This is a genomic window from Bradyrhizobium semiaridum (assembly GCF_020329505.1).
Lineage (GTDB): Bacteria > Pseudomonadota > Alphaproteobacteria > Rhizobiales > Xanthobacteraceae > Bradyrhizobium > Bradyrhizobium semiaridum.
In genome coordinates, this window is sequence record NZ_JAGKJJ010000013.1 from 55,869 (window position 1) to 111,408 (window position 55,540).

Sequence of the window (55,540 nt, forward strand, 5' to 3'; positions counted from 1 at the left end):
GCTCTGTGATTGACGAACCGGCGCTGGTCGCGGCGCTAACCGACGGGACCATCGCCGGCGCCGGGCTCGACGTCTTCGCCATGGAGCCGCACCCGCCCGGCGCGCTGACCGCGCTCCAGAACGTGGTGCTGGCGCCGCATCTCGGCGGCCACACCCTGGAATCGCACGTGGCGATGCAGGACTGCGTGCTGGCCAATCTCGAGGCGTTCTTCGCGGGCAGGCCGCTGCCATATGCGGTAAAGAGGGGCTGAAACGCAGGGCCGATACGGCCCTAGGGCGGGGCCGCGAGCCGATCGGAACTGGTCTGAATTTTGCTCTTGGCAAACCGGGCGAGACCGGCTACACAGCGCCTTCCGGGCGTGCTGGCACTTGCTGGCATGTCTGTGCTCGCATTCCGAAAACCTGAGATGATAGGAGACCATTCCTTTCCGCATGCCCGCAAGGATGCTCGAAAGGAGGGAGACCCGTCGCTCTCGTGGAATGCAGGCAGGGGCCTTCAGCGTGCTGAAGTGCCTCGATCCTGTCCAAGACTGCAGGCGCCCGCGAGAACTTCGTGTTTTCAACGGCTTAATCGCATGGCCTGCATAGACGGGTGAAGACCAGATTTCGCAGTTCAAGCCGCGGCGTGTTCGCGGCTGAAGGCTGATTTGGTTCGAACCTCGACAGCCCAGGGCCGCAAGGTTCTGGGAGGGCAGGCTTCTAGATGTCGTCTTGCCCGGCATGTCCGAAGGGTCTCGGCCCCGAGGAATCAGGTTTTGGGCAGGACGATGGGTGCAACCCGGCGGTCCCGCCTCGCGGAAAGGCCGCCAACCGGAGAGAGCTTGCTGTGGAACGAGCGGCAAAGAAAGAGGCGGTCGAACAGCTCAACGAGGTCTTCAAGACCACGGGCGTCGCGATCGTTGCTCACTATTCCGGCCTCACCGTCGCCCAGATGCAGAACCTGCGCAAGCAGATGAAGCAGGCGGGCGCGTCGGTGAAGGTCTCGAAGAACCGTCTCGCCAAAATTGCTCTTGAAGGCACTGACGTCGCTGCCATCGGCTCCCTGCTGAAGGGGCCGACCGTGATCGCAACTTCCAACGATCCGGTCGCGGCGCCAAAGGTTGCCATCGATTTCGCCAAGGCGAACGAGAAGTTCGTCATCCTCGGCGGCTCGATGGGTAAGACCGTCCTGAATGTCGACAGCGTGAAGGCGCTTGCCTCACTGCCGTCGCTCGACGAACTGCGCGGCAAGATCGTGGGCCTCATCGTGGCGCCGGCGACCAAGCTCGCTCAGCTGTCCAACGCGCCCGCGGCCAAGCTCGCACGCGTCATTCAGGCTCATGCCTCAAAGGGCGAAGCGGCCTGACCCCTTCGCTAATCTCAAACCTGGTTCGAACCAAACGTTTAAGGAAATAGATCAATGGCTGACTTGCAGAAAATCGTCGACGACCTCTCGAGCCTCACCGTGCTCGAAGCCGCCGAACTCGCCAAGCTCCTCGAAGAGAAGTGGGGCGTCTCCGCCGCTGCCGCCGTCGCGGTGGCCGGCCCGGCCGCTGGTGGCGGTGGTGCCGCTGCTCCGGCTGAAGAGAAGACCGACTTCACCATCGTGCTGGCTGCCGCCGGCGACAAGAAGATCGAGGTCATCAAGGAAGTCCGCGCCATCACCGGTCTCGGCCTGAAGGAAGCCAAGGATCTCGTGGAAGGCGCGCCGAAGCCGGTCAAGGAAGGCGTCAACAAGGAAGAAGCCGACAAGATCAAGGCCCAGCTCGAGAAGGCTGGCGCCAAGGTTGAGCTCAAGTAACCCGTTACTTGAGCGAAGTCCCGGGCGAACGAAAGCTCGCCCGGGAGCCTTCACCAGGTCCGGGATGGCGTGGCGGAGGTCGAAGCGGGCGTGCGACAGGTCGTCGCGTCGCACGCTGGACACAAGAAAGTGTGGGGATGCGTGGACTTAACCCTCGAATCTCCATTATTGCCTCCCCATATCGGGTCGGCAGCGGAAAAACACGGTCGGCGGCGGGAACGGCAGGGTTCCCGGCGTAAGCCGTTGGGAGACAGGCAGATTTCGGGCTTTTTCAGTCCGTGAAGCGGAACGTTCGGACGGGCGGGTGCAGTGATGCGCCCCGCGCGTCGTTTTGCGTTTTGAAGGCCAAGGGCGCCGGGTTAGGGAATTAATTCCTGAGCCTCGGCTTCGTTCCTTCGAGACGATGCGAAATTCAACCCGGGGCCGATGGCAGTCGCGTCCCGGAAGGTTCGCCCCACAAAGGCGACGAAAATGAGAGGCCACGATGGCGCAGCAGACATTCACCGGTCGCAAACGCGTACGCAAGTTTTTCGGTCACATCAAGGAAGTCGCCGAGATGCCGAACCTCATCGAGGTTCAGAAGGCATCCTACGACCAATTCCTGATGGTCGACGAGCCGGCCGGCGGTCGGCCGGACGAGGGCCTGCAGGCGGTGTTCCGCTCGGTCTTCCCGATCTCGGATTTCTCCGGCACCTCGATGCTGGAATTCGTCCGCTACGAGTTCGAGCCGCCGAAATATGACGTCGACGAGTGCCGCCAGCGCGGCATGACCTTCGCTGCGCCGCTCAAGGTGACGCTGCGCCTCATCGTGTTCGATATCGACGAGGAAACCGGTGCCAAGTCGGTCAAGGACATCAAGGAGCAGGACGTCTACATGGGCGACATCCCGCTCATGACGATGAACGGCACCTTCGTGGTCAACGGCACCGAGCGCGTCATCGTCTCGCAGATGCACCGTTCGCCCGGCGTGTTCTTCGACCACGACAAGGGCAAGACCCATTCGTCCGGCAAGCTGCTGTTTGCCGCGCGCGTGATTCCGTATCGCGGCTCCTGGCTCGACATCGAGTTCGACGCCAAGGACATCGTGTTCGCGCGCATCGACCGCCGCCGCAAGATCCCCGTGACCTCGCTGATGTACGCGCTCGGTCTCGACGGCGAGCAGATCCTGTCGACCTTCTACAAGAAGATCACCTACAAGCGGACCAAGGAAGGCTGGCGCGTGCCGTTCGACGCCAACCGCTTCCGCGGCTATTCGACCGTCAACGACCTGATCGACGCCGATACCGGCAAGGTGGTGCTCGAGGCCGGCAAGAAGCTGACCGTGCGCCAGGCGCGCCAGTTGCAGGAGAAGGGCCTCAAGGCGCTGCGGATGTCCGACGAGGAGTTGGTCGGCAACTACCTCGCCGAGGATCTCGTCAACCCGAAGACCGGCGAGATCTATGCCGAGGCCGGCGAGGAGATCACCGACAAGTCGCTCAAGGTGCTCAACGAGCAGGGCTACAAGGACCTGCCGCTGCTCGACATCGACCACGTCAATGTCGGCGCCTACATCCGCAACACGCTGCATGCCGACAAGAACATGACGCGTGAGGACGCGCTGTTCGACATCTACCGCGTGATGCGTCCGGGCGAGCCGCCGACGCTGGATTCGGCGCAGGCCATGTTCCAGTCGCTGTTCTTCGACGCTGAACGCTACGACCTGTCCGCGGTCGGCCGCGTCAAGATGAACATGCGTCTCGAGCTCGATGCGCCCGACACCCACCGGACGCTGCGCAAGGAAGACATCCTGGCGGTCATCAAGACCCTGGTCGATCTGCGCGACGGCAAGGGCGAGATCGACGACATCGACCACCTCGGCAACCGCCGGGTGCGCTCGGTCGGCGAACTGATGGAGAACCAGTACCGGATCGGCCTGCTGCGCATGGAGCGCGCCATCAAGGAGCGCATGTCGAGCGTCGACATCGACACCGTGATGCCGCAGGACCTGATCAACGCCAAGCCGGCCGCGGCCGCGGTGCGTGAGTTCTTCGGCTCCTCGCAGCTGTCGCAGTTCATGGACCAGACCAACCCGCTGTCGGAGATCACCCACAAGCGGCGCCTGTCGGCGCTCGGCCCGGGCGGTCTGACCCGCGAGCGCGCCGGCTTCGAGGTGCGCGACGTGCATCCGACGCACTACGGCCGCATCTGCCCGATCGAGACGCCGGAAGGTCCGAACATCGGCCTGATCAACTCGCTGGCGACGTTCGCGCGCGTCAACAAATACGGCTTCGTGGAGACTCCCTATCGCAAGATCAAGGACGGCCGCGTCACCGACGAGGTGGTCTATCTGTCGGCGATGGAAGAGGGCCGTTACCGCGTCGCGCAGGCCAACGTGCCGCTCGATGCCAAGGGTCGCTTCACCGAAGACCTGATCGTGTGCCGTCACGCCGGCGAAGTGCTGCCGATCACGCCGGACAAGGTCGACTACATGGACGTGTCGCCGAAGCAGCTGGTTTCGGTCGCCGCGGCGCTGATTCCGTTCCTCGAGAACGACGACGCCAACCGCGCGCTGATGGGCTCGAACATGCAGCGCCAGGCGGTGCCGCTGGTTCGCGCCGAGGCGCCGTTCGTCGGCACCGGCATGGAAGGCGTGGTCGCCCGTGACTCGGGCGCGGCGATCGCCGCGCGCCGCTCGGGCGTGATCGACCAGATCGACGCCACCCGCGTCGTGATCCGCGCCACCGAGGATCTCGATCCGACCAAGTCGGGCGTCGATATCTACCGGCTGATGAAGTACCAGCGCTCCAACCAGTCGACCTGCATCAACCAGCGTCCGCTGGTGAAGGTCGGCGACGTCGTCAAGAAGGGCGACATCATCGCCGACGGTCCGTCGACCGATCTCGGCGAGCTCGCGCTCGGCCGCAACGTGCTGGTCGCGTTCATGCCGTGGAACGGCTACAACTTCGAAGACTCGATCCTGCTCTCCGAGCGGATCGTGAAGGACGACGTCTTCACCTCGATCCATATCGAGGAGTTCGAGGTGATGGCCCGCGACACCAAGCTGGGCCCCGAGGAAATCACCCGTGACATTCCGAACGTCTCGGAAGAAGCGCTGAAGAACCTCGACGAAGCCGGTATCGTCTACATCGGTGCGGAAGTCCGCGCCGGCGACATCCTGGTCGGCAAGATCACGCCGAAGGGCGAGAGCCCGATGACGCCGGAAGAGAAGCTGCTCCGCGCCATCTTCGGCGAGAAGGCCTCCGACGTCCGCGACACCTCGCTGCGCGTGCCCCCCGGCGTGCAGGGCACCATCGTGGAAGTCCGCGTGTTCAACCGCCACGGCGTCGACAAGGACGAGCGTGCGCTGGCGATCGAGCGCGAGGAGATCGAGCGTCTGGCCAAGGACCGCGACGACGAGCAGGCGATCTTGGACCGCAACGTCTACAACCGCCTTGCCGAACTGCTGGAAAACCGCCAGGGCATCGCCGGCCCCAAGGGCTTCAAGAAGGACACCAAGATCACCCGCGCGGTGCTCGACGAGTATCCGAAGTCGCAGTGGTGGCTGTTCGCCTCGCCGAACGACAAGCTGATGGCCGAGATCGAGGCCATGCGGAAGCAGTACGACGAGTCGAAGAAGGGTCTCGAGCAGCGCTTCCTCGATAAGGTCGAGAAGCTGCAGCGCGGCGACGAGCTGCCGCCTGGCGTGATGAAGATGGTCAAGGTCTTCGTTGCGGTGAAGCGCAAGATCCAGCCCGGCGACAAGATGGCCGGCCGCCACGGCAACAAGGGCGTGGTGTCGAAGATCGTGCCGATCGAGGACATGCCGTTCCTCGAGGACGGTACGCATGCCGACATCGTGCTCAATCCGCTCGGCGTGCCCTCGCGCATGAACGTCGGCCAGATCCTGGAGACGCACCTTGGCTGGGCCTGCGCCGGCCTCGGCAAGCGCATCGGCCAGACCATCGACGCCTTCTATCAGAAGCAGGATCTCAAGCCGCTGCGCGAGACCCTGAAGAAGATCTACGGCGAGGATGAAACCATCAAGTCGCTGAACGACGACGAGCTGCTCGAGCTCGGCCGCAACCTCAGCCACGGCGTGCCGATCGCCACGCCGGTGTTCGACGGCGCCAAGGAGACGGACATCGAGGAGATGCTGAAGCTCGCCGGCTTCGACGCCTCCGGCCAGTCGACCGTCTATGACGGCCGTACCGGCGATCCGTTCGATCGCAAGGTGACGATGGGCTACATCTACATGCTCAAGCTGCACCATCTCGTGGACGACAAGATCCACGCGCGTTCGATCGGTCCGTACTCGCTCGTCACCCAGCAGCCGCTGGGCGGCAAGGCGCAGTTCGGCGGCCAGCGCTTCGGCGAAATGGAGGTCTGGGCGCTCGAAGCCTACGGCGCCGCCTACACGCTGCAGGAGATGCTGACGGTGAAGTCGGACGACGTCGCCGGCCGTACCAAGGTGTACGAGGCGATCGTGCGCGGCGATGACACCTTCGAGGCCGGCATTCCGGAATCGTTCAACGTGCTGGTCAAGGAAATGCGCTCGCTCGGCCTCAACGTCGACCTGCACAATTCCAAGATGGGACCGGCGCCGACGTCGGAAGCGGCCGAGTAACGTTCGCGATTTACGCCCGGCGCGAAAGCGCCGGGTCTTCGCGCTCCGCTCGGACGTTGAGCAGGGCGCGGGCTGATTAGAAGTTTCGAATTTGCTGCCGGTGACGATCGGCACGCGAGGAGAAGACCATGAACCAAGAGATTATGAATCTTTTCAATCCGACGACGCCGGCCCAGGTCTTCGACCAGATCCGGATCTCGATCGCGTCTCCGGAGAAGATTCTGTCGTGGTCCTACGGCGAGATCAAGAAGCCGGAGACCATCAACTACCGCACCTTCAAGCCGGAGCGCGACGGCCTGTTCTGCGCCCGCATCTTCGGGCCGATCAAGGACTACGAGTGCCTGTGCGGCAAGTACAAGCGGATGAAGTACAAGGGCATCATCTGCGAAAAGTGCTCGGTCGAGGTGACGCTGTCGCGCGTCCGGCGCGAGCGCATGGGCCACATCGAACTGGCCGCGCCGGTCGCCCACATCTGGTTCCTGAAGTCGCTGCCGTCGCGCATCGGCCTCCTGCTCGACATGACGCTGAAGGATCTCGAGCGGATCCTGTACTTTGAATACTACGTCGTGCTCGAGCCGGGCCTGACCGCGCTGAAGGACCGTCAGCTCTTGTCGGAAGACGAGTATCTGAAGGCGCAGGACGAGTACGGCCAGGACAGCTTCACCGCCATGATCGGCGCCGAGGCGATCCGCGAGCTGCTCAAGGGTCTCGAGCTCGAGAAGCTCGAGGCGACGCTGCGCGCCGACATGGCCGAGACCGACTCGGACATCAAGCACAAGAAGCTCGCCAAGCGGCTGAAGATCGTCGAGGCGTTCCGCGTCTCCGGCAACAAGCCGGAGTGGATGATCATGACGGTCATCCCGGTGATTCCGCCGGACCTGCGTCCGCTGGTGCCGCTCGACGGCGGCCGGTTCGCGACCTCGGACCTCAACGACCTCTACCGCCGCGTCATCAACCGCAACAACCGCCTGAAGCGGCTGATGGAGCTGCGTGCGCCCGACATCATCATCCGCAACGAAAAGCGCATGCTGCAGGAGGCCGTCGACGCGCTGTTCGACAACGGCCGCCGCGGCCGCGTCATCACCGGCGCCAACAAGCGGCCGTTGAAGTCGCTCGCCGACATGCTGAAGGGCAAGCAGGGCCGGTTCCGTCAGAACCTGCTCGGCAAGCGCGTCGACTATTCGGGCCGTTCGGTGATCGTGGTCGGTCCCGAGCTGCGCCTGCACCAGTGCGGCCTGCCGAAGAAGATGGCGCTCGAGCTGTTCAAGCCGTTCATCTATTCGCGGCTCGACGCCAAGGGCCTGTCCACCACGGTGAAGCAGGCCAAGAAGCTGGTCGAGAAGGAGCGTCCGGAGGTCTGGGATATCCTCGACGAGGTTATCCGCGAGCATCCGGTGCTGCTCAACCGCGCCCCGACGCTGCATCGCCTCGGCATCCAGGCGTTCGAGCCGGTGCTGATCGAGGGCAAGGCGATCCAGCTGCACCCGCTGGTCTGCGCCGCCTTCAACGCCGACTTCGACGGCGACCAGATGGCCGTGCACGTCCCGCTGTCGCTCGAAGCGCAGCTGGAAGCGCGCGTCCTGATGATGTCGACCAACAACATCCTGCATCCGGCGAACGGCCAGCCGATCATCGTGCCGTCGCAGGACATCGTGCTCGGCCTCTACTACGTCTCGATCATGCGCGAAGGCCTGCCCGGCGAGGGCAAGATCTTCGGCGACATGGCCGAGCTCGAGCACGCCCTGCATTCGAAGGTCATCCACCTCCACACCAAGATCAAGTACCGGTGGGAAAGCCTCGATGAGGACGGCAACAAGTCGAAGCGCTGGATCGAAACCACCGCGGGCCGCGTCATGCTCGGCAACCTGCTGCCGAAGAACCCGCGGATCTCGTACGACATCATCAACAAGCTGATGACCAAGCGCGAGATCTCTGGCGTCATCGACCAGGTCTACCGTCACTGCGGCCAGAAGGAGACGGTGATCTTCTGCGACCGCATCATGGCGCTCGGCTTCTACAACGCGTTCAAGGCCGGCATCTCGTTCGGCAAGGACGACATGGTCGTGCCGCACGGCAAGTGGAAGATCGTCGACTCGACCCGTACGCTGGCGAAGGATTTCGAGCAGCAGTACAATGACGGCCTGATCACCCATGGCGAGAAGTACAACAAGGTCGTCGACGCCTGGTCGAAGGCGACCGAGGAAATCGCCAAGGCGATGATGAAGGAGATCTCCGCGACCAAGAAGACGGCCAGCGGAGCCGATGCCGACATCAACTCGATCTACATGATGGCGCACTCCGGTGCGCGCGGTTCGCCGGCGCAGATGCGCCAGCTCGCCGGCATGCGCGGCCTGATGGCCAAGCCGTCGGGCGAGATCATCGAGACGCCGATCATTTCCAACTTCAAGGAAGGCCTGTCGGTGCTCGAGTACTTCAACTCGACCCACGGCGCCCGCAAGGGCCTCGCGGACACCGCGTTGAAGACCGCGAACTCCGGCTACCTGACCCGCCGTCTGGTCGACGTCGCACAGGACTGCATCATCACGCAGACCGACTGCGGCACCACGCTGGGCATCAAGATGCGCGCCATCGTCGATGCCGGCACGGTGGTCGCTTCGCTCGGCTCGCGCATCCTGGGCCGCGTGGCCTGCGATGACGTGCGCGATCCCGCCACCAACAACGTGATCGTCAAGCGCGACACGCTGATGGAGGAGAGCCATGTCGACGCGATCCAGCAGGCCGGCATCCAGGAAGTGAAGATTCGCTCGGCGCTGACCTGCGAGCTGATCAACGGCATCTGCGCCAAGTGCTATGGCCGCGATCTGGCCCGCGGCACGCCGGTCAACCACGGCGAGGCGGTCGGCGTCATCGCGGCGCAGTCGATCGGCGAGCCCGGCACCCAGCTGACGATGCGTACGTTCCACATCGGCGGCGCGGCGCAGCTCAACGAGCAGTCGTTCGTCGAATCGAACTTCGACGGCAAGGTCGTGATCAAGAACAAGGCGATCGCCCGCAACAGCGAGGGCCATCTGGTCGCGATGGTACGCAACATGGTCGTTGCGATCGTCGATGCCGACGGCGCCGAGCGTGCAACCCACCGTATCCAGTACGGCTCGCGGATGCATGTCGACGAGGGCGATATGGTCAAGCGCGGCCAGCGCATCGCCGAGTGGGATCCCTATACCCGCCCGGTGCTGAGCGAGGTCGAGGGCACGATCGGCTTCGAGGACCTGGTGGAAGGCCAGTCGATCTCGGAAACGCTCGACGAATCGACCGGTATCGCCAAGCGCGTGGTCATCGACTGGCGCTCGACCCGCGGCGGTGCGGACCTGCGTCCGGCCATCGTGGTCAAGGGCAAGGACGGCAAGGTGATGAAGCTCGCGCGTGGCGGCGATGCCCGCTACATGCTGTCGGTCGACGCCATTCTGTCGGTCGACATCAACGCGAAGGTGATGCCCGGCGACATCCTGGCGCGCATCTCGACCGAGAGCGCCAAGACGCGCGACATCACCGGCGGTCTGCCGCGGGTGGCGGAACTGTTCGAGGCTCGCAAGCCGAAGGACGCGGCGATCATCGCGGAGACCGCGGGCACGATCCGCTTCGGCCGCGACTACAAGAACAAGCGCCGCATCTCGATCGAGCCGATGGACAAGACCGAGGAGCCGCGCGAGTACCTGATCCCGAAGGGCAAGCACATCCACCTGCAGGACGGCGACATCGTCGAAAAGGGCGACTTCATCGTCGAAGGCAATCCGGCGCCGCACGACATCCTGGCGATCAAGGGCATCGAGGAACTCGCTGCCTATCTGGTCAACGAAATCCAGGAGGTCTATCGGCTCCAGGGCGTGCTCATCAACGACAAGCACATCGAGGTGATTGTCCGTCAGATGCTGCAGAAGGTGGAGATCACCGATCAGGGCGATACCGACATGATCTCCGGCGAACAGGTCGACAAGATCGAGTTCGACGCGATCAACACCAAGGCCAAGGAGGAGGGCAAAAAGCCCGCCACGGGAACGCCGGTTCTGCTCGGCATCACCAAGGCGAGCCTGCAGACCCGCTCGTTCTTCTCGGCGGCGTCGTTCCAGGAGACCACGCGCGTGCTCACCGAAGCTGCCGTCAACGGCAAGGTGGACCCGCTCGAGGGCCTCAAGGAGAACGTCATCGTCGGCCGCCTGATCCCGGCCGGCACCGGTGCCTCGATGGCGCGGATCCGCGAGGTCGCGGTCAAGCGCGACAAGCTGATCCTCGACGAGCGGGAGAAGCAGCAGGCGGCGATCGTGCCGACGGCTCCCGAAGCAGAGCCGCTGGCGCTGCCGCCCGCGGAATAGGCACCCGCAAGACTACGGTACTGAGCGAGAAGGCCGGCGTTGTGCCGGCCTTTTTGCTGCTTTCTTTGCTTGCTGCGATGCAGGGACGCACTTTGTTCATCTTTCCTTCAGGCGCAAAAGCGCTTTTGCTAGGCTGACTTGGACTGGCTCTCGAACCGGCTCTTGGACCGGCTGCCGAGCAGATTCCGGAGACGACGGATTTCATATGCTTGACTTGGCTATCGTTGGCGGGGGCCCCGGGGGGCTGATGAGTGCCTGGTACCTGAAGCGTAAGCTCGGCGACCTCTGCCGGGTTACGATCTTCGAGGCATCGGACCGGCTCGGCGGCAAGATCCTCACCCGCAAGTTCGAGACCGCGCCGGCGATGTACGAGGCTGGCGTCGCCGAGATCTACGACTACTCGATGACCGGCCCCGATCCGCTGCGCGAGCTGATCCAGCATTTCGGCCTGCAGACCATCCCGATGGACGCCGAGCAGGTGCAGCTCGACGGCGAATTGCTGGCCGACGTGGCCGGCATGCGCCGCAAATACGGCGCGAAGACCGCGGCCGCGATCGAGGCGTTCCGCGAGCGTTGCACCAAGCTGGTGTCGCCGATCGAATATTATGAAGGCATCGGCGCTCACGACAACGAGCACCCATGGGCCTACAAGACCGCCGAGCAGGTGCTCGACGAGGAGGTCAAGGACGATATCGCCAAGCGCTTCTTCAAGGTGATGGCGCGCTCCGACATCGCGACCGAGAGCCACAACACCAACGGCCTCAACGCGCTGAAGAACTACGTGATGGACGTCGACGGCTATATCGGCCTGTACTCGATCCAGAACGGCAACGAGCAGCTGATCGATTGCCTGCGCTCGGAGGTCAGCGCCGACATCCAGCTCAACCATCGCGTGCTCAAGGTCGGCAAGACCGAGAGCGGCCGCTACCAGCTCAACATGATGAACGGCAAGGGGCCGGAGACGCGCGACTTCGATCTCGTGCTGGTCTGCCTGCCGCATTCCTGGCTCGCCACCATGCGCTGGGACGGCGAAGAGCTGCGCCGGTCGATGGTCAAGCACGTCGCCTATTTCGATCGCCCCGCGCATTATCTGCGGGTCTCGATCCTGTTCGACGAACCGTTCTGGGGCGAGAAGATCCCCGGCGCCTGGTTCATGTCGGAGGCGTTCGGCGGCTGTTGCGTCTACAATGAGGGCGCGCGCCATGATGTCGGCAAGCACGGCGTGCTGAACTGGCTGATCGCCGGCTCCGACGCGCTGGCCTTCGCCAATCTCAGCGACCAGGAGCTGATCGATGCCGCGCTGAAATCGCTGCCGGCCTCGCTTGGTGATGCGCGGGCGCATTTCCTGGAAGGCAAGATCCACCGCTGGCTGTCGTCGGTCAACGCGCTGCCGGGCGGCCTGCCGGTGCGCGACGTCATGACCAACCATCGTCCCGAGCCGAAGCAGCATCCGGGCATCGTGGTGGTCGGCGACTATCTGTTCGATTCGACGCTCAACGGCCTGCTCGATTCCTCTGACGCCGCGACCGACATCGTCGTCACCGAGATGATGCGGCTGCGCCGCGCCCGCGCGCAGCAAGCCACGGGCGTATCCGACAAGATCGACCGCAGCTATTTCGAGAACTACCGCGGCGTCGGTCCGTATCGTGAGGCCTGGCGCCAGTTCACCGATCCCGCCTATCTGACCGACCAGATCAAGACGGTCTGGGGCAGGGCGAAGGGCTACAGGCTGCTGGTCGCCGGTTCCGCGAGCGGCGAGCTGGTCGGCGCGCTGCGCGAGCGCGGCATCGATGCCTGGGGCATCGAGAACAACCGCTACATCCACGGCAAGACGCCGAAGGCGCTCAAGAAGTACAACAAGCTCGGCTCGATCGCCGACATGCCGTTCAGGGACGATGAGTTCGACTTCGTGTTCGAGACCTCGCTGTGCCATCTTGGCGAAAAGCAGGTGGTGCGCGCGGTGCGCGAGCTCAACCGCGTGGTCAAGACCGGCCTCGTCTTCGGCTCGGTCACCTCGGACATGGCTCCTGCGCTGATCGACCGCTACGACCTCTTGCGCGGGGTGAAGAAGCTTGGCACCTGGTGGGAATGGTCGGAGCTGTTCTTCGGCAACGGTTTCGACCTGTCGATGCACCGCCGCGACTGCACCGATGCGCTGTGGGCGCTGACGCTTGCCGCCAACAAGGGGCCGGGCCAGTGGTACGCCGACGCGGACAGCCTGCGTTATTCCTTCTTCGACAAGGTCGACGACGCCGAGGACGATTAACTGCCGCGACGCGGGCGCGCGACCTCGCGTCAATAAACCGTCAAGCGCACGAAGCGGTCGGCATCGAGTTCGCCCGCCGCCGATCCAAACGCTTTGCCGAACGCATCGTGATCGCATAGGATCGCCGCCGCGGCGTTCGGCCGTCTGCGATTTCGCGTAGCGGTCATGCCGGCCGTGGAGCATCGGTTGGTTTCATGGCGCCAAAGCCTCCTGCATCTGACGATCCGAGATCGGCCGACGCCGACGATCCCGAGCTGAAAAGGAAACTCGCGGCGGGCAGCGCGCCGGCAGCGGCCGCCGCGGCCAAGCCCGCCGCCGCACCGACCGACGATGCCGCCGACGAGGAGGATGAGGACGACGAGCTCGAGCTCGACGACAATGATGACGACGAGGACCTTGTCGTCTTCACCGCCAAGGAAGCCGCCGGCGCGCTCTCCACGTTATACGGCTTCGTCAGGCCGCTGCTGGCAAACTACCGGAAGCCGTTCGCCTTCGTCGCCTTCGGCGTGCTGGTCGAGACGTTGTTCAACGTCATCATGCCGCTCAGCCTCAAGTTCCTGATCGACGACGCGCTCGGCGAGGAAGATTTCCAGGCGCTCTACAAGATCCTCGGCGTGCTGGCGGTGGCCGGCATCGTCACCTCGATCATCGCGGTCTGGTACGAGCGCTGGGATGCGCGGCTCGCCGCCGGCATCATCGCCGATGTCCGGACGCGGATCTTCGAGCACGTCCAGAACCTGCCGTCGGCCTATTTCGCCCGCACCAAGCGCGGCGAGATCCTGTCGCGCTTCTCGATCGACCTGTCGGCGTTCGAAGGCTCGATCAAGACTTTCGCCAACAGCGCGGCGCTGCCGTTCCTGGAGCTGATCGCCGGCATCATTCTGATGCTGTTCCTGAACTGGCAACTCGCCGCGGTGGCGCTGCTGATCTTCCCGATCACGCTGATCGGCCCGCGCATCCTCACCCCGAAGGCGGTGCAGGCCAATTACGAGCAAAAGCAGAACGAGGCGGCGCTGCTCGCCACGGTGCAGGAGAACGTGGCCGCGCAGGCGGTGGTGAAGGCGTTCAACTTGCAGCGCCGCGCGCTCGGCTGGTTCACGATGCGCAACCTCGACGTCCGGACCAAGGCGGCGTCCGCCATGTTCCTGTCGACCATGGTGGAGCGCACCGTCACCATCGCGGTGCTGCTGCTGCACCTCGTGGTGCTGGCGATCGGCGCTTATCTGGCAACCAAGGGGCAGATCACGGTCGGCACTTTCGTGACCTTCGAGAGTGCGTTCTGGGAGGTGTCGTACAATATCGCCCATCTGATGCATTTCATTCCGGTGTCGATCCAGTCCGCGGCGGCGGTACAGCACATCCAGGAACTGCTTGACGAGCCGACCCGCGGCGCCGACCGGCCCGGCGCGCCGGACCTGCCGCGCATCACCAACGACATCAGCTTCGACCGCGTCACCTTCCGGTATGAAGGCGCGCAGACGCCGGTGCTCGACAATCTCAGCCTCAAGCTCAATGCCGGCAAGAGCATCGCAATCGTGGGGCCGAGCGGCTCCGGCAAGAGCACGCTGATCAATCTGATCCTGCGGCTCTACGTGCCGGATGAGGGCCGCGTCGCCATCGACGGCGTCGACATCCGCCGGGTGACGCGGGAATCGCTGCGCGCCAGCATGGCGGTGGTGTTCCAGGAGAACATGCTGTTCAACATGTCGATCCGCGAGAACATCCGGCTCGGCAAGGAGGGAGCTGATGACGCCGAGGTCGAGGACGCCGCGAAGAAGGCCGAGATCCACAGCTACATCATGAGCCTGCCGGAGGGCTACGACACGCCGGTCGGCGAGCGCGGCGACACGCTGTCGGGCGGTCAGCGCCAGCGCATCGCGATCGCCCGCGCGATCATCCGCAATCCCTCCGTGCTGCTGCTCGACGAGGCCACCTCGGCGCTCGATCAGACCACGGAAGCCGCGATCAACCGCACGCTGCTCAACGTCGCCAAGGGCCGCACCATGATCTGGTCGACGCACCGCCTGACCTCGGTGGTCGAGATGGACGAGATCATCGTGATCTCGGGCGGCCAGGCGATCGAGCGCGGATCACACGCCGAGCTGCTCGCCAGGAACGGGGTCTATCGCAAGCTCTGGGACGACCAGGGCCACGTGTCTCACAGCGCCGACGACGGCGCCGTGGACGACGATGATGATGAAGAGGATGACGAGGACGACGAGGAGGGCGACGACGCCGCGTGATCCGTTCGCGCGGGCGATGGCACCGCGATCCGGCTGCGCAGCCGCCTCAACCAGCCCTGGCCGAGATAGCCGAGGAAGCGGGCCCAGCGCTGGGCCACCCAGTAAGGCCCGCGATCGATCGACACCGAACGGAAGCTGAAGGCCTTGCTGTTCGACCAGGCGTCGCAGGCCGTCTTGACCGGGTCGTCGTAGAACGCGTCGATCTTGTCCGCGCCCATGCCTTCGGTGGCGAGCCAGGCCGGGATATGGACGCTGCAGAGCCGGGCGACGTCGGTGAACACCTTGTCCGTCCCAGTGCCGGTGACCGGGCAGGTGGTGGCGAAGGCGTCGCCCACCAGCACGAGACCGGCCTGCCGATAGCCGGTGCTGACATAGAGGTCGGCCGGCCGGATCTTGATGTCGCCGCTGACATCGAACGCGCCGGTGAGCCGGCGCAGCCGCGGCAGCGCGGCGTTCAACGTCTCGACCGGATGGCGCCGCATCGTGCGCAGCCATGGATCGGTGGCCGGGCGGTAGGTGAACAGGTTGGCGCGCATCCGCTCGCCGACCGGGAACAGGGTGATGTAGGGAATGAGGTCGCTCGGCCGTTCCGAGAAATAGGTCATGGCCGGAAACGGGAAGGCGGGGCGGTCCACCGGGACGACGTCGAAGCCGATCGAGATCGAGTGGCAGTAGCTGGTGACCTCGCGCTCGATGCCCAGCATCCGGCGCAACCCGACGTTCAAGCCGTTGGCGAGCACCACGAGGCGCGCCGAGATCGTCTCGCCATGGGCCAGCACAAGCCGCTGACGTTCGGCGCTGGTCTTGACCTCGACCACCTTGTCGCAGACGAACTCCGCCGGTCCGGATATCTCGGCCCTGATGGCGCCGATCAGCGCATCGTACATGATGCCGTATTGCTGCCTCGGCTGCCGGTCGAGCAGACGGCCGAAGCGTGCGATCCAGTTCTCGCCGCTGTGAGTCGCCGAGCGCAGCACCGATTCGGCAAGGCCCGTGCTGACGAATCGGCCGAGTTGGTCGTCTCCGCCGAGCTTTTCGACCCGGAAATCGAACGGATAGACTTGATGCGGGTCGATCAAGACGCTCGGAATCCCGGCGCGTCCGAGCATCGCCGCCGCCGTCGAGCCCGCGAGACCTCCACCAATAATCGCGATGTCGGTGTACCGCATGAGGGGTTCCGCGCGCCGTAGAACCCTTCTTTTGCGCCGCGAATGGCAAATAAAGGCTTAGTTTTACCGGCAGCCTTAACGACGAAGCTGCGGAGAGTTGTTTCTAGCCATATTTTATCCGGGTATAATGCGACGATCCGACGCGTGGCTATCGCCGACGGGCAGGGTCGGCTGGCATAATTCTCCGCGTGCTTCGCGCCGACGAAATGCTAAATATCCAAGCGGCAGAGGCATTTCTTTGCTTGTCGTTTCGCTTGACTTCACTATCTCTCGATTATACAAGGCCCGCACTTATCGACAGGCGGTGAGCAACGCCAGCGTCGGAACGGAACACCCTGACGGCCCCTTGCGGCGGGACGGGCACCAACCTCGACGAATGCCGCTCAGACGCTGTCGAAGATAGCTAGGCAATGCCAGGACGATTTTAGTTCTCTTGAGCAAGTCCTCTTGAGAGTGAATTCGGATGCATGACCTCGGTGGCGGACTGAACAGCGAACGCTGATCGGTCCGGGATCGCGGTCCTCTGTGGCGTCGAAGCGCTTTCCGCTCAGCGATGAGTGGTTGGCGCGATTTCGCTTTGCGCGGGTATTTGATTCGCGCCGGGCGGGCCGTACGGGACGGCTGTTCCCGAGAAGAATTGGCGGGGCCATTCAAGGCTTCGCGAACGGAAGGGTGAAGGCTGCATGCCGACGATCAACCAGCTGATCGCAAATCCACGTGAAGTGCAGAAGTCGCGCAAGAAGGTGCCGGCGCTGCAGCAGTCGCCGCAGAAGCGCGGCGTGTGCACGCGCGTCTATACCACGACCCCGAAGAAGCCGAACTCGGCGCTTCGTAAGGTTGCCAAGGTGCGCCTGACCAACGGCTTCGAGGTGATCGGCTACATCCCGGGTGAGGGCCATAACCTGCAGGAGCACTCGGTGGTGATGATCCGCGGCGGCCGCGTCAAGGACTTGCCCGGCGTGCGCTACCACATCCTCCGCGGCGTGCTGGATACCCAGGGCGTCAAGAACCGTAAGCAGCGCCGTTCGAAGTACGGCGCCAAGCGTCCGAAGTAAGCGGGAACCGATCAGATGTCGCGTCGCCATTCTGCTGAGAAGCGTGAAGTTCTTCCCGATCCGAAGTTCGGGAACATCATCATTACCAAGCTGATGAACTCGGTGATGTACGCCGGGAAGAAGTCGGTCGCCGAAGGTATCGTCTACGGTGCGCTCGGCATCATCGAAGCCAAGACCAAGCAGAACCCGCTCGGTGTGTTCGAGCAGGCGCTCGAGAACGTGATGCCGACCATCGAGGTTCGCTCCCGCCGCGTCGGTGGCGCGACCTACCAGGTTCCGGTGGAAGTCCGCTCGGTGCGCCGTCAGGCGCTCGGCCTGCGCTGGCTGATCTCGGCCGCGCGCGAGCGCAACGAGAAGACCATGACGGAGCGGCTCTCGGCGGAACTGCTGGATGCGTCGAACAACCGTGGCAACGCCGTCAAGAAGCGTGAAGACGTGCACCGGATGGCGGAAGCCAACCGCGCCTTCTCGCACTACCGCTGGTAAGGCGAACAACGGAATTTAAGGAACAGTCTCATGCCCCGCCAACATGCCATCGAGGACTACCGCAACTTCGGTATCATGGCGCACATCGACGCCGGCAAGACCACGACCACCGAGCGCATCCTCTATTACACCGGCAAGAGCCACAAGATCGGCGAAGTGCACGAAGGTGCCGCGACGATGGACTGGATGGAGCAGGAGCAGGAGCGTGGCATCACGATCACTTCGGCTGCCACCACCGCGTTCTGGAACGGCAAGCGCCTGAACATCATCGACACCCCCGGCCACGTCGACTTCACCATTGAAGTCGAGCGTTCGCTGCGCGTGCTCGACGGCGCCGTGTGCGTGCTCGACTCCAACCAGGGCGTCGAGCCGCAGACCGAGACCGTGTGGCGCCAGGGCGACAAGTACAAGGTGCCGCGCATCGTCTTCGCCAACAAGATGGACAAGACCGGCGCCGACTTCTTCAAGTGCCTGTCCGACATCGTCGACCGCCTCGGCGCCAAGCCGATCGCGATCCAGCTTCCGATCGGTGCCGAGAACAACTTCAAGGGTCTCGTCGACCTCGTGAAGATGAAGGGCATCATCTGGAACGATGAATCGCTCGGCGCCAAGTTCGACTATGTCGACATCCCGGAGGATCTCGTCGAGCAGGCCAAGGAATACCGCGAGAAGATGGTGGAAGCCGCCGTCGAGCTCGATGACGACGCCATGGCGGCCTATCTCGACGGCAAGGAGCCGGACGAGGCGACCCTGAAGCGTCTGCTCCGCAAGGCGGTGCTGACCGGCGCCTTCTATCCGGTGCTGTGCGGCTCGGCATTCAAGAACAAGGGCGTGCAGCCGCTGCTCGACGCCGTCGTCGACTATCTGCCGTCGCCGCTCGACGTGCCCGCGATCAAGGGCACCGACGACAAGGGCAACGAGGTCGTGCGCAAGGCGGACGACAAGGAGCCGCTGGCGCTGCTCGCGTTCAAGATCATGGACGACCCGTTCGTCGGCACCATCACCTTCTGCCGCATCTACTCCGGCATCCTGCAGTCGGGCACCGGCGTGGTGAACTCGACCCGCGAGAAGAAGGAGCGCATCGGGCGCATGCTCTTGATGCATGCGAACAACCGCGAGGATATCAAGGAAGCCTACGCCGGCGACATCGTCGCGCTGGCCGGCCTGAAGGAAGCGCGCACCGGTGACACCCTGTGCGATCCCAACCATCCGGTGATTCTGGAAAAGATGGAATTCCCGGAGCCGGTGATCGAGATCGCGATCGAGCCGAAGTCGAAGGCCGACCAGGAGAAGCTGGGCGTGGCGCTGGCCAAGCTCGCCGCGGAGGACCCGTCCTTCCGCGTCTCGACCGATCACGAGTCCGGCCAGACCATCCTCAAGGGCATGGGCGAACTCCATCTCGACATCAAGGTCGACATCCTCAAGCGCACCTACAAGGTCGACGCCAACATCGGCGCGCCGCAGGTGGCGTTCCGTGAGCGTGTCACCAAGCGGGTCGAGCACAGCTACACCCACAAGAAGCAGACCGGCGGTACCGGCCAGTTTGCTGCCGTGACGATCATCGTCGAGCCGAACGAGCCCGGCAAGGGCTACGAGTTCGAATCGAAGATCGTCGGCGGCGCCGTGCCGAAGGAATACATCCCCGGCGTCGAAAAGGGCCTCGAGAGCGTGCTGTCCTCCGGCGTGGTCGCCGGCTTCCCGGTGGTCGACGTCAAGGTGCAGCTGATCGACGGCAAGTTCCACGACGTCGACTCGTCGGCGCTGGCCTTCGAAATCGCCACGCGCGCCTGCTTCCGCGAGGCGCTGCAGATGGGCAAGTCCGTTCTGCTCGAGCCGATCATGAAGGTCGAGGTGGTGACCCCGGAAGACTACACCGGTTCGGTCATCGGCGACCTGAATTCGCGGCGCGGCCAGATCCAGGGCCAAGACATGCGCGGCAACGCCAACGTCATCAATGCGATGGTGCCGCTCATGAACATGTTCGGTTACGTGAACAACCTGCGCTCGATGAGCCAGGGTCGCGCGACCTTCACCATGCAGTTCGATCACTACGCCGAAGCTCCGGCGAACGTGTCGGCTGAAGTCCAGAAGAAGTTTGCCTGATTGTCGTTGATGGCAGTCAACGATTGAACGGAGAGTCAAATGGCCAAAGCTAAATTCGAACGTAACAAGCCCCACTGCAACATCGGCACCATCGGTCACGTCGACCATGGCAAGACCTCGCTGACCGCAGCGATCACCAAGGTGCTCGCAGAAACCGGCGGCGCGACGTTCACCGCCTACGACCAGATCGACAAGGCGCCGGAAGAGAAGGCCCGCGGCATCACCATCTCGACCGCGCACGTCGAGTACGAGACCACCAACCGTCACTACGCCCACGTCGACTGCCCCGGCCACGCCGACTACGTGAAGAACATGATCACCGGCGCTGCCCAGATGGACGGCGCGATCCTGGTCGTGTCGGCCGCCGACGGCCCGATGCCGCAGACCCGCGAGCACATCCTGCTCGCCCGCCAGGTCGGCGTGCCCGCGCTCGTCGTGTTCCTCAACAAGTGCGACATGGTCGACGATCCGGAGCTGCTCGAGCTCGTCGAGCTCGAAGTCCGCGAGCTGCTCTCGAAGTACGAATTCCCGGGCGACAAGATCCCGATCATCAAGGGCTCGGCGCTCGCCGCCCTCGAAGACAAGGACAAGAAGCTCGGCCACGACGCCATCCTCGAGCTGATGCGCAATGTCGACGAGTACATTCCGCAGCCGGAGCGTCCGATCGACCAGCCGTTCCTGATGCCGGTGGAAGACGTGTTCTCGATCTCGGGCCGCGGCACCGTCGTCACCGGCCGTGTCGAGCGCGGCGTGATCAAGGTTGGCGAGGAAATCGAGATCGTCGGTATCCGCGACACCCAGAAGACCATCGTCACCGGCGTCGAAATGTTCCGCAAACTGCTCGATCAGGGTCAGGCCGGCGACAACATCGGTGCGCTGCTCCGCGGCACCAAGCGCGAGGAAGTCGAGCGCGGCCAGGTGCTCTGCAAGCCGGGTTCGGTCAAGCCGCACACCAAGTTCAAGGCTGAGGCCTACATCCTCACCAAGGAAGAGGGCGGTCGTCACACCCCGTTCTTCACCAACTACCGTCCGCAGTTCTACTTCCGCACCACCGACGTGACCGGTGTCGTGCATCTGCCGGAAGGCACCGAGATGGTGATGCCGGGCGACAACATCGCGATGGAAGTGCACCTGATCGTGCCGATCGCGATGGAAGAGAAGCTGCGCTTCGCGATCCGCGAAGGCGGCCGCACCGTCGGCGCCGGCGTCGTCGCCGCGATCATCGAGTAATAAGCGAATAGGGAATGGCGAGTAGCGGGTGGATCACACCATTCGCTATTCGCTACTCGCCACTCACTAAAGAGAGAATACGGCAATGAACGGCCAAAACATTCGCATCCGACTCAAGGCGTTCGACCATCGAATCCTCGATACGTCGACCCGCGAGATCGTGAACACGGCGAAGCGCACCGGTGCGCAGGTTCGCGGTCCCATTCCGCTGCCGACCCGCATCGAGAAGTTCACCGTCAACCGTTCGCCGCATGTTGACAAGAAGAGCCGCGAGCAATTCGAGATGCGCACCCACAAGCGCCTTCTCGACATTGTCGACCCGACCCCGCAGACCGTCGATGCGCTGATGAAGCTCGACCTGGCCGCCGGCGTCGACGTCGAGATCAAGCTCTAAGGTTTTGGATTTTTACGTCCGCCGCTTGCGGACAGAAAGACAGGAAGCACGCCGATGCGCTCCGGAGTGATCGCACAGAAGGTCGGGATGACGCGGGTCTTTACTGAGACCGGCGAGCATATCCCTGTGACCGTGCTGAAGCTGGGCAACTGCCAGGTGCTGGGCCACCGCACCACCGAGAAGAACGGCTATGTCGCCCTTCAGCTCGGTTCTGGCGCCCGCAAGACCGTGTACATGCCGAAGGCCGAGCGCGGTCAGTTCGCGGTCGCCAAGGTCGAGCCCAAGCGCAAGGTCGCCGAGTTCCGCGTGTCCGAGGACGCGCTGATCCCGGTCGGCGCGGAGATCCAGGCGGACCATTTCGTGGTCGGCCAGTTTGTCGACGTCACCGGCACCTCGATCGGTAAGGGTTTTGCCGGCGGCATGAAGCGCTGGAATTTCGGCGGTCTGCGCGCCACCCACGGTGTGTCGATCTCTCACCGCTCGATCGGTTCGACCGGCGGCCGTCAGGACCCCGGCAAGACCTGGAAGAACAAGAAGATGCCCGGCCATATGGGCGTCGACCGCATTACCACGCTCAACCTGCGCGTGGTCTCGACCGATGTCGAGCGCGGCCTGATCCTCGTCGAAGGCGCCGTTCCCGGCTCCAAGGGCGGCTGGATCTCGGTGCGCGATGCGATCAAGAAGCCGCTGCCGAAGGAAGCCCCGAAGCCCGGCAAGTTCAAGGTTGCCGGCGGCGAGGCTGCCGAGGCTGCCGCCGAGACGGAGGGTGCGTGAGATGGAACTGAAAGTCACGACCCTTGAAGGCAAGGACGCCGGATCCGTCGAGCTCTCGGACGCGATCTTCGGCCTCGAGCCCCGCGCGGACATCATCCAGCGCTGCGTGCAGTGGCAGCTGAACAAGCGCCAGGCCGGCACCCACAAGGCCAAGGGCCGCGCCGAGATCTGGCGCACCGGCAAGAAGATGTACAAGCAGAAGGGCACCGGCGGCGCCCGTCACGGCTCGGCCCGCGTGCCGCAGTTCCGTGGCGGTGGCCGTGCGTTCGGTCCGGTGGTCCGCTCGCACGCGACCGACCTGCCGAAGAAGGTGCGCGCGCTGGCGCTCAAGCATGCGCTGTCGGCCAAGGCCAAGGACGGCGGGCTTGTCGTGATCGACAACGCCGCGGTCAAGGAAGCCAAGACCAAGGCGCTGCTCGGCCACTTCTCCGGCCTCGGCCTGACCAACGCGCTGATCATCGACGGCGCCGAGCTCAACGCCGGTTTCGCGACCGCGGCCCGCAACATCCCTAACATCGACGTGCTGCCGATCCAGGGCATCAACGTCTACGACATTCTCCGCCGCCAGAAGCTGGTGCTGACCAAGGCTGCGGTTGATGCGCTGGAGGCGCGCTTCAAATGAAGAACATCGACCCGCGCCACTACGACGTGATCGTCGCTCCTGTCGTGACCGAGAAGGCGACGCTCGCCTCCGAGCACAACAAGGTGCTGTTCAAGGTCGCCGGCAAGGCGACCAAGCCGCAGATCAAGGAAGCGGTCGAGAAGCTGTTCGACGTCAAGGTGAAGAGCGTCAACACGCTCGTTCGCAAGGGCAAGACCAAGGTGTTCCGCGGCAATCTCGGCTCGCAGTCGGACACCAAGCGCGCGATCGTGACCCTGGAAGAGGGCCACCGCATCGACGTGACTACCGGACTATAAGGCGCAACGACGATGGCATTGAAAACCTACAATCCCACGACGCCGGGCCAGCGCCAGCTGGTCATGGTCGATCGTTCGGCGCTCTACAAGGGCAAGCCGGTGAAGGCGCTGACCGAGGGCAAGCTCGGCAACGGCGGCCGCAACAACACCGGTCGGATCACCGTGCGCTTCCGCGGCGGCGGCCACAAGAAGGCCTACCGCACCGTCGACTTCCGCCGCGACAAGGTGGACATGCCGGCGGTCGTGGAGCGGCTGGAGTATGATCCGAACCGCACCGCCTTCATCGCGCTGATCAAGTATCAGGACGGCGAGCTGGCCTACATCCTGGCGCCGCAGCGCCTGGCCGCCGGCGACACCGTCGTCGCGGGCAACTATGTCGACGTGAAGCCGGGCAACGTCATGCCGCTCGGCAACATGCCGGTCGGCACGATCGTGCACAACATCGAGCTGAAGATCGGCAAGGGTGGCCAGCTGGCGCGCTCCGCAGGCACTTACGCCCAGATCGTCGGCCGCGACCAGGACTACGTGATCATCCGCCTGAACTCGGGCGAGCAGCGCCTCGTGCACGGCCGCTGCCGCGGCACGATCGGCGCGGTGTCGAACCCGGATCACATGAACATCTCGATCGGCAAGGCCGGTCGTACCCGCTGGCTCGGCTGGCGTCCGCACAACCGCGGCGTCGTCATGAACCCGATCGATCACCCGCACGGCGGTGGTGAAGGTCGTACCTCGGGCGGTCGCCACCCGGTTACTCCGTGGGGCAAGCCGACCAAGGGCAAGAAGACCCGCACCAACAAGTCGACCAACAAATTCATTCTCCTCAGCCGCCACAAGCGGAAGAAGTAAGGAACGCCGGACATGGTTCGTTCAGTCTGGAAAGGCCCGTTCGTCGAGGGTTCTCTGCTCAAGAAGGCAGATGCCGCCCGCGCGTCCGGCCGTCACGACGTCATCAAGATCTGGAGCCGCCGCTCGACCATCCTGCCGCAGTTCGTCGGCCTGACGTTCGGCGTCTACAACGGCCAGAAGCACGTGCCGGTCGCGGTCAACGAGGAAATGGTCGGTCACAAGTTCGGCGAGTTCTCGCCGACCCGGACCTTCCATGGCCATTCGGGCGACAAGAAAGCCAAGAAGGCTTAATGGGTCAGGCTTGAGGAAGAGACGATGAGCAAACCAAAGCGCGAACGTAGCCTCGCGGACAATGAGGCCAAGGCCGTCGCCCGCATGCTGCGCGTCAGCCCGCAGAAGCTCAACCTGGTGGCGCAGCTGATCCGCGGCCGCAAGGCGTCGGCGGCGCTCGCCGACCTGCAGTTTTCGCGCAAGCGGATCGCGGTCGACGTCAAGAAGTGCCTGGAATCGGCGATCGCCAACGCCGAGAACAACCATGACCTCGAGGTCGACGATCTCGTCGTCGCCGAGGCGCATGTCGGCAATGGCATCGTGATGAAGCGTTTTGCTCCGCGCGGCCGTGGCCGTTCGGGCCGTGTGTACAAACCGTTCTCGCACCTGACCATCGTGGTTCGTCAGGTCGAGGCCGAGGCAAGCGCTTAAGGGCGCAGGAGAAGACGATGGGTCAAAAGATCAATCCAATCGGGCTGCGTCTCGGCATCAACCGGACCTGGGACTCCCGTTGGTTCGCCGGCAAGCAGGAATACGGCAAGCTGCTGCATGAGGACGTCAAGATCCGCGAGATCCTGCACAAGGAGCTCAAGCAGGCTGCCGTCGCGCGCATCGTGATCGAGCGTCCGCACAAGAAGTGCCGCGTGACGATCCACTCCGCGCGTCCGGGCGTCGTGATCGGCAAGAAGGGCGCCGACATCGACAAGCTGCGCAAGAAGGTCGCCGACATCACCTCGTCGGACGTCGTGATCAACATCGTCGAAATCCGCAAGCCGGAGCTCGATGCGACCCTGGTCGCCGAATCGATCGCCCAGCAGCTGGAGCGCCGCGTCGCGTTCCGCCGCGCCATGAAGCGCGCCGTGCAGTCGGCGATGCGCCTCGGCGCCGAGGGCATCCGCATCAATTGCTCGGGCCGTCTCGGCGGCGCCGAAATCGCGCGCATGGAGTGGTATCGCGAGGGCCGCGTGCCGCTGCACACGCTGCGCGCCGACGTCGACTACGGCGTCGCCACCGCGTTCACGACCTTTGGCACCTGCGGCGTCAAGGTCTGGATCTTCAAGGGCGAGATCCTCGAGCACGATCCGATGGCCCAGGACAAGAAGATGGCCGAGGGCGACAACACGCCGCGTTCGCGCCGCGACGCCGCTTGAGGCAAGTAAGGAATTTGAGGGCTTAAAGCCATGATGCAACCTAAGAAAACGAAGTTCCGGAAGGCGCATAAGGGCCGTATTCACGGCGTTGCGACCTCTGGCGCGACGTTGGCGTTCGGCCAGTTCGGCCTGAAGGCGATGGAGCCTGAGCGCGTCACCGCCCGTCAGATCGAAGCCGCCCGCCGCGCGCTGACCCGTCACATGAAGCGCGCCGGCCGCGTCTGGATCCGCGTGTTTCCGGACGTGCCGGTGTCGAAGAAGCCCGCCGAAGTCCGCATGGGCTCCGGCAAGGGCGCGCCGGAGCTGTGGGTGGTCCGGATCAAGCCGGGCCGCGTGATGTTCGAGATCGACGGCGTGCCGGTGCAGACGGCGAAGGAAGCGCTGTCGCTCGCTGCCGCCAAGCTGCCGATCAAGACGCGCTTCGTTGCGCGCATTGCGGAGTAATCGCCATGGCCGAGATGAAAGTTGAAGACATTCGCGCGATGAGCGACGACCAGCGGGAAGACGCGATCCTCAACCTGAAGAAGGAGCGCTTCAACCTGCGTTTCCAGCGCGCCACCGGGCAGCTGGAGAACACCTCGCGGATGCGGGAAGCCCGCCGCGACATCGCCCGTATCAAGACCATCGCCGCTGAGAAGCGCGCGACCAAGACCAAGACGAAGTAAGGGGCCAGCTATGCCGAAACGTACTCTGCAGGGCGTGGTCGTCAGCGACAAGCAAGCCAAGACCGTCGTGGTGCGCGTCGATCGCCGCTTCACCCACCCGATCTACAAGAAGACGATCCGCCGTTCCAAGAACTACCACGCGCACGACGAGAACAACCAGTTCAAGCCGGGCGACATGGTCTGGATCGAAGAGTCGAAGCCGATCTCGAAGCTGAAGCGCTGGACCGTGGTCCGGGGCGAACACAGGAAAACGGCCTGATTGCTTCGGCTTGACCGAAGGTTTTCAGGGAAATTTTGAGCGCGCTAAAGCGCAGAAAGAGGACGAGGTGCATCAATGATTCAGATGCAGACCAACCTCGACGTGGCCGATAATTCAGGCGCACGCCGTGTCATGTGCATCAAGGTGCTTGGCGGTTCCAAGCGCCGCTATGCCACCGTGGGCGACGTTATCGTTGTGTCGATCAAGGAAGCCATTCCGCGCGGCAAGGTGAAGAAGGGCGACGTCATGAAGGCCGTCGTGGTGCGGGTCCGCAAGGACATCCGCCGCGCCGACGGCTCGGTGATCCGCTTCGACCGCAACGCCGCCGTGCTGATCAACAACCAGTCGGAGCCGGTCGGCACCCGTATCTTCGGGCCGGTGCCGCGCGAGCTGCGCGCCAAGAACCACATGAAGATCATCTCGCTCGCGCCGGAGGTGCTGTGATGGCTGCCAAGATCCGCAAGGGTGACAAGGTGATCGTGCTGACCGGCCGCGACAAGGGCCGCACCGGCGAGGTGTTCGAGGTGCGTCCGGACGAGAACAAGGCTCTCGTGCGCGGCGTCAACATGGTGAAGCGCCACCAGAAGCAGAGCCAGACCCAGGAAGGCGGCATCATCTCCAAGGAGGCGCCGATCCACCTGTCCAACATCGCGTATGTCGGCAAGGACGGCAAGCCGACCCGCATCGGGTTCAAGATTCAGGCCGATGGCAAGAAGGTTCGTATTGCCAAGAGCTCGGGAGCAGAGATCGATGGCTGATACAGCTTACGTGCCGCGCCTGCGCGCGGAGTATGACAAGAAGATCCGCGGCATGATGACCGAGAAGTTCGGCTATGCCAACGTGATGCAGGTGCCGCGCCTGGACAAGGTCGTGCTGAATATGGGTGTCGGCGATTCCGTCAACGACCGCAAGAAGGCCGAGACCGCCGCTGCCGAACTGACCCAGATCGCCGGCCAGAAGGCGATCGTGACCTATTCGCGGATCGCGATCGCGACCTTCAAGCTGCGCGAGAACCAGCCGATCGGCTGCAAGGTGACGCTGCGCAAGGCCCATATGTACGAGTTCATCGACCGCTTGGTGAACGTGGCGCTGCCCCGCGTCCGCGACTTCCGCGGCCTGAACCCGAAGAGCTTCGACGGCCGCGGCAACTATTCGCTCGGCATCAAGGAGCACATCATTTTCCCCGAGATCGACTTCGACAAGGTCTCGGAAGCCCGCGGTATGGACATCACGGTGTGCACCACCGCTAAGACCGACGATGAGGCGCGCGCCTTGTTGACCGCTTTCAATTTCCCGTTCCGGCAGTGAGTAGCTGAGCCGAAGCCACTCAAACGCGGATACCCAGGAGCCAAGCATGGCAAAGAAGAGTTCAGTCGAGAAGAACAACCGGCGCAAGCGGATGGCGAAGAACGCCGGCCCGCGTCGCGAGAAGCTGAAGGCGATCATCGCCGACAAGACCAAGCCGATGGAAGAGCGCTTCGCGGCGACGCTGAAGCTCGCCGAGATGCCACGCAACTCGTCGCCGACGCGCATCCGCAACCGCTGCGAGCTGACCGGGCGTCCGCGCTCGAACTATCGCAAGAACAAGCTCTCGCGCATCGCGCTGCGCGAACTCGGCTCCAAGGGCCTGGTTCCCGGCCTCGTGAAGTCGAGCTGGTAAGGGAGGGGCGGAACATGTCTACGCACGATCCGATCTCCGATCTCATCACCCGCATCCGCAACGCGCAGATGCGCTCGAAGTCCAAGGTCTCGAGCCCCGGCTCGAAGATGCGCGCCAACGTGCTCGAAGTGCTGAAGTCCGAGGGCTACATCCGCGGCTACGCCAGCGTCGAGCACGCCTCGGGCCGCAGCGAGCTCGAGATCGAGCTGAAGTATTTCGACGGCGAGCCCGTCATCCGCGAGATCGAGCGGGTGTCGAAGCCTGGCCGCCGCGTTTACGCCTCGGTGAAGAACCTGCCGCGCGTGAACAACGGTCTCGGCATTTCGGTGTTGTCGACGCCGAAGGGAATCATGGCTGACCACGAGGCGCGCGAGGCGAACGTGGGCGGTGAAGTTCTCTTCACGGTGTTCTGAGGAAGGATTTTACGATGTCACGTATCGGCAAGCGGCCGGTGACGATCCCGTCGGGTGTGACGGCGACCGTGGAAGGCCAGACGGTGAAGATGAAGGGGCCGAAGGGCCAGCTTCAGTTCGTCGTGCATGACGACGTCGAGGTGAAGTTCGAGAACGGTCAGGTCAAGGTCGCTCCGCGCGCCAAGACCAACCGCGCGCAGGCGCTGTATGGCACTGCGCGCGCCCAGGTCGCCAACCTGGTCGAGGGCGTCACCAAGGGCTTCGAGAAGAAGCTCGAGATCACCGGCGTCGGCTACCGCGCCGCGATGCAGGGCAAGAACCTGCAGCTCGCGCTCGGCTACAGCCACGACGTGATCTACGCGATCCCGGAAGGCATCACCATCGCAGTGCCGAAGCCGACCGAGATCACGATCACCGGCAACGACCCGCAGCGCGTCGGCCAGGTCGCGGCCGAGATCCGCGCCTACCGTCCGCCGGAGCCCTACAAGGGCAAGGGCGTGAAGTACGCCAACGAATTCATCTTCCGCAAGGAAGGCAAGAAGAAGTAACGGAGCCGGTCATGTCACTCAAGGTTACGAATGCCCGGCGCAAGCAACGCGTGCGCCTTGCGCTTCGCCGCTCGGCAGGCGGCCGCCCGCGGCTGTCGGTGTTCCGCTCGTCCAAGCACATCTACGCCCAGGTCATCGACGACCAGAAGGGCGAGACGCTGGCCTCGGCCTCGTCGCTGGAGAAGTCGATGCGCGAGGCCGGCAAGACGGGCGCCGACATCGATGCGGCCAAGGCGGTCGGCAAGCTGCTCGCCGAGCGGGCTGCGCAGAAGGGCGTCAAGGAAGTCGTGTTCGATCGCGGCGCGTACATCTATCACGGGCGCGTCAAGGCGCTCGCCGATGCGGCGCGCGAAGGCGGATTGAGCTTCTAACGGATTTTATGAGGAAAGAGGCGCAAGCCTCCTAGAGATTGGAAAACACCATGGCAGGTGAACGCGAACGCGGCGGCCGCGAACGGAGCAGGGAGCGCGAGGAGCGCGACAGCGAGTTCGTCGACAAGCTCGTCCACATCAATCGCGTGGCGAAGGTCGTCAAGGGCGGCAAGCGCTTCGGCTTTGCGGCGCTGGTTGTGATCGGCGACCAGAAGGGCCGGGTCGGGTTCGGCCACGGCAAGGCGCGCGAAGTGCCCGAGGCGATCCGCAAGGCGACCGAATCGGCCAAGCGCAACCTGACGCGCGTCGCGCTCCGCGAGGGCCGCACGCTGCATCACGACGTCGCCGGCCGTCACGGCGCCGGCCGCGTCTATCTGCGCACGGCTCCGGCGGGTACCGGCATCATCGCCGGCGGCCCGATGCGCGCGGTGTTCGAGACGCTCGGCATCCAGGACGTGGTTGCGAAGTCGATCGGTTCGTCGAACCCCTACAACATGGTTCGCGCCACTTTCGACGCGCTGAAGCATCAGGATTCGCCGCGCTCGGTGGCCGCTCGCCGCAACATCAAGGTCTCCACCCTGCAGTCGCGCCGCGTCGGCGGCGACGCCGAAGTGGTGGCGGAGTAACAACGCGCGCCTCTGGCGCTACCTGGAGTTAAGACGATGGCCAAGGCCAACAACGAGGCCAGCAAGACGATCAAGGTCGAGCAGATCGGCAGCGCAATCCGCCGCCATCACTCGCAGCGTTCGACGCTGATCGGCCTCAAGCTCAACAAGATCGGCCGGGTTTCCGAGCTGCAGGACACTCCTGAAGTTCGCGGCATGATCAGCAAGGTCCAGCATCTCGTCCGCGTCGTCGGCGAGTAAGCAAGATATAAGGAGAAGGGCGATGAAGCTCAGCGAGATCGCCGACAACGCCGGCGCCCGCAAGAAACGGATGCGCGTCGGCCGTGGCATCGGTTCCGGCAAGGGCAAGACCTCGGGCCGCGGCGGCAAGGGCCAGACCGCGCGTTCGGGCGTCCGCATCAAGGGTTTCGAAGGCGGCCAGATGCCGATGCATCGCCGTCTGCCCAAGCGCGGCTTCAACAACATCTTCCGGCTCGACTTCGCCGAGATCAATCTCGACCGGCTGCAGGAAGCGATCGACAACAAGCTGGTGGATCCGAGCGCGACCGTGAACGCGGAAGCGCTGGTCAAGGCCGGCGTGCTGCGCCGCGCCAAGGACGGCGTGCGGCTGCTCGGCCGCGGCGAGATCAAGACCAAGCTGACGATCGAGGTGTACGGCGCTTCCAAGTCGGCGATTGCCGCGGTCGAAAAGGCCGGCGGCTCGGTCAAGATCCTGGCCCCCGCCAAGGAAGACGGCGAAGCGGCGTAACATCTGCGTCATTGCCCGCGCACCGCGCGGGCATCCGCGGATCAAACGATGGATTTATCGGAGCCGAGCACCAGATAATGTCCGGTGTCGGCCGGCGGCCCGAAGCAGGGGCGTCGGCAAGGGGCTCCGGGAGAAAGCCGAAACAATGGTCTCAGCAGCCGAACAACTTGCCGCCAACCTCAATTTCGGACAGCTGGCGAAAGCCGAGGAGCTGAAGAAGCGCATCTGGTTCACCCTGGGTGCGCTGCTTGTTTATCGGCTCGGGACCTATATCCCGCTGCCTGGCATCGATCCCAACATCTGGGACCAGGTATTCCGCAGCCAGTCCGGCGGCATCCTCGGCATGTTCAACATGTTCGCCGGCGGCGGCATCCACCGCATGGCGATCTTCGCGCTGAATATCATGCCGTACATCTCGGCGTCGATCATCGTGCAGCTGTTGACCACCGTGTCGCCGCAGCTCGAGGCGCTGAAGAAGGAGGGCGAGGCGGGCCGCAAGACGCTGAACCAGTACACGCGTTACCTGACGGTGATCCTGGCCGCGTTCCAGTCCTACGGCATCGCGATCGGCCTCGAGGGCGCCGGCAACGTGGTCAGCGATCCCGGCATGTTCTTCCGCCTCTCGACCACGATCACGCTGACCGGCGGCACCATGTTCCTGATGTGGCTGGGCGAGCAGATCACTTCGCGCGGCATCGGCAACGGCATCTCGCTGATCATCCTGGCCGGCATCGTCGCGGAGCTGCCGGCGGCCCTCGCCAACATGCTGGAACTCGGTCGCCAGGGCGCGATGTCCACCGGCCTGATCCTGATCGTCATCGTGATGGCGGTTGCCGTGATCGCCTTCATCGTGTTCATGGAGCGCGCGCAGCGCCGGCTGCTGATCCAGTATCCGAAGCGCCAGGTCGGCAACAAGATGTTCGAGGGCCAGTCCTCGCACCTGCCGCTCAAGCTCAACACCTCGGGCGTGATCCCGCCGATCTTCGCCTCGTCGCTGCTGCTGCTGCCGGCCACGGTCGCGAACTTCAACGCTGGCAAGGGCCCGGAGTGGTTCCAGTGGATCACGACCCAGCTCAGCCACGGTCGGCCGCTGTTTCTGTTCATGTACCTCGCGCTGATCGTGTTCTTCGCGTTCTTCTACACCGCGATCGTGTTCAACCCGACCGAGACCGCGGACAATCTGAAGAAGCATGGCGGCTTCATTCCGGGCATCCGGCCCGGCGAGCGCACCGCTGAATACATCGACTACGTGCTGTCGCGCATCACGGTGCTCGGCGCGATCTATCTGGCGATCGTCTGTCTGATCCCGGAAATCCTGATCTCCTACGCGTCAGTGCCGTTCTACTTCGGCGGCACCTCGCTCCTGATCGTCGTCAGCGTGACGATGGACACGGTGGCACAGGTGCAGGGCTATCTGCTGGCCCACCAGTATGAGGGCCTGATCCGCAAGTCGAAGCTGCGCGGACGCCGCAGGTAATGGATACCACCGACCAATGAGCGACTTGGCGCGCCGCATCGCAATCACGATCGGCGCGCTGCTCATTTTCAGGTTCGGCTTCTTCCTGCCGCTGGCGCTCGCGGCAGCGGTGTTCGGGCAGACGCCGTGGCTGGCCACTGCATACGCACAGCTAAGTTACGGAAAGCCGCTCTACATCGTCCCCGTGTCGATCGCGGTGTTTGCGCTCGCCTTCATCTATTCATCTATACGGCCGCGTGCTGGATCCCGAGCACGCCGCCGCGACCCTGCAGGCGCAGGGGGGCACGATACCGGGTGTGGCGCCGGGGGATGCAACCGCCGACCATCTCGACCGCATCGCGTCGTTGACGACCGTCGTCGGAGCCGTCTACCTCGTCGTGTATCGCTGATTCCGGCGGTCCAGTTGGCCAGCGGGCCAGTGCTACCCTATAACTTTGGTGGCGGTTCTGTGCTGATTGTGGTTTGCACTATTCTTGATCTGAAAAAGCAGGTGCGCGATCTATCGCTCACCAATCGTGGGGGCGAACGCATATGAGACTGATTCTTCTGGGGCCGCCGGGCTCGGGCAAGGGGACCCAGGCGCAGCGGCTGGTGCACAAGCACGGCATCGTCCAGCTCTCCACCGGCGAGATGCTGCGCGCGGCCGTCGCCGCGGGCACGCCGATCGGCCTGCAGGCCAAGGAGATCATGGCCAATGGCGGCCTGGTTCCGGACGAGGTCGTGGTGGGAATCATCGCCGACCGCATCGAGCAGCCCGACGCCAAGAAGGGGTTCATCCTCGACGGTTTCCCGCGCACGGTTCCGCAGGCCGAAGCCCTCGACGAGCTGCTCCGGAAGAAGCACCTCAAGCTGGACGCCGTCATCGAGCTGCGCGTCAACGAGAGCGCGCTGCTCGATCGCGTCGAGAAGCGGGCCGAAGAGACCCGCGCGCGCGGCGAGGAAGTGCGCCTCGATGACACCCCCGACGTGCTGACCAAGCGTCTGGCCCAGTATCGTTCGATGACCGAGCCGCTAATTCACTATTATTCCGAGCGGCGGAAGCTGCTGACCGTCGACGGCATGATGACCATCGAGCATGTCACCCGCGACATCAACCGGATCCTGGCCGCGATCGGCGCGCTGGAACCGAAGGCCGAGGAACCGGCGAAGGCGGCCAGGAAGGCGTCCAAGAAGACCACCAAGAAGGTCGCCAAGGCGGCCAAAAAAGCCGCCAAATCGGCTCCTAAGGCCGCCAAGGGGACCTCGAAGGCCAAATCGGCCAAGAAATCGGTCAAAAAGGCTACCAAAAAGGCCGTCAAGACGGCTCCCAAGAAGGCCAGTGCCCGGAAGAGTGTAAAGGCCGCCAAGCCGGCAAAAAAGGCAGCAAAAAAGCGCGCTAAGCGTTAGGAGCGGTTGACGAAACCGACATGAATCCTTTAATAAGCCCCGCATCCAAGTCGGATAGTTTTATGACGATGCCGGGCCCCAAAGGATATGAGGGCAGGGCGTCGTGTTCGCGTTTGTGGACACATGCCCGCAACAGCAAGAACTTGAGCAGTCCGTATCCGTGAGGGATCGGCGACAGGAGAGAAGTCCGTGGCCCGTATTGCCGGCGTCAACATTCCCACCAACAAGCGCGTGCTGATCGCGCTTCAGTACATCCATGGCATCGGCCAGAAGAACGCCGCCGACATCATGGAGAAGGTCAAGATTCCGGTCGAGCGCCGTGTCAGCCAGCTGACCGACCAGGAAGTCCTGCAGATCCGCGAAGTCATCGACCGCGACTATCTGGTCGAGGGCGATCTCCGTCGCGAGGTCGGCATCAACATCAAGCGGCTGATGGACCTCGGCTGCTATCGCGGCCTGCGGCATCGCCGTGGCCTGCCGGTGCGCGGCCAGCGTACCCACACCAATGCGCGCACGCGCAAGGGGCCGGCCAAGGCGATCGCCGGCAAGAAGAAGTAAGGTTTGCGAATAGCGAATAGTGGGTGGCGAATAGTTTCTATTCGCTACTCGCCATTCGCTAATCGCTTTTTGAGGTGTAGCCGCTGGCACTACGGCGGCGCTTGAGATCACAGGAAAGGTTTGAAATGGGCAAGGAAGCCACCCGCGTACGCCGCCGCGAACGCAAGAACATCGCCTCCGGCATCGCGCACGTGAATTCGTCGTTCAACAACACGACCATCACGATCACCGACGCGCAGGGCAACACCATCGCCTGGTCGTCGGCCGGCACGATGGGCTTCAAGGGCTCGCGCAAGTCGACCCCCTATGCCGCGCAGGTCGCGGCGGAAGACGTCTCCAAGAAGGCGCAGGAACACGGTATGCGCACTCTGGAGGTCGAAGTGGCCGGCCCGGGTTCGGGCCGTGAATCGGCGCTCCGCGCGCTGCAGGCTGCGGGCTTCACCGTCACCTCGATCCGTGACGTGACCACCATCCCGCACAACGGCTGCCGTCCGCGCAAGCGCCGGCGCGTCTGATCTTTGTCGCGGGCGGCCCTGCGCCGCCCCGCGCATGTTTGGAATTGACCGCGCGGACTGTTCCGCGAACTCCAACGCCAGCTTCGTTCACGCGACTGGCCCATGGGTGAAAACAGTGACGATCCAGAAGAATTGGCAAGAGCTCATTCGACCGAACAAGCTGCAGGTGACGCCCGGCTCGGACGCGACCCGCTTCGCCACCATCGTCGCCGAGCCGCTCGAGCGTGGCTTCGGCCAGACGCTCGGCAACGCACTGCGCCGCATCCTGTTGTCCTCGCTGCAGGGCGCGGCGGTGCAGTCGGTGCACATCGACGGCGTGCTGCACGAGTTCTCCTCGATCGCCGGCGTGCGTGAGGACGTCACCGACATCGTGCTGAACATCAAGGACATCTCGATCAAGATGCAGGGCGAGGGCCCCAAGCGCATGGTCGTGAAGAAGCAGGGTCCCGGCGCCGTCACCGCCGGCGACATCCAGACCGTCGGCGACATCACGGTGCTCAACCCCGAGCTGCAGCTCTGCACGCTCGACGACGGCGCCGAGATCCGCATGGAGTTCACGGTCACCACCGGCAAGGGCTATGTCGCCGCTGAGCGCAACCGTCCCGAGGACGCGCCGATCGGCCTGATCCCGGTCGACAGCCTGTTCTCGCCGGTCCGCAAGGTTTCGTACAAGGTCGAGAACACCCGTGAGGGCCAGATCCTCGACTACGACAAGCTCACCATGACGATCGAGACCAACGGCGCGATCACGCCGGATGACGCGGTGGCCTATGCCGCGCGCATCCTGCAGGATCAGCTCAACGTGTTCGTCAACTTCGAAGAGCCGCGCAAGGAAGTCACGCAGGAGATCATCCCCGATCTCGCCTTCAATCCGGCCTTCCTCAAGAAGGTCGACGAGCTCGAGCTCTCGGTGCGTTCGGCAAACTGCCTGAAGAACGACAACATCGTCTACATCGGCGACCTCGTGCAGAAGTCGGAAGCGGAAATGCTCCGCACCCCGAACTTCGGCCGCAAGTCGCTGAACGAGATCAAGGAAGTGCTGGCCCAGATGGGTCTGCATCTCGGCATGGAAGTGCCGGGCTGGCCGCCGGAGAACATCGACGAGCTCGCCAAGCGCTTCGAGGATCACTACTGAGCGAATAGGGAGTAGCGAATAGCGAGTGGAAGACCATTCGCTATTCACCATTCGCTACTCGCTACTTTGGGCGAACGCAGGAAGCCCACCTGAGAAACTTGTCGCTGAACCACCGCGACAGAATTGAAGAAGGAATAAGTCAATGCGTCACGGCAAGGTTCATCGGAAGCTCAACCGCACCGCCGAGCATCGGCGTGCGATGTTCGCCAACATGTCGGCTGCGCTGATCAAGCACGAGCAGATCGTCACCACGCTGCCGAAGGCCAAGGAGCTGCGGCCGATCGTCGAGAAGCTCGTCACTCTCGGCAAGAAGGGCGGCCTCGCCCTTCGCCGCCAGGCGATCTCCGAGCTGCGCGACGTCGACCAGGTCAAGAAGCTGTTCGACGTGCTGGCGCCCCGCTACAAGGACCGCCAGGGCGGCTACACCCGCATCATCAAGGCCGGCTTCCGCTACGGCGACAACGCCGCGATGGCTGTGATCGAGTTCGTCGACCGCGATGTCGATGCCAAGGGCCAGGACTCCGGCCCGGTGCAGGAGACGAAATCCGAGGCGGCGTAAGCCGACCCCGATTCAGGCTTTTGAAAACGGCGCCTTCGGGCGCCGTTTTTTGTGCGCATCTGCGATGCGGGCGCCGGTTGCGCCGGCGCGAATGCACGCAAATATCTCCGTCAGCACCGACGGGAGACTTGTCATGAAAATCGACCTTTCCGGAAAGACTGCGCTGGTGACCGGCTCGACCGCGGGCATCGGCAAAGCCATCGCCAAGGGCCTTGCGGCGACAGGTGCGGAGGTCGTCATCAACGGCCGTGGCCAGGCCAAGGTCGATGCCACCATTGCGGCGATCGGCAGCGAGGTCGCGGGCGCCAAGGTCCGCGGTGTCGCGGCCGACGTGTCGACCGCCGACGGCTGCAAGGCGCTGCTCGCGGCGCTGCCGCAGGTCGATATCCTCGTCAACAACGCCGGCATCTTCGAGCCAAAGCCGTTCTTCGAGATTCCCGACAAGGACTGGAGCCGCTTCTTCGATATCAACGTGATGTCCGGCGTGCGGCTGTCGCGCGGCTACATGCAGGGTATGCTGAAGCGCAACTGGGGCCGCATCGTCTTCATCTCCTCGGAATCCGGGCTCAATATCCCGACCGAGATGATCCAGTACGGCATGACCAAGACCGCGCAGCTTGCGATCTCGCGCGGGCTGGCGGAGCTGACCCGCGGCACTGCGGTGACCGTCAACTCGGTGCTGCCGGCACCGACGATGTCGGAGGGTGTCGAGACCTTCGTCAGGGATCTGGCCAAGCAGAACGGCCAGTCGGTCGAGGAGGCGGCCACCAACTTCGTCAAGCAACACCGGCCGAGCTCGATCCTGCAGCGCTTCGCCAGCCCCGAGGAGATCGCCAACATGGTCGTCTATGTCTGCTCGAAGCAGGCCTCGGCGACCAACGGCGCCGCGCTGCGCGCCGAGGGCGGTATCATCAACACCATCGCGTGAGACCAAATGCCGGCCACGCGGCGGGGCGGCCGACTTGGTGGAGGGCGGCCCGCCGCCGCGGGTGGGCAAAGCGGAGCGTGCCCACCGTCTTGCGCCGTGAAAGAAGTGGTAGGCACGGTGCTTGGCGCCTTTGCCTACCCTACGCGAGGCCTACCAGCCCTCCAGCACGATCTTGCCACGGGACTTGCCGCTCTCCAGCAGCGCGTGGGCGCGCTTGAGGTTGGCGGCGTTGATGGTGCCAAAGGTCTGGTCGAGCGTGGTGCGCAGCACTCCCTTGTCGATGAGGTCGGCGACGTCATTGAGCAAATGATGCTGCGCGATCATATCGGGCGTCTGGAATGAGGAGCGCGTGAACATCGATTCCCAGTGCACCGACACCGCCTTGCCCTTGAACGCGGCGACGTTGAACTCCGGCGGATCGTCGATCAGGCCGAACTTGCCCTGCGGTGCGATGAAGTCGGCGATGCTCTTGTAGTGCTGGTCGGTGTAGGTGAGACTGGCGACGAGACCGACCGGCGGCAGCTTCAGTTTCTCGATCTGCTCCTTCATCGGCTGCGCGTGATCGATCACGGCATGCGCGCCGAGATCGCGGCACCATTGCTGCGATTCCGGCCGCGTCGCGGTCGCAACCACCGTGAGCCCGGTAAGGCGGCGTGCGAGCTGGATCAGGATCGAGCCGACCCCGCCGGCGCCGCCGATAATCAGCAGCGTGCGCGGATCGAGGCTCTTGCCCGGCACGGCGCCGAGCCGGTCGAACAGCAGTTCCCAGGCGGTGATCGAGGTCAGCGGCAGCGCCGCAGCCTGCGCGAACGACAGCGAGGCCGGCTTGTTGCCGACGATCCGCTCGTCGACCAGATGAAACTCGGAATTGGTGCCCTGGCGCAGGATAGACCCTGCGTAAAACACCTCGTCGCCCGGCTTGAACAGCGAGACATCAGGGCCGACGGCGTCGACCACGCCGGCCGCGTCGAAACCGAGGATCTTGTATTCGCCTTCCGGCGGCGCGGCGCGCTTGCGGACCTTGTAATCGACCGGGTTGGCCGAGATCGCCTTCACGGCGACCCTGACGTCGCGGCCCTTCGGCTCCGGCTTTGCGGTCTCGAAATCGACCAGCGACTCGGCTGCCTCGATCGGCAGCGACTTCTGATATCCGACGGCTTTCATGCCTTGTCTCCGTGGTGGGCGATGGCCTGCCGCTCTACCTGTCGCGCTGGCGTCCATTTGGCAAGTACTGTAAATTCAGGGAACTAGTCCCCGTCTGTATACTATTGGGAAATGTCAGATGAAACGGCAGAACTTTGCGCGCCGTCCGGGCTGCGCGGTCGAGGCGGCACTCGACCTGATCGACGGCAAATGGAAGGGCGTGATCCTCTATCATCTGCAGGCCGGCACCCAGCGCTTCGGCGAGTTGCGGCGGCGGATGCCGGGCATCACCCAGCGCATGCTGACCAAGCAGCTGCGCGCGCTCGAGGATGACGGCCTCGTGATCCGCAAGGTCTACGCCGAGGTGCCGCCGCGGGTCGAATACACGCTGTCCGAACTCGGCGAGAGCCTGCGCCCGGTGATCGACATCCTGAAGGCCTGGGGCGAGCGCCATCAGGCGCGGCAGTCCTGCGCGCCGGCGCCCGAGCTCGTCGTGAAGAAGCCGAAGCGCGCGGCCTGATCGGAGACCGCGCGCCTTTACCTCTCCCCGTTGGGAAGAGGTGAGTACCTTAGAACGCGACCTGCGTGCGCAGCGCCACCGCGTCGAACTTCGAGCCGACATCCGCGCTCGAGGTCGCCGACGCCTGCTTGGCGATATCGCCGTGCAGGTAGTTCAGCATGAAGCGGACGTTGTTGTTGACGTACCAGTTCAGCGCCGCGGTGTAGACGGTCTGCCGTCCGCCCGCGATGCCGGTCGCCTGCGCGATCTGATCGTTGAGATCGATCGTGCTGACGCGGCCTGCGATTTCCCAGGCGCCCCAGCCGCCGCCGGCGAGCGAGAACGGATCCTTCGGCTTGATGCCGCCATAGGAGGCCGTGGCAGCGTTGTAGGCGTGGTTCTCGCCGGTCAGCACGTAGCCGACCTGGGCGTAGCCGCCGTCGAACTTCAGGCTCGGCGCGCCGAACGGCGGCAGGCCGGTGTTCGCGGAGCGGTCGACATTGAACCAGTAGTATTCGCCCTGCGCGATGAACGGCCCGTAGGTCGCCGCCGCCTCGACGCCGTAGACCTGCGCCCCGGAGACGTTGGCGATCGCACCGGTCGAGATCAGCGTCGTCGGGTCGATCCGCAGCTCGGGCCGATCGCTGAGCGTCAGCGTCTGCGCCTGCGTGACCTGGTTGCGCGGCGGCTGGACCAGCCACTCCGCATCGGCGCCGATATGCACCGAATAGTCCTTGCCGCTGATCGGATTGCCGGCGATGCGGACGACGCCGCCATACTGCTCGGACGATCCGGCCGGCGTGAGGCTGGAGGCGGAGTGGATCTGGCCGGTGGTCGGCCCGGTGACGTAGCCGCCGATCCAGAGCTGGTCGTTCCACCAGCGCATGCCGGCGGCGGAGCGGAAGTCACCGGCGGCGATGTTCTGCGCGATGATGCCGACCGAGGCGCGCTCCATGAACAGGATGTCGTTGGAGCTGGTCGCTTCGTCCAGCGTCCACGGCACGTCCATGATGCCGCCTTCGATCGCCATCTTGCCGCCGAACGGCTTGAATCCGGTGTAGCTCAGATAGGCGTTCTCGATGCCTGATGTGCCGCCGCCCGGCAGCGATCCCGGCGCCGAGCCGCCGAAGCCGTCGGAGGAGCCGCCGAAGTCGTAGATCAGCGCGTAATTCCAGTCGCCGAGGAATTTGCCGACCACGCCGATGCGGGCGCGACGGACGTTCTCGCCGCTGTCGAGCTTCTGCGGCGAGGTGCCGGCGGTGTTCGGGCGATAGTCGTAACCGCCGACATCCCAGTGCACGCGGCTCGTGATCGCAACGCAGTTCTGTTCGTCCGCGGTGCAGATCGTCGGCCGGTTGTTCGGCATCGTCACCACGACACCGGACGGCGCGACGGGGCCCTTGACCGGGATCGCGGCGTTGGCGCTGGCGACGCGCGCGGCCTTGGCATCCGCCGCCTTCGCACTGGCGTTCGCGCTTGCCGCCGTCGCGGTGTTGGCGTTGGTCTGCTTCTGCAGTCTGTCGAGCTTCTGCTCGAGCATCTTCAACTGCTGCTTCAGCAGCGCGATCTCCGCGTCGCTGCCGCCGCCGGCCGACTGCGCATGCGCCGGCACGGCGGCGAGCGCCCCGGCTATTCCTATGGCGATTGCACCTAGTCTTGTCGCACTCATTTGTGCACCCCTGTTGTGTTTGAAGTCCCCACTCACTGATCGAGCCTTTAGGAGTCTATCGTGACTGTCGCACGACAGCGCCGCTCGGCATCGCAGTTCCGCTTGTTGTCCGCGGGCAACAGGCGGAGCGGCGCAGTGAGATGACAGGCATCATAGAAGTTCGGCGGCGCGCTTCAACGCACCGGCGGCCGGTTGTGCACCGCTCCGCGAGGGGCCAGTTATCCGGCCGGGCACCCTTCAATTGCCGGGCGAACGCGCCTATATTCCGGCGTTTTCCGCAAGAGGTGAGAATGCTCCGACCCGTCCGCTTTGCTGCCCTATCCGTTCTGTCCGCGTTGGCGCTGATAGGTTGTCTCCGTCAGGCCGAGGCTCAGGATCGCCGCGTGCCGTCCTCGCAGGCGGAGCTGCAACTGTCCTATGCGCCGATCGTGCAGCGGGTGCAGCCGGCGGTGGTCAATGTCTACGCCGCCAAGATGGTGCAGAACCGCAATCCGTTCCTGGACGACCCGATTTTCCGGCGTTTCTTCGGCGTGCCGGGGCAGCAGCCCGAGCAGATGCAGCGCTCGCTCGGCTCCGGCGTGATGGTCGATTCGACCGGCCTCGTGGTCACAAACAATCACGTGATCGAGGGCGCCGACCAGGTCAAAATCTCGCTCGCCGACAAGCGGGAATTCGAGGCCGAGATCGTCCTCAAGGACAGCCGCACCGACCTCGCGATTCTGCGGCTGAAGAACACCAACAAGGAGAAGTTCGCGACGCTCGACTTCGCCAATTCCGACCAGTTGCAGGTCGGCGACGTCGTGCTCGCGATCGGCAATCCGTTCGGCGTCGGCCAGACCGTGACGCACGGCATCATCTCGGCGCTTGCCCGCACTCAAGTCGGGATCACGGACTATCAATTCTTCATTCAGACCGACGCTGCGATCAATCCCGGCAATTCGGGCGGCGCGCTGGTCGACATGACGGGGCGCCTGGCCGGCATCAATACCGCGATCTTCTCGCGTTCCGGTGGGTCGCAGGGCATCGGCTTTGCGATTCCCGCCAACATGGTGCGCGTGGTGGTGTCCTCTGCCAAGAGCGGCGGCAAGGCGGTGAAGCGTCCCTGGCTCGGCGCGCGGCTGCAGGCAGTGACGCCCGAGATCGCGGAGACGCTCGGCCTGAAGCTGCCGTCCGGCGCGCTGGTCGCCAACGTCGCGCCGAACAGCCCGGCGGCGAAGGCGGGGCTGAAGCTCTCGGACCTCATCGTCGCGATCGAGGGCCAGCCGATCGACGATCCCAACGCGTTCGACTATCGCTTCGCGACCCGTCCGCTCGGCGGAGCCGCGCAGATCGAGGTGCAGCGCGGCGGCAAGGCGCTGACGCTCAATGTGCCGCTGGAGACCGCGCCCGACACCGGCCGCGACGAGATCGTGCTGACCGCACGCTCGCCGTTCCAGGGCGCCAAGGTCGCCAACATCTCGCCGGCGCTGGCCGACGAGCTGCATCTGGATGCCGGCGCCGAGGGTGTCGTCGTGACCGATCTCGCCGATGACGGCACCGCGGCCAATGTCGGCTTCCAAAAGGGCGACATCATCCTGGCCGTCAACAACCAGAAGATCGAGCGCACCAGTGATCTCGAGAAGGCCTCGAAGACCGGCACGCGGGTCTGGCGGATCACGCTGGTGCGCGGCGGCCAGCAGATCAACGTGACGCTCGGCGGATGAGCCCGAAGCAACCACGCGACGCAACGAATCTGTTCGCGGCAGCGGGGATGGAGCAGGATGCGCCGCACCCGCTGCCCGACCGGCTGCGTCCGCGTTCGCTCGCGGACGTCGTCGGCCAGGATCACATCCTCGGCCCCGACGGGGCGCTGACCCGCATGCTGGAGACGCGCACGCTCGGCTCGCTGGTGTTCTGGGGACCGCCCGGCACCGGCAAGACCACGGTCGCGCGCCTGCTTGCCGACGCCACCGAGCTGCATTTCGAGCAGATCTCCGCGGTGTTCTCCGGTGTCGCCGACCTCAAGAAGGCGTTCGATGCCGCACGCGCCCGCCGCGAGACCGGCAAGGGTACGCTGCTGTTCGTCGACGAGGTGCACCGATTCAATCGCGCGCAGCAGGATTCCTTCCTGCCCGTCATGGAGGACGGCACGGTGGTGCTGGTCGGCGCCACCACGGAGAATCCGTCGTTCGAGCTCAACGCGGCGCTCCTGTCTCGCGCGCGCGTGCTGGTGTTTCACTCGCTCGATTCGGCCGCGATCGAAAAACTGTTCGCCAATGCCGAGAAGGTCGAGGGCCGGCCGCTGCCACTCGATGCGGAAGCCCGCGCGGTATTGGTGCGGATGGCCGATGGCGACGGCCGCGCATCGCTGACGCTTGCCGAAGAGGTCTGGCGCGCCGCGCGCAAGGGTGAGGTGTTCAACGCCGAACAGTTGCAGGACATCCTGCAGCGCCGCGCGCCGATCTACGACAAATCGGCCGATGGCCACTACAATCTGATCTCGGCGCTGCACAAGTCGGTGCGCGGCTCCGATCCGGACGCGGCGCTGTATTATCTGGCGCGGATGTTCGATGCCGGCGAGGACCCGCTGTTCCTGGCGCGGCGCGTGGTGCGCATGGCGGTCGAGGATATCGGGCTTGCCGATCCGCAGGCGCTGGCGGTCTGCAACGCCGCCAAGGATGCCTATGACTTCCTCGGTTCGCCGGAGGGCGAGCTCGCGATCGCGCAGGCCGTGATCTATCTCGCCACCGCACCGAAATCCAACGCGGCATACGCCGCATTCGGCGCGGCGATGCAGGCGGCGAAGCAGAATGGCTCGCTGCTGCCGCCAAAACACATCCTGAACTCGCCGACCAAGCTGATGAAGTCGGAGGGCTACGGCTCCGGCTATCAATATGATCACGATATGCCCGACGCGTTCTCCGGCCAGGATTACTTCCCGGAGGCGCTCGGCCGTCAGACCTTCTACGATCCGCCCGACCGCGGCTTCGAGCGCGAGATCCGCAAGCGGCTGGATTACTGGGCGAAGCTGCGGCGCGAGCGCAGCGGGAAATAGCGCCTCACTTCACGCTCTTGACGAACTCGAGGATCTCGTCGCTCAGCCGCGTGTCCGGCGTGTTGATCGCGTAGACTTCCGACATGTGGCTGTGCTGCGGCAGCATGAAGCTGCGCGCGCAGCCGCGCTGCCGCTTGCAGGTCGCCTGCTTCAACAGCTCGAATTGCGCGACGAAGCGCGGCGGGTCGAGCTCGGCCGCGGTGACGAGCAGCGGGATCGGGCTTGCGACCAAGCCCTGCAGCGAGGAGCGTTCGGCATAGCGCGACGGGTCGGAGCCGTAATAGGCGAGCTCGGCGTCGCCGACCGGCGATGCCGTTAGATCATAGATGCCCGACACCAGGACCGCGCCGGCAATCCCGCCGCCCTTTACCTTGTAGAACTCCGGGTGCGAGACATAGCTCGCGACATGGATCGCGCCGGCCGACTGGCCCATCAGGAAGATGCGCGCGGGATCGCCGCCGCGCGCGCCGATGTTCTCCTCCACCCATTTGACGATCGCACCCATGTCCTCGGCGCCGGCCGGCCAGGGGAAGGCGGGCGCCAACCGATAGGTGGCGTCGACGCCGACAAATCCGCTTCTGGCCGCCCACAGCATGATATTGTCGTAGAACGGGCTGCCGGGCACGCGCTTGTTGCCGGCAACAAAGCCGCCGCCATGGATGTAGATCAGCACCGGCCGCGCCGGGGTCGGGGCTGCGGCCTCCGGCGTGAAGACATCGAGCAGATGGCGGTCGGCCGGACCGTATTTGAGGTCGCGCTCGACCTTGACACCCTGATAGGGCTCCTTCTGTTGCAGTGGCGCGTAGAGCGCGGCAGTCTTCGGCGGGTCGATGACGCGGCCGAGTTCCAAGAGCTTCCAGGCGAGGTCCTCCGGCATCGGGCTTTGCTGCGCGAGAGCCGGCCCCGCGATCATCGCCGTCGCCGCCAATGCCGATATCGCCAGTCTCATTGCAGGGCTCCTCGATTGCCGAATTTGGCCGAACATGGCCGAAGTTGCGCGGGATTTACACCGATTTCGCAGTGACGATTCGCAGCATTTGCGCTAGGCACAATGCAGGTCTGGAGCCGAAAAATCACCATGAGCCGCCGCATCAAGAGAACGACATCGCCGGGCGATCGTGCCAAGGAGCTTGAGAAGCGGCGCGACAGCGATCGTCCGAAGACCGGATCGGCGCATCGCAGCCGCAAGGCGGACGATCGCAAGGCTGGCGACCGTCCGTTCGCGCAGCGCGCGCCCGGCAAGGCGAAACGCTTTGCCGAGCCGCGCGGCGAGCGGCCGGAGCCGGTCGCGCCGAAGCCTTTGAAGGCGGCGGGCGAGCTGCCGTTGCCGACCAAGGTGCAGACCGTCGTGGTGACCGCCGACGAGAATGGCATGCGGGTCGACCGCTTCCTGGAGGCGAGGTTTCCCGGCCTGTCGTTCTCCCACATCCAGCGCATCGTCCGGAAGGGTGAGCTCCGCGTCAACGGCAAGCGCGCGGATTCCAAGGAGCGGCTTGAGGAGGGGCAGAGCGTGCGCATTCCGCCGCTGCGGCTCGACGCGCCGAAGACCGTCGGCGTGCTGTCGGAGGCGGAGACCAAGACGCTGCAGGTACTGAGAGACATGACGCTTTACGAGGACGACGACGTGCTGGTGCTGAACAAGCCCGCAGGTCTCGCCGTGCAGGGCGGCTCGGGCATGACGCGCCACGTCGACCAGATGCTGGAGGTGATGCGCGACGTCAAGGGACAGAAGCCGCGCCTAGTGCACCGTATCGACCGGGAGACGTCGGGCTGCCTGTTGATCGCGAAGACGCGCTTTGCCGCGTCCTACCTCACTGGCGCTTTTCGCTCGCGCTCCGCGCGCAAGATCTATTGGGCGCTGGTCGCAGGCGTGCCGAAGCCGAAGCAGGGCCGCATCTCGACCTATCTCGCCAAGGAGGAAAACGAGGAAGATACCATCATGCGGATCGCGGCGCATGGCGATGAGGGCGCCAGCCATGCCGTGACCTATTACGCGGTGGTGGAGACCTCGGCGACCAAGCTGGCCTGGGTGTCGCTCAAGCCAGTGACCGGCCGTACCCACCAGCTTCGCGCCCACATGGCGCATATCGATCACGCGATCGTGGGCGATCCCAAATACTTCAACAAGGAGAATTGGGAGCTGCCCGGCGGCTTGCAGAACCGGCTGCATCTGCTGGCACGCCGGATCGTGATCCCGCATCCGCGCGGCGGCTTCATCGATGCGACCGCGCCACTGCCGCCGCACATGCAGCAATCCTGGAATCTGCTGGGGCTCGAGGCCGAGCGCTTCGACCCGATCGAGAACGCGCCCGAGGAGTAAGCGGAAGCCGCGCGCTGGATCGACAATGCCGCCCAACAGCATGGTGCCCGCGCGCCGTACGTGATGGCTCTCACGCTGTGCGCGCTCACGCGATCTATCAGAAACCGTGAAGTCGCTCGCGGGAACTCGCATGTGACGGGCGAGGTTGACATGCAGCAATCACTTGATCCGTTGCCGCTGCGTCACGAGATATACGTCATGAAGCGATCCTTGATCCTTGTTTGTGGCTTGCTCTGGGCCTTCGCGGGCAGCGCTCTCGCGCAGGTCATCCCGCCGGGCGGCTCGATCTACAATCCGCCGGTGCCTCAGCCACCGCCGCCGCCCAAGGTCTACGTGCCAGAGATCCCGAAGATGGATGCATTGCCGAGCCGGCCGAGCGTTCGTGTCGCTCCCCGGACTTCGTTCGGCGACCGCGTGAGCAGTTGCCTCGACGAGGCTGCAGCCGCGGGGCTGAATCAGGCCGACCGCGCCGCCTATTCGCGGTCCTGCGCCAACTTGCGGGATTAGCATTTCGAATCTCCGGCGCGCTGCCGTCGGCGCGCCAGACAGCGGCAGCAGCGGAGCATCAGCTTGCAGCCCCGGATGGGAGAATTGCCGAGCCGTCATTCTGTCACGCGGCAGGTCACGGGAAGGCTCGGTGCGCCGCTTTACGACTGGGCACGGATATTCGCGATGGGCGACTCGGTTGAGCAGGAAAACCTGCAGCGCGCGAAATCCTGCAATCATTCGGCTGGTTCCATCAGCTTTATTTGCCGTCGTCCCTGACATATCTTGCAGGGAGATCATTTTCCAAAGAAAGCCGCCGGCGCGATGCGCGAACCGTTCGACGACGTACCACAGCAACCTCCGCTCGATCCGCAAGAGGCGGTGCGGCGCCACATCCGCACGCCCCAGCGCAAGCGGTTCTACACCAGCGCCGGCGTGGCGGAGACCGACGGCGGATTCTCGATCACGCTCGACGGCAAGCCGATTCGCTCGCCATCGGGCAAGCCGGTGATCGTGCCGGTGCGCGCCATCGCCGAGGCAGCCGCGGCGGAGTGGAATGCTCAGGGAGAGACCCTCGACCCCCTGACCATGCCGCTGACGCGCCTTGCCAACAGCGTCGTCGAGGGTGTGACCGATCGTGTCGACGAGGTCGCCGAGGATGCCGCAAAATTTCTCGGCAGCGATCTGCTGTTCTATCGCGCAGGCCATCCCGAGACGCTGGTCGCGCGCGAGGCGCAGCATTGGGACCCGATCGTGTTCTGGGCCGCGGACGCCCTCGGCGCCCATTTCGTCCTTGCCGAAGGCGTCATGCATGTCGGCCAGCCCGAGGCGGCGATCAAGGCGGCTCGTGCCGCGTTTCCGACCGATCCGTGGTCGGTTGCCGCATTCCATGTGGTGACAACCCTGACGGGCTCGGCGCTGCTCGCACTGGCGCTCGCACACGGTTTTCGCGACGAGGATGAGGTTTGGGCGGCCGCTCATGTCGACGAGGACTGGAACATCGAGCAATGGGGCATCGACGAAGAGGCCGCTGTGCGCCGGGCGGCGCGGCTGGTCGATTTCAAGGCCGCGGCCAGCATGTTGAGGGTCGGGACACCGGTATTTGATTAAGTGTTACAGTCTGCCACGATGATTGGGCGCGATCGCCTCAATTGCTACAGGAATCGGTGCTAGCCGGGATTATCACTCTGTCCTGAGTCGGTTTTTCGCCTGGATCGCAGGTCGATCGGCGCACGCGACTCAAATTTTTTCAAAAACCGTTTCACGTTTGCTCGTTCCAAACCGTCTTAGGAATGACGTTGCGATTGAGCGCGCTCGCCTTCAGGCGGGCGGGGCACCATTGCGAGTGCTCGAGGTTTTGATCTGTCGGCGTGGCATCGGACTTGTGCCCGGCCGTGTAGCGTTGGTGAGTGCAGATGTCGCAGTGTATTGTGGAACCGGTGCGGACCAGCCGAGCATTTCCGTTCGTCTGGAATATTGGTCTCGTGCCGCTGTGCGTCGTGGTCGGCATTGTCGTGTACTTCGCCGCCGCGCTCTGGCTGCAGCGTTCCTGGCAGGATCCGCGCCCGAAAGGGCAGGTCGTCGTCCCGCTGCTCCGGCCATTCGAGCCATTGAGCAAGGCCGCATTCCGCGCCAACCTGCCGCCTGAATATGGCGAACTCGCCAGCTTGGCGGATCGTCCCAACGTCGCGCGCGATACGCGTTCACCCATCGTTGTCTACGAAGGCACGACGGCTCTTGGGCCGTCGCACAGCTCCTTCACCGAGGTGAGTGCCGGTGGCGGAAGCTTCGCGCACTGGCCGGACGTCGGCGTCGTCTTCTCTGCAAGCGACAGCACCGATCCGAACTGGAACGGCAGGCGGTATTGGGCGGTCGTCGCCGGCCCGCAGTGAGTGGCACTCGGGCCTTATGCGCCCGGGTTAACGAGAGGTTTACGACGCCGGGCTAGCTTTGTGGGAGCACGGCGCGGGAGAGCGCTCTTCCGCGACGATCATCGTTGATCCTGCCGCTTGGCCGAGACCTTTGCTATGGCAATCGCCATCAATCCCGCGCTGCCGGTGCTCGCCTCCGAGGACGCAGGCGGCGGCGGGCCCGCGTTGACGTTGCAGCCGGGCAGCGTCGTCAGTGCACAGGTGCTGAAGGTGCTGTCTGCCGACCTGGTCCGGATCGCGATTGCGAGCCTGTCGATCGACGTCCAGACCGAAGTCCCGCTGCAGCCCGGCCAGACCCTGCAGCTTGCGGTCTCGCAGACCGATGATGGTGTCCGCTTGCAAATGGTCGGGCCGGACGGAGCCGGACCGCGTGCCGACGGCGGCGCGGCCGCGCGGTTGTCGCCGGCCGTCATGGCCGATCCCGCGATCGGCCCGCAAGCCAATGCCGCCACACCAAAAGCCGTGCTGACGCCGCTCGAGCACGTCGCCGTCAGCGCGGCTGCGCAAGGGGCGGCGGCCGCGCAGGGCAGCCAGGCGGCGCTGTTTGCCAATCTGGCGGCGATCGCCTCCGCCAATCTGCCGCCGAAGCTGCACGCCGCCATCGCCCAGGTGCTGGCGCAGCAGACCAGCCTCGACGAGAACCTCAGTGGCAGCGACGTCAGGGCGGCGTTCCAGAAATCCGGCCTGTTGTTGGAGGCGTCGCTTGCCTCGGGCGCGGTGCCGCCGAACGGCAGTGCGCCCGATCTCAAGGCCGCGCTGATCGTGCTCCGCCAGACGCTGGCGTCGCTCGGTGCGGCGGCCGATGTGGCAAGGCCTGCCGCAGCCCCGAGCCCGCAGCTGCCGACCAGCCCCGCCGCGGCGCCCAGCCTCGTGCCGCCAGGCGGGCGGGATTTCGACCTCCAGGAAATCTTGCTGCCGCAGGCCCGGGTGCCGGCTGCGGTCGATCTCGCTCCGCGCGGCCCCGCCCTTGCCAATGCGCTGGCGGAGGCGCTCGACGCCGGGCCGTCGGCGGGCGGCGCGCTCAATTTGCTTCAGGAGGCCCTGCACGAACTCGCCGGCCCGGCCCGCCAAGGCGCCGCGGCACGGGAGCTGCCGGCCGGCGAGGCGCTGGCGCGGGCCGCGGCGCCGCCGCCATTTCGCGGCGCGCTGCCGGCCGCCCAGCCGGTCGCGGGGCCGTCGATCGTCCCGGGGGCGCCGCTCGCCACCATCGCGCACCGCCTGCTTGAGGACACCGACGCGGCGCTGGCGCGGCAGACATTGCTCCAGGTCGCCTCGCTGCCGGACCGCGCCGACCCGTCGCGTCCGCAGCTCGATGCGTCGGTGCCGCGCTGGAATTTCGAGATCCCGTTCCTGGCCCAGCAGGGCACGGCGATGGCGCAGTTCGAAATCTCCCGCGACGGCGGCGGCGAAATCGAGGCGGCCACGCGGATCTGGCGCGCGCGTTTCACGCTCGACGTCGAGCCCGCGGGCCCGGTGCATGCGCTGGTCGCGCTGAGCGGCGAGCGCACTTCGGTGCGGATGTGGGCCGAACGTCCCTCGACCGCCGCACAGCTCCGTGCAGGCGCTGCCGAATTGAGCCAGGCCCTGACGCGGGCCGAGCTGACCCCCGGCGAGATCGAGATCCGCGACGGCACGCCGCCGCAGCCTCCGTCGGCCCGCGCCGGCCACTTCCTGGATCGCGCCTCATGAGCGACACGGCAGGCCAGCTCGCGGTCGCCTTGCACTACGACCACGCCGGCGCGCCGCGCGTGATCGCAAAAGGCAAGGGCGCGATCGGCGCCAAAATTATCGAAGTCGCCAAGGCCCACGACATCCCGATCGAGGAGAACGAGGTGTTGGCCGGCGCGCTCTCCAATGTCGAACTCGGCGACGAGATCCCGGCCGAGCTCTACAGGGCCGTCGCCGAGGTGCTGGTGTTCGTGCTGCGGTTGTCGGGAAGGGGGCGGTAATCCTCGTTGTCATCCTTTCACCATGATGGCAGCACCATCGTGGTCAGTGCCCCAAGAACCAGCCAGGTCCCGTGTCTGAAGGTCCCGTCGTGATCAATCGCCGCCATGCGCTCGGTCTGTTCGCCGCCGCGAGCCTCGTGCCGTTGCGCAGTCTTGCAAATGTGTCGTACCAGCGCAGCGAGTTTCGCGAGGATCTACAGAAGCGGTTCTTCGATCTCGGCACTGAAGGCACGTTCGTCGGCTACAAGGTCGACGACTATCTGATCATCGCCAGCGACAAGGTGCGTTCGGGCGAGGGCAAATTGCCGGCCTCGACCTTCAAGATCCCCAACTCGCTGATCGCGCTCGAAACCGGCGTGGTGCAGGATCCCGATAAGGACGTCTTCAAGTGGGACGGCGTGACGCGCTCGATCGAGGCCTGGAACAAGGATCACACGCTGCGCTCGGCGATCGCGGTATCTGCATTCCCGGTGTTTCAGGAGATCGCCCGCCGCATCGGCGAGGAGCGGATGAAGAAGTATGTCGAGATGCTCGACTACGGCAACCGCGACATCGGCGGCGGCATCGACCGGTTCTGGGTGTCCGGCAATCTGCGCATCGATCCGGTGCAGCAGGTCGATTTCCTCGACCGGCTGCGCCGCGGCGTGCTGCCGGTCGGCAAGCGCAGCCAGCAGCTGGTCGCCGACATCCTGCCGGCGACCAAGGTTGGCGACGCCGTGATCCGCGCCAAGACCGGCCTGACCGACAAGGAGCACGGCTCGCTCGGCTGGCTGGTCGGCTGGACCGAGAAGGGCTCTGATGTGACCGTGTTCGCGATGAACATGGACTGCAAGACGCAGGCGCAGATCGACGCACGGATGAGCGTCACGCAGCAATGCCTCACCGACATCGTCGCGCTGTGATGGGCTGACCTGCGCGCCGCCGCAGGGGCGCCGGCCAAAAACAGCGAAAACAACCCCATGCAAAGGAGCCGTCGGTCAAACTCGGTGGTATTATTCTACTATTTCGGACCATGTATGCGTCCGCCCGTCTCCCGTAAGGAACCGGGAGAGGCGGCGTTCAACCCGATCTGCTCGCGCCTTAAGCGCGATGGGATTGGGTTGAATCGTCATCGCGCTTTAGCTCTTTGTTTGCGCATGACCTTTTCGGAAACCGCTTCTAGCGCTCGATCGCGCGCTGCAGCGCCGGCATCAGCCTCACGTCGCGGCATTGCGCGACGTTGAAGCGCATATAGGCGGAAGCGGTTTGCGAGGCGCTGAACACGTTGCCTGGCGCCAGCACGACATTGTCGGCGAGCGCCGCCCGCGCCACGTCGGCGGAGTCGCGCCCCCCGGGCAGGCGGCACCACAAATAGAAGCCGCCGCGCGGCATCAGCCACGGTGTGACGCCGATCCGCTGCAGCTTGTCGGCGATGTCGCGGCGGGTGCGGGCGAGGCGGCGGCGCAGCTCCTCGACATGCTTGCGGTAGAAGCCGCTGGCGAGCACGCTGGCGATGATCTCGGTGGCGACCGCGCTCGGGCCGCCGAAACCGGTCGCGACCTGGAGATCGACGAGATCATCGATCCAGTCGGCGCGCGCGGCGATGAAGCCGCAGCGCACCGAGGCCGACAGCGTCTTTGAAAAGCTGCCGATCCGGATCACGTTGGTGAGCCCGTCGAGCGCGGCCAGCCGTGCCGAGGCGTCCGGCTCGAAGTCGGCGAAGATGTCGTCCTCGACGATAGTGAGGTCATAGGCCGCGGCGGCGTTCAGCACGCGGTGCGCGGTCTGCGGCGACAGCGTCGCGCCGGTCGGATTATGCAGCGCCGAATTGGTGACGTAGAGCCGCGGCCGCTCGGCCGCCAGCACGGCCTCGAACCGAGCGACATCCGGCCCCGAAGCGGTGTAGGGCACGCTGACGATCTTCACCTGATGCGCGCGCAGCAGCGCACGGAAGTTGAAGTAGCAGGGATCGTCGACCAGCACGGTGTCGCCGGGCCGCAGCAGGAAGCGGCAGATCAGGTCGATCGCCTGCGTGCCGGACGCGGTCAGCAGCAACTGCTCCGGCGCCACCTCGAGCCCCTCGTCGGCGAAGCGCGCCATCAGGATGCGGCGCAGCGCCAGCGAGCCGCGCGTCGCGCCGTAGTCGGCGAGCACCGAATCCTCGGCGCGCGCCAGGCCGCGGAGCGCCCGGCGCAGCGCCTCGGTCGGCATCCACTCGGCCGGCAGCCAGCCGCAGCCCGGCTTCAGCGCCGCATCGTCGGCGTCGAGCGATTGCCGCGACACCCAGAACGGATCGACGGCGCGATCTCGCTGCGGCTGGTCCTTTGCCAGCGCCAGCGGCGGCAGCGCGGTGGCGGAGACGTAGAAGCCGGAGCCGGGCCGCGCCCGGATCAGCCCCTCGGCCACCAGCCGGTCATAGGCCTCGACGACGGTGGAGGGCGACACGCCCATCGTGGTCGCGAAGCTGCGGATCGAGGGCAGGCGGTCGCCGGCGACCAGCGCACGGCTCGCCACCCGGGCGCGGATCGCGTTCATCACCTCGGTGGTGCGGGTGGCCTTGGCGTCGTCGGATGGCCGTTGCATGTGTATGCCTACCTTCACCCATACAGTTTTGCGGTATTGTACTGATCTGTAGCTGCCTTGGCGAGGTTCCGACGGCTATGTTTACGCAGATGAGATTGGGTCCGGCACCTTGCTCGCTGCACCTCTCCCGCTTGCGGGGGAGATCGGTTCGCATCGTCAGATGCGAACCGGGTGGGGCTCTTTCCACGTGAAGAGACCCTTTGCGGAGATATCCCCACCCCGACCCTTCCCCGCAAGCGGGAGAGGGGGACGAGTGCGCCCGTGACTCGATCTTGTCTCACGAGGCGAAAGTGAGATGCAATGGACAAGGCTTCGATCGACGGCTGGGGCAGCGGGCTGCTCGGCGTCATCATCTTCTCCGGCTCGCTGCCGGCGACGCGGGTTGCGGTCGGCGGGTTCTCGCCGCTGTTCCTGACCTCGGCACGTGCCCTGATCGCGGCGCTGCTCGGTGCGGCGCTGCTTGCCGTGCTGCGCCAGCCATGGCCGAAGCGCGACGACGTGGTATCGCTCACGATCACCGCGCTCGGCGTCGTGATCGGTTTTCCGCTGCTGACCGCGCTGGCGCTGCAACACATCACGTCGGCGCATTCGATCGTATTCATCGGCTTGCTACCGCTGGCAACCGCGGTGTTCGGCGTGCTGCGCGGCGGCGAGCGGCCAAAACCGCTGTTCTGGCTGTTCTCCTGCATCGGCAGCGCCACAGTCGGCGCCTTCGCGCTGTCGAATGACGGCTCGGCCTCGCTGACCGGCGATCTCCTGATGGTCGCGGCGATCATCGTCTGTGGCCTCGGCTATGCCGAAGGGGCCGCGCTGTCGCGCCGGCTCGGCGGCTGGCAGGTGATCTCCTGGGCGCTGGTGCTGTCGCTGCCGGTGGTGCTGCTGATGACGATCCTGACGCTGCCGCCGAGCTGGGACGGCATCGGCATCCCCGCCTGGCTCGGTCTCGGCTATGTCTCGGTGTTCAGCATGCTGGTCGGCTTCGTGTTCTGGTACCGCGGGCTGGCCCTCGGCGGCATCGCCAGCGTCGGCCAGTTGCAGCTGTTGCAGCCGTTCTTCGGCCTCGCGCTGGCCGGGCTGCTGCTGCACGAGCAGGTGCCGTGGACCATGGTCGCGGCGACCTGTCTCGTCGTCGGCTGCGTGGTGTTCGCGCGCCGCTTCGCCTGACGGCCGCGTCGCGTCATTGCGGGCGAAGTAGTCCACAGTTCACCCCGGGAGCGATGGATTGCGTCGTCGCTTCAGCGCAAAATTGCTTTGCAATTTCGTCGCGAACTCTTCGCGACGGCGGCTTCGCCTCAGGCAGGCTCGTCCCGCGCTTTCCCGATCCGCCCGAGATGGGTGTAGCCAAAACCCTTGGCATATTTCAGCCCGTAGCCGAGGGCGCGGTCGAGCCCGATATGGGCGAGCCAGATCATTGCGATCGAGAGCACCAGCGGCTCGGCGCCGGCGAAGCCGATGGTCATCAACGCCATCGGCGCGAGGTAGGCGTGGGCGGCGTTGTAGACGATGGCGCCGACCCGGGGGCCGGCGAGATAGGCGGCGAAGCTGAGGTCCGGCGCCAGGAACAGCACGACGTAGAGCAGCCAGGAGCCGTCCCAGATGCCGTAGAGCATGGTCATGCCGAGAAACAGCGCCAGCCCCTCCAGCCGTAGCAGGGTGCGCACGGTACCGGTCGGCGCGCCGGTCTCGGCCGCGGTTATCTCAGTCATCGCTCTATCCCCCAGAAAATCCTACCGTTTTTGCGTCCCGCGCAGTTCGCGGACCCGGTTTCCAGTTCGGAAAATGCCGTGCTAAGCGTTTTCTAGTGAAGTAAGACCGGTTCGCAGGTGCGAACTGTAACTAATGCGGGCGGAGACAAATGAAAGACATCCTCGACACCCTCGAAGAGCGGCGCGCCGGCGCCAAGCTGGGCGGCGGCGAAAAGCGCATCGAGGCGCAGCACGCCCGCGGCAAGCTGACCGCCCGCGAGCGCATCGAGCTCTTGCTCGACAAGGGCTCGTTCGAGGAGTTCGACATGTTCGTCGAGCACCGCTCGACCGAATTCGGCATGGAGAAAAGCAAGATCCCCGGCGACGGCGTCGTCACCGGCTGGGGCACCGTCAACGGCCGCAAGACGTTCGTGTTCGCGAAGGACTTCACCGTATTCGGCGGCTCGCTGTCGGAAACCCACGCGCTGAAGATCACCAAGTTGCAGGACATGGCGATGAAGGCGAGGGCGCCGATCATCGGCCTCTATGACGCCGGCGGCGCGCGCATCCAGGAGGGCGTAGCCGCCTTGGCGGGCTATTCCTACGTGTTCCGCCGCAACGTCATCGCCTCGGGCGTGATCCCGCAGATCTCCGTCATCATGGGCCCCTGCGCCGGCGGCGACGTCTATTCGCCCGCGATGACCGACTTCATCTTCATGGTGAAGAACACCAGCTACATGTTCGTCACCGGCCCCGACGTGGTGAAGACCGTCACCAACGAGGTGGTGACCGCCG

General features: G+C 64.8%; 58 protein-coding genes (1 of these 58 running past the window's edge). 52 read left to right on the plus strand and 6 right to left on the minus strand.

What is annotated here, in order from left to right:
• The 7 genes from J6500_RS17090 to J6500_RS17120 form a co-directional block, all read left to right on the plus strand.
• Nucleotides 1-251 carry the 3' portion of a 2-hydroxyacid dehydrogenase gene (locus J6500_RS17090; protein WP_225713865.1) on the plus strand. 703 nt of this gene lie to the left of the window's left edge, so only the last 251 of its 954 coding nucleotides appear in the window; its start codon lies beyond the left edge, outside the window; it ends in the stop codon at nucleotides 249-251.
• A 575-nt stretch (nucleotides 252-826) separates the two neighbouring features.
• Nucleotides 827-1,345, plus strand: coding sequence for a 50S ribosomal protein L10 (rplJ, locus tag J6500_RS17095; RefSeq protein WP_225713866.1), 519 nt, complete (start codon nucleotides 827-829; stop codon nucleotides 1,343-1,345).
• 54 nt (nucleotides 1,346-1,399) lie between these two features.
• A complete protein-coding gene (gene rplL, locus J6500_RS17100; protein ID WP_225713867.1) occupies nucleotides 1,400-1,780 on the plus strand; it encodes a 50S ribosomal protein L7/L12 in 381 nt (126 codons plus the stop codon).
• Nucleotides 1,781-2,264: 484 nt separating this feature from the next.
• Complete coding sequence (gene rpoB, locus J6500_RS17105) at nucleotides 2,265-6,383, plus strand: DNA-directed RNA polymerase subunit beta (RefSeq protein WP_225713868.1); 4,119 nt, start codon at nucleotides 2,265-2,267, stop codon at nucleotides 6,381-6,383.
• A gap of 128 nt (nucleotides 6,384-6,511) precedes the next feature.
• The gene (rpoC, locus tag J6500_RS17110; protein ID WP_225713869.1) at nucleotides 6,512-10,714 is read left to right on the plus strand and encodes a DNA-directed RNA polymerase subunit beta'; all 4,203 of its coding nucleotides are present in this window, start codon (nucleotides 6,512-6,514) and stop codon (nucleotides 10,712-10,714) included.
• A 205-nt stretch (nucleotides 10,715-10,919) separates the two neighbouring features.
• Entirely contained in the window at nucleotides 10,920-12,980 is a 2,061-nt protein-coding gene (locus J6500_RS17115; protein WP_225713870.1) for an FAD-dependent oxidoreductase, read from the plus strand.
• Between the two features lie 194 nt (nucleotides 12,981-13,174).
• The gene (locus tag J6500_RS17120; protein WP_225713871.1) at nucleotides 13,175-15,223 is read left to right on the plus strand and encodes an ABC transporter ATP-binding protein; all 2,049 of its coding nucleotides are present in this window, start codon (nucleotides 13,175-13,177) and stop codon (nucleotides 15,221-15,223) included.
• On the opposite strand, the gene J6500_RS17125 is transcribed toward J6500_RS17120, so the two are convergent.
• The gene (locus tag J6500_RS17125; RefSeq protein ID WP_225713872.1) at nucleotides 15,139-16,392 is read right to left on the minus strand and encodes an FAD-dependent oxidoreductase; all 1,254 of its coding nucleotides are present in this window, start codon (nucleotides 16,390-16,392) and stop codon (nucleotides 15,139-15,141) included. The two genes, J6500_RS17120 and J6500_RS17125, sit on opposite strands and share 85 nt — an antisense overlap.
• A 683-nt stretch (nucleotides 16,393-17,075) precedes the next feature.
• Between J6500_RS17125 and rpsL the strand changes: the two genes are divergently transcribed.
• From rpsL to J6500_RS17290, 33 genes are all read left to right on the plus strand, one after another.
• Nucleotides 17,076-17,447 carry a 30S ribosomal protein S12 gene (gene rpsL / locus J6500_RS17130; RefSeq protein WP_006611834.1) on the plus strand — a complete coding sequence of 124 codons (372 nt, stop codon included), beginning with the start codon at nucleotides 17,076-17,078 and terminating at the stop codon, nucleotides 17,445-17,447.
• A 15-nt stretch (nucleotides 17,448-17,462) separates the two neighbouring features.
• Complete coding sequence (gene rpsG, locus J6500_RS17135; protein WP_225713873.1) at nucleotides 17,463-17,933, plus strand: 30S ribosomal protein S7; 471 nt, start codon at nucleotides 17,463-17,465, stop codon at nucleotides 17,931-17,933.
• 30 nt (nucleotides 17,934-17,963) lie between these two features.
• Entirely contained in the window at nucleotides 17,964-20,036 is a 2,073-nt protein-coding gene (gene fusA, locus J6500_RS17140; protein WP_225713874.1) for an elongation factor G, read from the plus strand.
• A 39-nt stretch (nucleotides 20,037-20,075) separates the two neighbouring features.
• Nucleotides 20,076-21,266: an elongation factor Tu gene (gene tuf, locus J6500_RS17145; RefSeq protein ID WP_018272140.1), complete on the plus strand. Its 1,191-nt coding sequence runs from the start codon at nucleotides 20,076-20,078 to the stop codon at nucleotides 21,264-21,266.
• 85 nt (nucleotides 21,267-21,351) lie between these two features.
• Nucleotides 21,352-21,660 (plus strand): 30S ribosomal protein S10, encoded by a 309-nt coding sequence (gene rpsJ / locus J6500_RS17150; RefSeq protein ID WP_002712302.1) that lies wholly within the window; start codon nucleotides 21,352-21,354, stop codon nucleotides 21,658-21,660.
• Nucleotides 21,661-21,714: 54 nt separating this feature from the next.
• Nucleotides 21,715-22,434: a 50S ribosomal protein L3 gene (gene rplC / locus J6500_RS17155; RefSeq protein WP_225713875.1), complete on the plus strand. Its 720-nt coding sequence runs from the start codon at nucleotides 21,715-21,717 to the stop codon at nucleotides 22,432-22,434.
• A 1-nt stretch (nucleotide 22,435) separates the two neighbouring features.
• Complete coding sequence (gene rplD, locus J6500_RS17160) at nucleotides 22,436-23,056, plus strand: 50S ribosomal protein L4 (RefSeq protein WP_225713876.1); 621 nt, start codon at nucleotides 22,436-22,438, stop codon at nucleotides 23,054-23,056.
• The gene (locus J6500_RS17165; protein ID WP_066499408.1) at nucleotides 23,053-23,352 is read left to right on the plus strand and encodes a 50S ribosomal protein L23; all 300 of its coding nucleotides are present in this window, start codon (nucleotides 23,053-23,055) and stop codon (nucleotides 23,350-23,352) included. Before rplD ends, J6500_RS17165 begins: the two co-directional genes overlap by 4 nt.
• Before the next feature lie 12 nt (nucleotides 23,353-23,364).
• Nucleotides 23,365-24,198 carry a 50S ribosomal protein L2 gene (rplB, locus tag J6500_RS17170; RefSeq protein WP_225713877.1) on the plus strand — a complete coding sequence of 278 codons (834 nt, stop codon included), beginning with the start codon at nucleotides 23,365-23,367 and terminating at the stop codon, nucleotides 24,196-24,198.
• 12 nt (nucleotides 24,199-24,210) lie between these two features.
• Nucleotides 24,211-24,489 carry a 30S ribosomal protein S19 gene (gene rpsS / locus J6500_RS17175; RefSeq protein WP_008136357.1) on the plus strand — a complete coding sequence of 93 codons (279 nt, stop codon included), beginning with the start codon at nucleotides 24,211-24,213 and terminating at the stop codon, nucleotides 24,487-24,489.
• A gap of 24 nt (nucleotides 24,490-24,513) precedes the next feature.
• The gene (rplV, locus tag J6500_RS17180; RefSeq protein WP_066499414.1) at nucleotides 24,514-24,900 is read left to right on the plus strand and encodes a 50S ribosomal protein L22; all 387 of its coding nucleotides are present in this window, start codon (nucleotides 24,514-24,516) and stop codon (nucleotides 24,898-24,900) included.
• Between the two features lie 17 nt (nucleotides 24,901-24,917).
• The gene (gene rpsC / locus J6500_RS17185; protein ID WP_018272135.1) at nucleotides 24,918-25,619 is read left to right on the plus strand and encodes a 30S ribosomal protein S3; all 702 of its coding nucleotides are present in this window, start codon (nucleotides 24,918-24,920) and stop codon (nucleotides 25,617-25,619) included.
• A 30-nt stretch (nucleotides 25,620-25,649) separates the two neighbouring features.
• Nucleotides 25,650-26,063 (plus strand): 50S ribosomal protein L16, encoded by a 414-nt coding sequence (gene rplP / locus J6500_RS17190; RefSeq protein WP_016843752.1) that lies wholly within the window; start codon nucleotides 25,650-25,652, stop codon nucleotides 26,061-26,063.
• A 5-nt stretch (nucleotides 26,064-26,068) separates the two neighbouring features.
• A complete protein-coding gene (gene rpmC / locus J6500_RS17195) occupies nucleotides 26,069-26,284 on the plus strand; it encodes a 50S ribosomal protein L29 (protein WP_225713878.1) in 216 nt (71 codons plus the stop codon).
• A 10-nt stretch (nucleotides 26,285-26,294) separates the two neighbouring features.
• Nucleotides 26,295-26,543: a 30S ribosomal protein S17 gene (gene rpsQ / locus J6500_RS17200; protein WP_225713879.1), complete on the plus strand. Its 249-nt coding sequence runs from the start codon at nucleotides 26,295-26,297 to the stop codon at nucleotides 26,541-26,543.
• Between the two features lie 75 nt (nucleotides 26,544-26,618).
• On the plus strand, nucleotides 26,619-26,987 hold the full coding sequence (gene rplN, locus J6500_RS17205; RefSeq protein WP_011473865.1) for a 50S ribosomal protein L14: 369 nt from the start codon (nucleotides 26,619-26,621) through the stop codon (nucleotides 26,985-26,987).
• Complete coding sequence (gene rplX / locus J6500_RS17210; protein WP_225713880.1) at nucleotides 26,987-27,301, plus strand: 50S ribosomal protein L24; 315 nt, start codon at nucleotides 26,987-26,989, stop codon at nucleotides 27,299-27,301. Before rplN ends, rplX begins: the two co-directional genes overlap by 1 nt.
• On the plus strand, nucleotides 27,294-27,851 hold the full coding sequence (gene rplE / locus J6500_RS17215) for a 50S ribosomal protein L5 (protein ID WP_225713881.1): 558 nt from the start codon (nucleotides 27,294-27,296) through the stop codon (nucleotides 27,849-27,851). Before rplX ends, rplE begins: the two co-directional genes overlap by 8 nt.
• A gap of 46 nt (nucleotides 27,852-27,897) precedes the next feature.
• Nucleotides 27,898-28,203 (plus strand): 30S ribosomal protein S14, encoded by a 306-nt coding sequence (rpsN, locus tag J6500_RS17220; RefSeq protein ID WP_016843757.1) that lies wholly within the window; start codon nucleotides 27,898-27,900, stop codon nucleotides 28,201-28,203.
• Between the two features lie 14 nt (nucleotides 28,204-28,217).
• Nucleotides 28,218-28,616 carry a 30S ribosomal protein S8 gene (rpsH, locus tag J6500_RS17225; protein WP_139484357.1) on the plus strand — a complete coding sequence of 133 codons (399 nt, stop codon included), beginning with the start codon at nucleotides 28,218-28,220 and terminating at the stop codon, nucleotides 28,614-28,616.
• A 14-nt stretch (nucleotides 28,617-28,630) separates the two neighbouring features.
• Entirely contained in the window at nucleotides 28,631-29,164 is a 534-nt protein-coding gene (gene rplF, locus J6500_RS17230) for a 50S ribosomal protein L6 (RefSeq protein WP_225713882.1), read from the plus strand.
• Between the two features lie 11 nt (nucleotides 29,165-29,175).
• Nucleotides 29,176-29,535 (plus strand): 50S ribosomal protein L18, encoded by a 360-nt coding sequence (rplR, locus tag J6500_RS17235; RefSeq protein ID WP_139484359.1) that lies wholly within the window; start codon nucleotides 29,176-29,178, stop codon nucleotides 29,533-29,535.
• A gap of 50 nt (nucleotides 29,536-29,585) precedes the next feature.
• Nucleotides 29,586-30,161, plus strand: a complete 576-nt coding sequence (gene rpsE, locus J6500_RS17240) for a 30S ribosomal protein S5 (protein ID WP_021081649.1) — start codon at nucleotides 29,586-29,588, stop codon at nucleotides 30,159-30,161.
• Nucleotides 30,162-30,197: 36 nt separating this feature from the next.
• Nucleotides 30,198-30,401, plus strand: coding sequence for a 50S ribosomal protein L30 (rpmD, locus tag J6500_RS17245; RefSeq protein ID WP_225713883.1), 204 nt, complete (start codon nucleotides 30,198-30,200; stop codon nucleotides 30,399-30,401).
• A 22-nt stretch (nucleotides 30,402-30,423) separates the two neighbouring features.
• The gene (rplO, locus tag J6500_RS17250) at nucleotides 30,424-30,909 is read left to right on the plus strand and encodes a 50S ribosomal protein L15 (RefSeq protein WP_225713884.1); all 486 of its coding nucleotides are present in this window, start codon (nucleotides 30,424-30,426) and stop codon (nucleotides 30,907-30,909) included.
• A gap of 145 nt (nucleotides 30,910-31,054) precedes the next feature.
• Nucleotides 31,055-32,386 (plus strand): preprotein translocase subunit SecY, encoded by a 1,332-nt coding sequence (gene secY, locus J6500_RS17255; RefSeq protein ID WP_225713885.1) that lies wholly within the window; start codon nucleotides 31,055-31,057, stop codon nucleotides 32,384-32,386.
• A gap of 16 nt (nucleotides 32,387-32,402) precedes the next feature.
• Nucleotides 32,403-32,921, plus strand: coding sequence for a hypothetical protein (locus J6500_RS32305; protein WP_249781530.1), 519 nt, complete (start codon nucleotides 32,403-32,405; stop codon nucleotides 32,919-32,921).
• Nucleotides 32,918-33,772: an adenylate kinase gene (locus J6500_RS17265; RefSeq protein WP_225713887.1), complete on the plus strand. Its 855-nt coding sequence runs from the start codon at nucleotides 32,918-32,920 to the stop codon at nucleotides 33,770-33,772. Before J6500_RS32305 ends, J6500_RS17265 begins: the two co-directional genes overlap by 4 nt.
• Nucleotides 33,773-33,961: 189 nt before the next feature.
• On the plus strand, nucleotides 33,962-34,330 hold the full coding sequence (rpsM, locus tag J6500_RS17270) for a 30S ribosomal protein S13 (RefSeq protein ID WP_225713888.1): 369 nt from the start codon (nucleotides 33,962-33,964) through the stop codon (nucleotides 34,328-34,330).
• Nucleotides 34,331-34,455: 125 nt separating this feature from the next.
• A complete protein-coding gene (rpsK, locus tag J6500_RS17275; protein ID WP_006021048.1) occupies nucleotides 34,456-34,845 on the plus strand; it encodes a 30S ribosomal protein S11 in 390 nt (129 codons plus the stop codon).
• A 106-nt stretch (nucleotides 34,846-34,951) separates the two neighbouring features.
• Entirely contained in the window at nucleotides 34,952-35,980 is a 1,029-nt protein-coding gene (locus J6500_RS17280) for a DNA-directed RNA polymerase subunit alpha (RefSeq protein ID WP_225713889.1), read from the plus strand.
• A gap of 142 nt (nucleotides 35,981-36,122) precedes the next feature.
• Nucleotides 36,123-36,539 (plus strand): 50S ribosomal protein L17, encoded by a 417-nt coding sequence (rplQ, locus tag J6500_RS17285; protein WP_225713890.1) that lies wholly within the window; start codon nucleotides 36,123-36,125, stop codon nucleotides 36,537-36,539.
• 133 nt (nucleotides 36,540-36,672) lie between these two features.
• The gene (locus tag J6500_RS17290; RefSeq protein WP_225713891.1) at nucleotides 36,673-37,467 is read left to right on the plus strand and encodes an SDR family NAD(P)-dependent oxidoreductase; all 795 of its coding nucleotides are present in this window, start codon (nucleotides 36,673-36,675) and stop codon (nucleotides 37,465-37,467) included.
• 150 nt (nucleotides 37,468-37,617) lie between these two features.
• Here J6500_RS17290 and J6500_RS17295 read toward each other — a convergent pair whose 3' ends face one another.
• Nucleotides 37,618-38,631, minus strand: coding sequence for a zinc-binding alcohol dehydrogenase family protein (locus J6500_RS17295; protein WP_225713892.1), 1,014 nt, complete (start codon nucleotides 38,629-38,631; stop codon nucleotides 37,618-37,620).
• 118 nt (nucleotides 38,632-38,749) lie between these two features.
• On the opposite strand from J6500_RS17295, the gene J6500_RS17300 reads away from it, so the two are divergent.
• Nucleotides 38,750-39,130 carry a winged helix-turn-helix transcriptional regulator gene (locus tag J6500_RS17300; RefSeq protein ID WP_225713893.1) on the plus strand — a complete coding sequence of 127 codons (381 nt, stop codon included), beginning with the start codon at nucleotides 38,750-38,752 and terminating at the stop codon, nucleotides 39,128-39,130.
• Between the two features lie 49 nt (nucleotides 39,131-39,179).
• Here the strand turns inward: J6500_RS17300 and J6500_RS17305 are convergent, their stop codons facing one another.
• Nucleotides 39,180-40,778, minus strand: coding sequence for an OprO/OprP family phosphate-selective porin (locus tag J6500_RS17305; RefSeq protein WP_225713894.1), 1,599 nt, complete (start codon nucleotides 40,776-40,778; stop codon nucleotides 39,180-39,182).
• Between the two features lie 290 nt (nucleotides 40,779-41,068).
• On the opposite strand from J6500_RS17305, the gene J6500_RS17310 reads away from it, so the two are divergent.
• Nucleotides 41,069-42,481, plus strand: a complete 1,413-nt coding sequence (locus J6500_RS17310) for a DegQ family serine endoprotease (RefSeq protein WP_225713895.1) — start codon at nucleotides 41,069-41,071, stop codon at nucleotides 42,479-42,481.
• Nucleotides 42,478-43,812 (plus strand): replication-associated recombination protein A, encoded by a 1,335-nt coding sequence (locus tag J6500_RS17315; RefSeq protein ID WP_225713896.1) that lies wholly within the window; start codon nucleotides 42,478-42,480, stop codon nucleotides 43,810-43,812. The genes J6500_RS17310 and J6500_RS17315 overlap by 4 nt, the downstream gene beginning before the upstream one ends.
• A 4-nt stretch (nucleotides 43,813-43,816) precedes the next feature.
• On the opposite strand, the gene J6500_RS17320 is transcribed toward J6500_RS17315, so the two are convergent.
• On the minus strand, nucleotides 43,817-44,761 hold the full coding sequence (locus J6500_RS17320; protein WP_225713897.1) for an alpha/beta hydrolase: 945 nt from the start codon (nucleotides 44,759-44,761) through the stop codon (nucleotides 43,817-43,819).
• A gap of 129 nt (nucleotides 44,762-44,890) precedes the next feature.
• Here J6500_RS17320 and J6500_RS17325 point away from each other — a divergent pair, with 129 nt between their 5' ends.
• From J6500_RS17325 to blaOXA, 7 genes are all read left to right on the plus strand, one after another.
• On the plus strand, nucleotides 44,891-46,132 hold the full coding sequence (locus J6500_RS17325) for an RluA family pseudouridine synthase (RefSeq protein ID WP_225713898.1): 1,242 nt from the start codon (nucleotides 44,891-44,893) through the stop codon (nucleotides 46,130-46,132).
• A gap of 132 nt (nucleotides 46,133-46,264) precedes the next feature.
• Nucleotides 46,265-46,639 (plus strand): hypothetical protein, encoded by a 375-nt coding sequence (locus tag J6500_RS17330; protein ID WP_312018219.1) that lies wholly within the window; start codon nucleotides 46,265-46,267, stop codon nucleotides 46,637-46,639.
• Between the two features lie 303 nt (nucleotides 46,640-46,942).
• Nucleotides 46,943-47,728: an ATP12 family chaperone protein gene (locus J6500_RS17335; RefSeq protein ID WP_225713899.1), complete on the plus strand. Its 786-nt coding sequence runs from the start codon at nucleotides 46,943-46,945 to the stop codon at nucleotides 47,726-47,728.
• Between the two features lie 305 nt (nucleotides 47,729-48,033).
• Nucleotides 48,034-48,510, plus strand: a complete 477-nt coding sequence (locus J6500_RS17340) for a hypothetical protein (RefSeq protein ID WP_225713900.1) — start codon at nucleotides 48,034-48,036, stop codon at nucleotides 48,508-48,510.
• Nucleotides 48,511-48,645: 135 nt separating this feature from the next.
• A complete protein-coding gene (gene fliK / locus J6500_RS17345) occupies nucleotides 48,646-50,238 on the plus strand; it encodes a flagellar hook-length control protein FliK (protein ID WP_225713901.1) in 1,593 nt (530 codons plus the stop codon).
• The gene (locus J6500_RS17350) at nucleotides 50,235-50,498 is read left to right on the plus strand and encodes an EscU/YscU/HrcU family type III secretion system export apparatus switch protein (RefSeq protein WP_225713902.1); all 264 of its coding nucleotides are present in this window, start codon (nucleotides 50,235-50,237) and stop codon (nucleotides 50,496-50,498) included. Before fliK ends, J6500_RS17350 begins: the two co-directional genes overlap by 4 nt.
• 89 nt (nucleotides 50,499-50,587) lie before the next feature.
• Complete coding sequence (blaOXA, locus tag J6500_RS17355) at nucleotides 50,588-51,400, plus strand: class D beta-lactamase (RefSeq protein WP_225713903.1); 813 nt, start codon at nucleotides 50,588-50,590, stop codon at nucleotides 51,398-51,400.
• 256 nt (nucleotides 51,401-51,656) lie between these two features.
• Here the strand turns inward: blaOXA and J6500_RS17360 are convergent, their stop codons facing one another.
• Nucleotides 51,657-53,060 (minus strand): aminotransferase-like domain-containing protein, encoded by a 1,404-nt coding sequence (locus J6500_RS17360; RefSeq protein WP_225713904.1) that lies wholly within the window; start codon nucleotides 53,058-53,060, stop codon nucleotides 51,657-51,659.
• Between the two features lie 300 nt (nucleotides 53,061-53,360).
• Here J6500_RS17360 and J6500_RS17365 point away from each other — a divergent pair, with 300 nt between their 5' ends.
• Complete coding sequence (locus J6500_RS17365) at nucleotides 53,361-54,224, plus strand: DMT family transporter (RefSeq protein ID WP_225713905.1); 864 nt, start codon at nucleotides 53,361-53,363, stop codon at nucleotides 54,222-54,224.
• A 128-nt stretch (nucleotides 54,225-54,352) separates the two neighbouring features.
• On the opposite strand, the gene J6500_RS17370 is transcribed toward J6500_RS17365, so the two are convergent.
• On the minus strand, nucleotides 54,353-54,766 hold the full coding sequence (locus tag J6500_RS17370; protein ID WP_225713906.1) for a DUF4260 domain-containing protein: 414 nt from the start codon (nucleotides 54,764-54,766) through the stop codon (nucleotides 54,353-54,355).
• 149 nt (nucleotides 54,767-54,915) lie between these two features.
• On the opposite strand from J6500_RS17370, the gene J6500_RS17375 reads away from it, so the two are divergent.
• Nucleotides 54,916-55,540, plus strand: a 625-nt coding sequence (locus tag J6500_RS17375; protein WP_283842926.1) for a carboxyl transferase domain-containing protein, incomplete at its 3' end; no start/stop codon positions are given.

Bases quoted from the DNA above. Each gene is read 5' to 3' on its own strand.
- J6500_RS17340 (WP_225713900.1), top strand. From the start codon at position 48,034: ATGTCGCAGTGTATTGTGGAACCGGTGCGGACCAGCCGAGCATTTCCG.
- rpmC (WP_225713878.1), top strand. From the start codon at position 26,069: ATGGCCGAGATGAAAGTTGAAGACATTCGCGCGATGAGCGACGACCAG.
- rplE (WP_225713881.1), top strand. From the start codon at position 27,294: ATGGCTGATACAGCTTACGTGCCGCGCCTGCGCGCGGAGTATGACAAG.
- J6500_RS17325 (WP_225713898.1), top strand. From the start codon at position 44,891: ATGAGCCGCCGCATCAAGAGAACGACATCGCCGGGCGATCGTGCCAAG.
- J6500_RS17315 (WP_225713896.1), top strand. From the start codon at position 42,478: ATGAGCCCGAAGCAACCACGCGACGCAACGAATCTGTTCGCGGCAGCG.
- rpsH (WP_139484357.1), top strand. From the start codon at position 28,218: ATGTCTACGCACGATCCGATCTCCGATCTCATCACCCGCATCCGCAAC.
- rpsJ (WP_002712302.1), top strand. From the start codon at position 21,352: ATGAACGGCCAAAACATTCGCATCCGACTCAAGGCGTTCGACCATCGA.
- rplO (WP_225713884.1), top strand. From the start codon at position 30,424: ATGAAGCTCAGCGAGATCGCCGACAACGCCGGCGCCCGCAAGAAACGG.
- rpsC (WP_018272135.1), top strand. From the start codon at position 24,918: ATGGGTCAAAAGATCAATCCAATCGGGCTGCGTCTCGGCATCAACCGG.
- rplD (WP_225713876.1), top strand. From the start codon at position 22,436: ATGGAACTGAAAGTCACGACCCTTGAAGGCAAGGACGCCGGATCCGTC.
- rpsG (WP_225713873.1), top strand. From the start codon at position 17,463: ATGTCGCGTCGCCATTCTGCTGAGAAGCGTGAAGTTCTTCCCGATCCG.
- fliK (WP_225713901.1), top strand. From the start codon at position 48,646: ATGGCAATCGCCATCAATCCCGCGCTGCCGGTGCTCGCCTCCGAGGAC.
- rpsN (WP_016843757.1), top strand. From the start codon at position 27,898: ATGGCAAAGAAGAGTTCAGTCGAGAAGAACAACCGGCGCAAGCGGATG.
- rplP (WP_016843752.1), top strand. From the start codon at position 25,650: ATGATGCAACCTAAGAAAACGAAGTTCCGGAAGGCGCATAAGGGCCGT.
- rpoB (WP_225713868.1), top strand. From the start codon at position 2,265: ATGGCGCAGCAGACATTCACCGGTCGCAAACGCGTACGCAAGTTTTTC.
- rpsQ (WP_225713879.1), top strand. From the start codon at position 26,295: ATGCCGAAACGTACTCTGCAGGGCGTGGTCGTCAGCGACAAGCAAGCC.
- J6500_RS17360 (WP_225713904.1), bottom strand. From the start codon at position 53,060: ATGCAACGGCCATCCGACGACGCCAAGGCCACCCGCACCACCGAGGTG.
- J6500_RS17350 (WP_225713902.1), top strand. From the start codon at position 50,235: ATGAGCGACACGGCAGGCCAGCTCGCGGTCGCCTTGCACTACGACCAC.
- rplC (WP_225713875.1), top strand. From the start codon at position 21,715: ATGCGCTCCGGAGTGATCGCACAGAAGGTCGGGATGACGCGGGTCTTT.
- J6500_RS32305 (WP_249781530.1), top strand. From the start codon at position 32,403: ATGAGCGACTTGGCGCGCCGCATCGCAATCACGATCGGCGCGCTGCTC.
- J6500_RS17265 (WP_225713887.1), top strand. From the start codon at position 32,918: ATGAGACTGATTCTTCTGGGGCCGCCGGGCTCGGGCAAGGGGACCCAG.
- J6500_RS17305 (WP_225713894.1), bottom strand. From the start codon at position 40,778: ATGAGTGCGACAAGACTAGGTGCAATCGCCATAGGAATAGCCGGGGCG.
- rpsK (WP_006021048.1), top strand. From the start codon at position 34,456: ATGGGCAAGGAAGCCACCCGCGTACGCCGCCGCGAACGCAAGAACATC.
- rplV (WP_066499414.1), top strand. From the start codon at position 24,514: ATGAGCAAACCAAAGCGCGAACGTAGCCTCGCGGACAATGAGGCCAAG.
- J6500_RS17290 (WP_225713891.1), top strand. From the start codon at position 36,673: ATGAAAATCGACCTTTCCGGAAAGACTGCGCTGGTGACCGGCTCGACC.
- rplL (WP_225713867.1), top strand. From the start codon at position 1,400: ATGGCTGACTTGCAGAAAATCGTCGACGACCTCTCGAGCCTCACCGTG.
- rpsL (WP_006611834.1), top strand. From the start codon at position 17,076: ATGCCGACGATCAACCAGCTGATCGCAAATCCACGTGAAGTGCAGAAG.
- tuf (WP_018272140.1), top strand. From the start codon at position 20,076: ATGGCCAAAGCTAAATTCGAACGTAACAAGCCCCACTGCAACATCGGC.
- secY (WP_225713885.1), top strand. From the start codon at position 31,055: ATGGTCTCAGCAGCCGAACAACTTGCCGCCAACCTCAATTTCGGACAG.
- rpsS (WP_008136357.1), top strand. From the start codon at position 24,211: ATGGTTCGTTCAGTCTGGAAAGGCCCGTTCGTCGAGGGTTCTCTGCTC.
- J6500_RS17320 (WP_225713897.1), bottom strand. From the start codon at position 44,761: ATGAGACTGGCGATATCGGCATTGGCGGCGACGGCGATGATCGCGGGG.
- rpoC (WP_225713869.1), top strand. From the start codon at position 6,512: ATGAACCAAGAGATTATGAATCTTTTCAATCCGACGACGCCGGCCCAG.
- rpsE (WP_021081649.1), top strand. From the start codon at position 29,586: ATGGCAGGTGAACGCGAACGCGGCGGCCGCGAACGGAGCAGGGAGCGC.
- rplF (WP_225713882.1), top strand. From the start codon at position 28,631: ATGTCACGTATCGGCAAGCGGCCGGTGACGATCCCGTCGGGTGTGACG.
- rplN (WP_011473865.1), top strand. From the start codon at position 26,619: ATGATTCAGATGCAGACCAACCTCGACGTGGCCGATAATTCAGGCGCA.
- rplX (WP_225713880.1), top strand. From the start codon at position 26,987: ATGGCTGCCAAGATCCGCAAGGGTGACAAGGTGATCGTGCTGACCGGC.
- fusA (WP_225713874.1), top strand. From the start codon at position 17,964: ATGCCCCGCCAACATGCCATCGAGGACTACCGCAACTTCGGTATCATG.
- J6500_RS17300 (WP_225713893.1), top strand. From the start codon at position 38,750: ATGAAACGGCAGAACTTTGCGCGCCGTCCGGGCTGCGCGGTCGAGGCG.
- J6500_RS17335 (WP_225713899.1), top strand. From the start codon at position 46,943: ATGCGCGAACCGTTCGACGACGTACCACAGCAACCTCCGCTCGATCCG.
- rplB (WP_225713877.1), top strand. From the start codon at position 23,365: ATGGCATTGAAAACCTACAATCCCACGACGCCGGGCCAGCGCCAGCTG.
- J6500_RS17365 (WP_225713905.1), top strand. From the start codon at position 53,361: ATGGACAAGGCTTCGATCGACGGCTGGGGCAGCGGGCTGCTCGGCGTC.
- J6500_RS17310 (WP_225713895.1), top strand. From the start codon at position 41,069: ATGCTCCGACCCGTCCGCTTTGCTGCCCTATCCGTTCTGTCCGCGTTG.
- rpmD (WP_225713883.1), top strand. From the start codon at position 30,198: ATGGCCAAGGCCAACAACGAGGCCAGCAAGACGATCAAGGTCGAGCAG.
- J6500_RS17370 (WP_225713906.1), bottom strand. From the start codon at position 54,766: ATGACTGAGATAACCGCGGCCGAGACCGGCGCGCCGACCGGTACCGTG.
- J6500_RS17165 (WP_066499408.1), top strand. From the start codon at position 23,053: ATGAAGAACATCGACCCGCGCCACTACGACGTGATCGTCGCTCCTGTC.
- J6500_RS17120 (WP_225713871.1), top strand. From the start codon at position 13,175: ATGGCGCCAAAGCCTCCTGCATCTGACGATCCGAGATCGGCCGACGCC.
- J6500_RS17295 (WP_225713892.1), bottom strand. From the start codon at position 38,631: ATGAAAGCCGTCGGATATCAGAAGTCGCTGCCGATCGAGGCAGCCGAG.
- rplQ (WP_225713890.1), top strand. From the start codon at position 36,123: ATGCGTCACGGCAAGGTTCATCGGAAGCTCAACCGCACCGCCGAGCAT.
- rplR (WP_139484359.1), top strand. From the start codon at position 29,176: ATGTCACTCAAGGTTACGAATGCCCGGCGCAAGCAACGCGTGCGCCTT.
- J6500_RS17115 (WP_225713870.1), top strand. From the start codon at position 10,920: ATGCTTGACTTGGCTATCGTTGGCGGGGGCCCCGGGGGGCTGATGAGT.
- J6500_RS17125 (WP_225713872.1), bottom strand. From the start codon at position 16,392: ATGCGGTACACCGACATCGCGATTATTGGTGGAGGTCTCGCGGGCTCG.